This is a genomic window from Nocardia jiangsuensis, assembly GCF_042650385.1.
GTDB classification, from domain to species: domain Bacteria; phylum Actinomycetota; class Actinomycetes; order Mycobacteriales; family Mycobacteriaceae; genus Nocardia; species Nocardia jiangsuensis.
This window is the reverse complement of record NZ_JBHSAX010000007.1, coordinates 111419-166739: the sequence shown is the minus strand read 5'-3', so window position 1 is coordinate 166739 and position 55321 is coordinate 111419. Positions and strand designations below refer to the sequence as shown.

Annotated in this window: 55 protein-coding genes and 1 pseudogene (2 of these 56 cut by a window edge); 18 read left to right on the top strand and 38 right to left on the bottom strand. The window is 72.7% G+C overall.

What is annotated here, in order from left to right:
- On the bottom strand, positions 1–629 hold the 5' portion of the coding sequence (locus ACFO0B_RS08495) for a hypothetical protein (protein WP_378611771.1). 91 nt of this gene lie to the left of the window's left edge; only the first 629 of its 720 coding nucleotides appear in the window; the start codon lies at positions 627–629; the stop codon falls past the left edge of the window.
- A 240-nt stretch (positions 630–869) separates the two neighbouring features.
- Here ACFO0B_RS08495 and ACFO0B_RS08490 point away from each other — a divergent pair, with 240 nt between their 5' ends.
- The gene (locus ACFO0B_RS08490; protein WP_378611770.1) at positions 870–2252 is read left to right on the top strand and encodes a DUF349 domain-containing protein; all 1383 of its coding nucleotides are present in this window, start codon (positions 870–872) and stop codon (positions 2250–2252) included.
- A gap of 75 nt (positions 2253–2327) precedes the next feature.
- Here ACFO0B_RS08490 and ACFO0B_RS08485 read toward each other — a convergent pair whose 3' ends face one another.
- Together ACFO0B_RS08485 and miaB are read right to left on the bottom strand one after the other, a co-directional pair.
- A complete protein-coding gene (locus tag ACFO0B_RS08485; protein ID WP_378611769.1) occupies positions 2328–2951 on the bottom strand; it encodes an Rv2732c family membrane protein in 624 nt (207 codons plus the stop codon).
- Positions 2948–4486: a tRNA (N6-isopentenyl adenosine(37)-C2)-methylthiotransferase MiaB gene (gene miaB, locus ACFO0B_RS08480; protein WP_378611888.1), complete on the bottom strand. Its 1539-nt coding sequence runs from the start codon at positions 4484–4486 to the stop codon at positions 2948–2950. The genes ACFO0B_RS08485 and miaB overlap by 4 nt, the downstream gene beginning before the upstream one ends.
- 220 nt (positions 4487–4706) lie before the next feature.
- Here miaB and ACFO0B_RS08475 point away from each other — a divergent pair, with 220 nt between their 5' ends.
- The 5 genes from ACFO0B_RS08475 (at position 4707) to ACFO0B_RS08455 (ending at position 8611) form a co-directional block, all read left to right on the top strand.
- On the top strand, positions 4707–5435 hold the full coding sequence (locus tag ACFO0B_RS08475; protein ID WP_378611887.1) for an amino acid ABC transporter ATP-binding protein: 729 nt from the start codon (positions 4707–4709) through the stop codon (positions 5433–5435).
- 19 nt (positions 5436–5454) lie between these two features.
- Positions 5455–6297 (top strand): glutamate ABC transporter substrate-binding protein, encoded by an 843-nt coding sequence (locus tag ACFO0B_RS08470; RefSeq protein WP_378611768.1) that lies wholly within the window; start codon positions 5455–5457, stop codon positions 6295–6297.
- Between the two features lie 85 nt (positions 6298–6382).
- Positions 6383–7054, top strand: coding sequence for an amino acid ABC transporter permease (locus ACFO0B_RS08465; RefSeq protein WP_378611767.1), 672 nt, complete (start codon positions 6383–6385; stop codon positions 7052–7054).
- Positions 7051–7944 (top strand): amino acid ABC transporter permease, encoded by an 894-nt coding sequence (locus ACFO0B_RS08460; RefSeq protein WP_378611766.1) that lies wholly within the window; start codon positions 7051–7053, stop codon positions 7942–7944. The genes ACFO0B_RS08465 and ACFO0B_RS08460 overlap by 4 nt, the downstream gene beginning before the upstream one ends.
- Before the next feature lie 100 nt (positions 7945–8044).
- Entirely contained in the window at positions 8045–8611 is a 567-nt protein-coding gene (locus ACFO0B_RS08455) for a GNAT family N-acetyltransferase (protein ID WP_378611765.1), read from the top strand.
- A gap of 23 nt (positions 8612–8634) precedes the next feature.
- Here the strand turns inward: ACFO0B_RS08455 and recX are convergent, their stop codons facing one another.
- From recX to ACFO0B_RS08425, 6 genes are all read right to left on the bottom strand, one after another.
- Positions 8635–9210, bottom strand: coding sequence for a recombination regulator RecX (recX, locus tag ACFO0B_RS08450; RefSeq protein WP_378611764.1), 576 nt, complete (start codon positions 9208–9210; stop codon positions 8635–8637).
- 139 nt (positions 9211–9349) lie between these two features.
- Positions 9350–10393 (bottom strand): recombinase RecA, encoded by a 1044-nt coding sequence (gene recA / locus ACFO0B_RS08445; RefSeq protein ID WP_378611763.1) that lies wholly within the window; start codon positions 10391–10393, stop codon positions 9350–9352.
- A gap of 164 nt (positions 10394–10557) precedes the next feature.
- The gene (locus ACFO0B_RS08440) at positions 10558–10752 is read right to left on the bottom strand and encodes a DUF3046 domain-containing protein (RefSeq protein WP_067656752.1); all 195 of its coding nucleotides are present in this window, start codon (positions 10750–10752) and stop codon (positions 10558–10560) included.
- Positions 10753–10861: 109 nt separating this feature from the next.
- On the bottom strand, positions 10862–12025 hold the full coding sequence (locus ACFO0B_RS08435; RefSeq protein ID WP_378611762.1) for a glycosyltransferase: 1164 nt from the start codon (positions 12023–12025) through the stop codon (positions 10862–10864).
- Between the two features lie 31 nt (positions 12026–12056).
- Complete coding sequence (locus ACFO0B_RS08430) at positions 12057–12770, bottom strand: PIG-L deacetylase family protein (RefSeq protein WP_378611761.1); 714 nt, start codon at positions 12768–12770, stop codon at positions 12057–12059.
- Between the two features lie 35 nt (positions 12771–12805).
- Positions 12806–12985, bottom strand: coding sequence for a hypothetical protein (locus tag ACFO0B_RS08425; RefSeq protein ID WP_378611760.1), 180 nt, complete (start codon positions 12983–12985; stop codon positions 12806–12808).
- Between the two features lie 135 nt (positions 12986–13120).
- Here ACFO0B_RS08425 and ACFO0B_RS08420 point away from each other — a divergent pair, with 135 nt between their 5' ends.
- Positions 13121–14779, top strand: coding sequence for an alkaline phosphatase D family protein (locus tag ACFO0B_RS08420; RefSeq protein ID WP_378611759.1), 1659 nt, complete (start codon positions 13121–13123; stop codon positions 14777–14779).
- On the opposite strand, the gene ACFO0B_RS08415 is transcribed toward ACFO0B_RS08420, so the two are convergent.
- The 8 genes and pseudogenes from ACFO0B_RS08415 to pgsA form a co-directional block, all read right to left on the bottom strand.
- A complete protein-coding gene (locus ACFO0B_RS08415) occupies positions 14780–16537 on the bottom strand; it encodes a serine/threonine-protein kinase (protein WP_378611758.1) in 1758 nt (585 codons plus the stop codon).
- 13 nt (positions 16538–16550) lie between these two features.
- Positions 16551–18218, bottom strand: coding sequence for a serine/threonine-protein kinase (locus ACFO0B_RS08410; RefSeq protein ID WP_378611757.1), 1668 nt, complete (start codon positions 18216–18218; stop codon positions 16551–16553).
- A 46-nt stretch (positions 18219–18264) separates the two neighbouring features.
- Positions 18265–18609, bottom strand: a complete 345-nt coding sequence (locus ACFO0B_RS08405) for a histone-like nucleoid-structuring protein Lsr2 (RefSeq protein WP_378611756.1) — start codon at positions 18607–18609, stop codon at positions 18265–18267.
- A gap of 88 nt (positions 18610–18697) precedes the next feature.
- A complete protein-coding gene (gene pspM / locus ACFO0B_RS08400; RefSeq protein WP_378611755.1) occupies positions 18698–19567 on the bottom strand; it encodes a phage shock envelope stress response protein PspM in 870 nt (289 codons plus the stop codon).
- Positions 19568–19619: 52 nt separating this feature from the next.
- Positions 19620–20453, bottom strand: coding sequence for a PspA/IM30 family protein (locus ACFO0B_RS08395; RefSeq protein ID WP_378611754.1), 834 nt, complete (start codon positions 20451–20453; stop codon positions 19620–19622).
- A gap of 608 nt (positions 20454–21061) precedes the next feature.
- Positions 21062–21281, bottom strand: a pseudogene (locus tag ACFO0B_RS08390) (helix-turn-helix domain-containing protein); the annotation flags it as partial.
- A 222-nt stretch (positions 21282–21503) separates the two neighbouring features.
- Positions 21504–22004, bottom strand: coding sequence for a CinA family protein (locus ACFO0B_RS08385; RefSeq protein WP_378611753.1), 501 nt, complete (start codon positions 22002–22004; stop codon positions 21504–21506).
- Positions 22001–22558, bottom strand: coding sequence for a CDP-diacylglycerol--glycerol-3-phosphate 3-phosphatidyltransferase (pgsA, locus tag ACFO0B_RS08380; RefSeq protein WP_378611886.1), 558 nt, complete (start codon positions 22556–22558; stop codon positions 22001–22003). The genes ACFO0B_RS08385 and pgsA overlap by 4 nt, the downstream gene beginning before the upstream one ends.
- Before the next feature lie 221 nt (positions 22559–22779).
- Here pgsA and ACFO0B_RS08375 point away from each other — a divergent pair, with 221 nt between their 5' ends.
- The gene (locus tag ACFO0B_RS08375) at positions 22780–23349 is read left to right on the top strand and encodes an amino-acid N-acetyltransferase (RefSeq protein WP_378611752.1); all 570 of its coding nucleotides are present in this window, start codon (positions 22780–22782) and stop codon (positions 23347–23349) included.
- Between the two features lie 11 nt (positions 23350–23360).
- Complete coding sequence (locus ACFO0B_RS08370) at positions 23361–23645, top strand: YciI family protein (protein WP_378611751.1); 285 nt, start codon at positions 23361–23363, stop codon at positions 23643–23645.
- A gap of 95 nt (positions 23646–23740) precedes the next feature.
- On the opposite strand, the gene ACFO0B_RS08365 is transcribed toward ACFO0B_RS08370, so the two are convergent.
- From ACFO0B_RS08365 to ACFO0B_RS08355, 3 genes are all read right to left on the bottom strand, one after another.
- A complete protein-coding gene (locus tag ACFO0B_RS08365; protein WP_378611750.1) occupies positions 23741–24754 on the bottom strand; it encodes a TerC family protein in 1014 nt (337 codons plus the stop codon).
- A 112-nt stretch (positions 24755–24866) separates the two neighbouring features.
- The gene (locus tag ACFO0B_RS08360) at positions 24867–27527 is read right to left on the bottom strand and encodes a DNA translocase FtsK (protein ID WP_378611749.1); all 2661 of its coding nucleotides are present in this window, start codon (positions 27525–27527) and stop codon (positions 24867–24869) included.
- Between the two features lie 90 nt (positions 27528–27617).
- Complete coding sequence (locus ACFO0B_RS08355; protein ID WP_378611748.1) at positions 27618–28241, bottom strand: TIGR03085 family metal-binding protein; 624 nt, start codon at positions 28239–28241, stop codon at positions 27618–27620.
- 93 nt (positions 28242–28334) lie between these two features.
- Here ACFO0B_RS08355 and ACFO0B_RS08350 point away from each other — a divergent pair, with 93 nt between their 5' ends.
- Both ACFO0B_RS08350 and ACFO0B_RS08345 read left to right on the top strand, forming a co-directional pair.
- A complete protein-coding gene (locus ACFO0B_RS08350; RefSeq protein WP_378611747.1) occupies positions 28335–28718 on the top strand; it encodes a DUF4189 domain-containing protein in 384 nt (127 codons plus the stop codon).
- 11 nt (positions 28719–28729) lie between these two features.
- Positions 28730–29296 (top strand): hypothetical protein, encoded by a 567-nt coding sequence (locus ACFO0B_RS08345; protein WP_378611746.1) that lies wholly within the window; start codon positions 28730–28732, stop codon positions 29294–29296.
- Between the two features lie 62 nt (positions 29297–29358).
- Here ACFO0B_RS08345 and ACFO0B_RS08340 read toward each other — a convergent pair whose 3' ends face one another.
- A complete protein-coding gene (locus ACFO0B_RS08340; protein WP_378611745.1) occupies positions 29359–31410 on the bottom strand; it encodes a ribonuclease J in 2052 nt (683 codons plus the stop codon).
- On the bottom strand, positions 31407–32315 hold the full coding sequence (gene dapA, locus ACFO0B_RS08335; RefSeq protein ID WP_378611744.1) for a 4-hydroxy-tetrahydrodipicolinate synthase: 909 nt from the start codon (positions 32313–32315) through the stop codon (positions 31407–31409). The genes ACFO0B_RS08340 and dapA overlap by 4 nt, the downstream gene beginning before the upstream one ends.
- A 177-nt stretch (positions 32316–32492) precedes the next feature.
- Here dapA and ACFO0B_RS08330 point away from each other — a divergent pair, with 177 nt between their 5' ends.
- Complete coding sequence (locus ACFO0B_RS08330; RefSeq protein ID WP_378611743.1) at positions 32493–32978, top strand: hypothetical protein; 486 nt, start codon at positions 32493–32495, stop codon at positions 32976–32978.
- Here the strand turns inward: ACFO0B_RS08330 and ACFO0B_RS08325 are convergent.
- The 9 genes from ACFO0B_RS08325 to ACFO0B_RS08285 form a co-directional block, all read right to left on the bottom strand.
- A complete protein-coding gene (locus ACFO0B_RS08325; protein WP_378611742.1) occupies positions 32930–34177 on the bottom strand; it encodes a winged helix-turn-helix domain-containing protein in 1248 nt (415 codons plus the stop codon). The two genes, ACFO0B_RS08330 and ACFO0B_RS08325, sit on opposite strands and share 49 nt — an antisense overlap.
- A gap of 31 nt (positions 34178–34208) precedes the next feature.
- Positions 34209–35231, bottom strand: coding sequence for a hypothetical protein (locus ACFO0B_RS08320; RefSeq protein ID WP_378611741.1), 1023 nt, complete (start codon positions 35229–35231; stop codon positions 34209–34211).
- On the bottom strand, positions 35224–36495 hold the full coding sequence (locus ACFO0B_RS08315) for an ATP-binding protein (protein ID WP_378611740.1): 1272 nt from the start codon (positions 36493–36495) through the stop codon (positions 35224–35226). The genes ACFO0B_RS08320 and ACFO0B_RS08315 overlap by 8 nt, the downstream gene beginning before the upstream one ends.
- Entirely contained in the window at positions 36492–37166 is a 675-nt protein-coding gene (locus ACFO0B_RS08310; protein WP_378611739.1) for a response regulator transcription factor, read from the bottom strand. Before ACFO0B_RS08310 ends, ACFO0B_RS08315 begins: the two co-directional genes overlap by 4 nt.
- A 94-nt stretch (positions 37167–37260) precedes the next feature.
- On the bottom strand, positions 37261–37662 hold the full coding sequence (locus tag ACFO0B_RS08305; RefSeq protein WP_378611885.1) for a flavodoxin family protein: 402 nt from the start codon (positions 37660–37662) through the stop codon (positions 37261–37263).
- 55 nt (positions 37663–37717) lie between these two features.
- Positions 37718–38194: a hypothetical protein gene (locus tag ACFO0B_RS08300; protein ID WP_378611738.1), complete on the bottom strand. Its 477-nt coding sequence runs from the start codon at positions 38192–38194 to the stop codon at positions 37718–37720.
- Positions 38191–38937, bottom strand: a complete 747-nt coding sequence (dapB, locus tag ACFO0B_RS08295; RefSeq protein WP_378611737.1) for a 4-hydroxy-tetrahydrodipicolinate reductase — start codon at positions 38935–38937, stop codon at positions 38191–38193. Before dapB ends, ACFO0B_RS08300 begins: the two co-directional genes overlap by 4 nt.
- 37 nt (positions 38938–38974) lie before the next feature.
- Positions 38975–40078 carry an alcohol dehydrogenase catalytic domain-containing protein gene (locus tag ACFO0B_RS08290; protein WP_378611736.1) on the bottom strand — a complete coding sequence of 368 codons (1104 nt, stop codon included), beginning with the start codon at positions 40076–40078 and terminating at the stop codon, positions 38975–38977.
- 10 nt (positions 40079–40088) lie between these two features.
- Complete coding sequence (locus ACFO0B_RS08285; protein ID WP_378611735.1) at positions 40089–41279, bottom strand: MFS transporter; 1191 nt, start codon at positions 41277–41279, stop codon at positions 40089–40091.
- A gap of 94 nt (positions 41280–41373) precedes the next feature.
- Here ACFO0B_RS08285 and ACFO0B_RS08280 point away from each other — a divergent pair, with 94 nt between their 5' ends.
- Both ACFO0B_RS08280 and ACFO0B_RS08275 read left to right on the top strand, forming a co-directional pair.
- Positions 41374–41682: an ArsR/SmtB family transcription factor gene (locus tag ACFO0B_RS08280; protein ID WP_378611734.1), complete on the top strand. Its 309-nt coding sequence runs from the start codon at positions 41374–41376 to the stop codon at positions 41680–41682.
- Positions 41679–42638, top strand: a complete 960-nt coding sequence (locus ACFO0B_RS08275; RefSeq protein ID WP_378611733.1) for a LysR family transcriptional regulator — start codon at positions 41679–41681, stop codon at positions 42636–42638. Before ACFO0B_RS08280 ends, ACFO0B_RS08275 begins: the two co-directional genes overlap by 4 nt.
- A 123-nt stretch (positions 42639–42761) precedes the next feature.
- Here the strand turns inward: ACFO0B_RS08275 and ACFO0B_RS08270 are convergent, their stop codons facing one another.
- The 4 genes from ACFO0B_RS08270 to ACFO0B_RS08255 all read right to left on the bottom strand — a co-directional run bounded on the left by ACFO0B_RS08270 (position 42762) and on the right by ACFO0B_RS08255 (position 48391).
- A complete protein-coding gene (locus tag ACFO0B_RS08270) occupies positions 42762–44027 on the bottom strand; it encodes a M16 family metallopeptidase (protein ID WP_378611884.1) in 1266 nt (421 codons plus the stop codon).
- A gap of 125 nt (positions 44028–44152) precedes the next feature.
- Complete coding sequence (locus ACFO0B_RS08265; RefSeq protein ID WP_378611732.1) at positions 44153–46441, bottom strand: polyribonucleotide nucleotidyltransferase; 2289 nt, start codon at positions 46439–46441, stop codon at positions 44153–44155.
- A gap of 609 nt (positions 46442–47050) precedes the next feature.
- Positions 47051–47320: a 30S ribosomal protein S15 gene (gene rpsO / locus ACFO0B_RS08260; RefSeq protein WP_233019610.1), complete on the bottom strand. Its 270-nt coding sequence runs from the start codon at positions 47318–47320 to the stop codon at positions 47051–47053.
- A 108-nt stretch (positions 47321–47428) separates the two neighbouring features.
- Positions 47429–48391 (bottom strand): bifunctional riboflavin kinase/FAD synthetase, encoded by a 963-nt coding sequence (locus ACFO0B_RS08255; RefSeq protein WP_378611731.1) that lies wholly within the window; start codon positions 48389–48391, stop codon positions 47429–47431.
- A 228-nt stretch (positions 48392–48619) separates the two neighbouring features.
- Between ACFO0B_RS08255 and ACFO0B_RS08250 the strand changes: the two genes are divergently transcribed.
- Positions 48620–49288 carry a metal-dependent transcriptional regulator gene (locus ACFO0B_RS08250; protein WP_378611883.1) on the top strand — a complete coding sequence of 223 codons (669 nt, stop codon included), beginning with the start codon at positions 48620–48622 and terminating at the stop codon, positions 49286–49288.
- Between the two features lie 171 nt (positions 49289–49459).
- Here ACFO0B_RS08250 and ACFO0B_RS08245 read toward each other — a convergent pair whose 3' ends face one another.
- Positions 49460–50533, bottom strand: a complete 1074-nt coding sequence (locus tag ACFO0B_RS08245; protein WP_378611730.1) for a tartrate dehydrogenase — start codon at positions 50531–50533, stop codon at positions 49460–49462.
- Entirely contained in the window at positions 50530–51990 is a 1461-nt protein-coding gene (locus ACFO0B_RS08240; protein WP_378611729.1) for an NAD-dependent succinate-semialdehyde dehydrogenase, read from the bottom strand. The genes ACFO0B_RS08245 and ACFO0B_RS08240 overlap by 4 nt, the downstream gene beginning before the upstream one ends.
- Positions 51991–52108: 118 nt before the next feature.
- Here ACFO0B_RS08240 and ACFO0B_RS08235 point away from each other — a divergent pair, with 118 nt between their 5' ends.
- From ACFO0B_RS08235 to ACFO0B_RS08225, 3 genes are all read left to right on the top strand, one after another.
- Positions 52109–53350, top strand: coding sequence for an aspartate aminotransferase family protein (locus ACFO0B_RS08235; RefSeq protein WP_378611728.1), 1242 nt, complete (start codon positions 52109–52111; stop codon positions 53348–53350).
- A gap of 121 nt (positions 53351–53471) precedes the next feature.
- On the top strand, positions 53472–53891 hold the full coding sequence (locus tag ACFO0B_RS08230; protein WP_378611727.1) for a YciI family protein: 420 nt from the start codon (positions 53472–53474) through the stop codon (positions 53889–53891).
- Positions 53864–55159 (top strand): RNA polymerase sigma factor, encoded by a 1296-nt coding sequence (locus tag ACFO0B_RS08225; RefSeq protein ID WP_378611882.1) that lies wholly within the window; start codon positions 53864–53866, stop codon positions 55157–55159. Before ACFO0B_RS08230 ends, ACFO0B_RS08225 begins: the two co-directional genes overlap by 28 nt.
- 123 nt (positions 55160–55282) lie before the next feature.
- Here ACFO0B_RS08225 and ACFO0B_RS08220 read toward each other — a convergent pair whose 3' ends face one another.
- A protein-coding gene (locus tag ACFO0B_RS08220; protein ID WP_378611726.1) for an amidase crosses the window boundary here: on the bottom strand, positions 55283–55321 show its 3' portion. The gene runs 1359 nt beyond the window's last position; only the last 39 of its 1398 coding nucleotides appear in the window; the start codon falls outside the window, past its right edge — the gene reads right to left on this strand; its stop codon occupies positions 55283–55285.

The following is a 55321-nucleotide window of genomic DNA, read 5'->3' as shown; positions in this document are numbered from 1 at the left end:
AGCAGCCCCGCCAGCGCCTGGTAGCCCACGCGGCCGCGGAGCACGAGGTCGGCGCAGAGCGCGGGGTCGAGCTCGAGCAGCACCGCGCGGTCGCCGGTGGCGAGCGCGGTGTCCAGCGCGCGCTGCACCGCGGGGGCGCGTTCGTCCAGGTAGCCGGGGGATGCGGTGGTGAGGGTGGCGGCGCCGTCGGCGATCAGCAGGACGCCGCGCGGCTCGGGCGTCGCGTCGAGTTCGGCGCGCAGCCGGGCGCCGAAGTCCGCCGCCGCGCGCGCCGACGTCTCCTCGGGCAGCAGCCGGACCTCGGCGTTCGCGCCCGGAGCGGCGGCACCGCGGGCCCAGGCCGCGATCAGCACCGGCAGCTCGAGCTCGGGATCGGGCTCCGCGGTGGCGTCCGGGCCGAGCGCGACCGTGAGGTCGACGCCGTAGCCGCGGAAGGTGCCGACGGTGTCCGGGCCGTACTGCCCCCGCCCGGTGCCGAGCACCGTCCAGCTGCCGGATTCCGCCGCCAGCGCGCCGAGTGCGTCGAGCACCGCCGCCCGCAGCGCGGGCACGCCCGGTTCGGCCGCACCACCACACAACTCGGGAACGAGAACGGGTGGCGCCGGCATCAGAGCCGCGACGGAGAACACCCCGACAACGGTAGCCGCCGGTTGCCCGGCGACCGCCGCGGGTTCGAGTGTCTCTGCCGCAAAACCCCCGGACATTGATAGTGTTCGGGGAGCGACAACCCAGGTCACCACGGGTCGGGCGACCTGGTGGTCCCCTTCGCGGGGGCGTGGATCGAATGGTCTCGAGGGCTCGCACCGGGTTGAATGGGGTGAGCCAGGGCGTAATCAGGCAGCCGTGACGCGCGGCAGGGACGAGGAGCAATGACCGACACCAACGGAACCGCCGACGCCGGCCGCCCTACACCGGTACCGCACCCGTCCGGTGCGCCCAAGCCCGGCGGCCCCGTCCCCCGTCCCCCGAAGCCGCACGCCGTCAAGCCCGCTCCCGGCCCCGCCGCCCAGCATCCGCATCCCGTCGTCGTCCCGACCGTCAGCGACCCGAGCAAGTGGGGCCGGGTCGACGAGGACGGCACCGCCTGGGTGCGGACCGCCGACGGCGAGCGCCAGGTCGGCTCCTGGCAGGCCGGCGACGCCACCGAGGGGCTGGCGCACTTCGGCCGCCGCTTCGACGACCTGGCCACCGAGGTCGCGCTGCTGGAGGCCAGGCTCGCCGCCGGCGCCGACGCCCGCAAGACCAGGGCCGCCGCCGTCGCGCTCGCCGAGTCGCTGCCGACCGCCGCCGTGATCGGCGACATCGACGGCCTCGCCGCCCGGCTCGCTGCCATCGCCGAGCACTCCGAGGAAGCCGCCGCGCACGCCCGCGAGGAGAAGGAGCGCGCTCGGCACGAGCACACCGAACGCAAGGAGGCGCTGGCCGCCGAGGCGGAGAAGATCGCCGCCGAATCCACCCAGTGGAAGTCCGCGGGCGATCGGTTGCGCGAGATCCTGGACGAGTGGAAGACCATCCGCGGCGTCGACCGCAAGGTGGACGACGCGCTGTGGCGCCGCTACTCCAAAGCGCGCGAGTCCTTCAACCGCCGCCGCGGCGCGCACTTCGCCGAGCTCGACCGCGAGCGCGCCACCGCCAAGACGCACAAGGAAGAACTGTGCGTGCGGGCCGAGGCGCTCTCCGGCTCCACCGACTGGGTCGGCACCGCCGGCGTCTTCCGCGACCTGCTCGCCGAGTGGAAGGCCGCCGGCCGGGCACCCCGCGAGGCGGACGAGGCGCTGTGGCGCCGGTTCAAGAGCGCGCAGGACGTCTTCTTCGCGGCCCGCAACTCCGCCGCCTCCGAGCGGGACGCGGAGTTGGAGCACAATGCCACCGCCAAGGAGGAGCTGCTCCGCACGCACGCGCACATCGACCCGGCCACCGACCTGGAGGGCGCTCGCGCCGCACTGCGCGACCTGCAGGAGAAGTGGGACGCGCTCGGCAAGGTGCCGCGCGAGCGGATGCAGGACCTGGAGGGCAAGCTGCGCGCCATCGAGAAGAAGGTGCGCGAGGCGGTCGACGCCCAGTGGCGGCGCAGTGATCCGGAGGCGGTCGCCCGCGCCGCGCAGTTCCGCGAGCGGGTGCAGCAGTTCGAGGAGCAGGCCGCCAAGGCGCAGGCCGCGGGCAAGAAGCGGGATGCCGAGCGGGCCCTGGAGCAGGCCAAGCAGTGGCGCGAATGGGCCGAGGCCGCCGAAGGGGCGGTCAGCAACCTCTGACCCGAGGCCCCCGGTGAGCGGATCAGGCGTGCCGGGCCGACCTCGCGGGTGCGCGGCTGGTACGGCGACAGGCGCTCAGCGTTCGCCGAAGCGCTTCTTGCGCTCCTCTTCCTCCGCGGCGGCGGCGACCGCACGGCGCTGCTCCTCGGCGGCGAGGTGCACGGCAGTTCGACTCCAGACCACCTTCACCCAGTGGAAGGTGAGCACGGCGGCGGCGATGGTGCCGATGATCAGCCCGACGCCCGGCCCCGCGCCGATGTAGTTGTTCAACCCCGGCGTCTGCCGGTGCCAGATGGAGAAGACACCGAAGGCGCTGGCGATCGCCGACCCGGCGAGCGCGACCCAGGCCAGCGCCCAGCGCCTCGTCATCAGCGCGAGCAGCGAGAAGCCGATCCCGAAGACCGTCACGAACCAGATGAAGATCCGGGAGGGCAGCCCGATGTGCTCGATCCGCGCCGCGTCGGTGCCGAGCAGTACGTCGAAGCCGCGCGCCGACCCGGCGTGCGCGAGTACCAGCGAGATCAGCAGCGCGAAGACCGCGACCGCCACCACCAGCGCGCGGGCGCCGGGGTCGATCTCCCCCGCGACCCGCCGCTCGACGGCATCGATCTCGGCGCGCATCTGCTCCAGGTTCTCGACCGAATTCACGTCGTCTCCTTCTCTGCCCGGCTCCGAGCCGGGATCGGCAGGACCGGTCACGTGCCGCACCCGGTGCCGCAGCCGCTGCTCACCGGCTGCACGGCGGGGGCGCCGATGGCGGGCAGCCCGAGCCCGACCCCGATGGGAGCGGTCTTCGGGGTGATCCCGCGCTCGTGCGCGTCCCCGGCCCTGGTCCGGCGGTGGGCGGTGATCGGCGAGTCGGCGATCAGGTGGTGCGGTGCGGCGCCGGTCACCGTGACGGTCACCAGGTCGCCGGGGCGGATGCCGTCGAGTTCCGGGCGGAAGTGCACCAGCCTGCCGTCCCTGGCGCGGCCGCTCATCCGCGCGGTGGCGGCATTCTTCTTGCCCGCGCCCTCGGCGACGAGCAGCTCCACCTCGGCGCCGACCAGCGCCCGGTTGCCCGCCAGCGACATCTCTTCCTGCAGCGCGATCAGCCGCTCGTACCGCGCCTGCACCACGGCCTTCGGCAGCTGGTCCGGCAGTTCGGCGGCCGGTGTCCCCGGCCGCTTCGAGTACTGGAAGGTGTACGCGCTGGTGAAGCGGGCCCGCCGGACCACCTCGAGGGTCTGCTCGAAGTCCTCCTCGGTCTCGCCGGGGAAGCCGACGATGATGTCGGTGGTGATCGCGGCGTGCGGCATGGCGGCCCGCACCTTGTCGATGATGCCCAGGTAGCGCGCCTGCCGGTAGGAGCGGCGCATGGCCTTGAGCACCCGGTCCGAGCCGGACTGCAGCGGCATGTGCAGTTGCGGACAGATGTTCGGGGTGGCCGCCATCGCCTCGATGACGTCGTCGGTGAATTCCGCCGGGTGCGGCGAGGTGAAGCGCACCCGCTCCAGGCCGTCGATGTCGCCGCAGGCGCGCAGCAGCTTGGCGAACGCGCCGCGATCGCGCGGCTGCGCCGGGTCGGCGAACGAGGCACCGTAGGCGTTGACGTTCTGCCCGAGCAGCGTCACCTCCAGCACGCCCTGGTCGACCAGCGCCCGCACCTCGGCGAGCACGTCGCCGGGGGGCCGGTCCACCTCCTTGCCGCGCAGCGCGGGGACGATGCAGAAGGTGCAGGTGTTGTTGCAGCCGACGGAGATGGAGACCCAGCCCGCGTAGGCGGACTCGCGCTTGGCCGGCAGCGTGGAGGGGAACGCCTCCAGCGAGTCCAGGATCTCCACCTGGGCCTCGGCATTGTGCCTGGCACGCTCCAGCAGCACCGGCAGCGAACCGAGGTTGTGCGTGCCGAAGACCACATCCACCCAGGGCGCGCGGCGGACGACGGTGTCCCGGTCCTTCTGCGCCAGGCAGCCGCCGACCGCGATCTGCATGCCGGGCCTGCCTGCCTTCGCCGGCGCCAGGTGCCCGAGCGTGCCGTAGAGCTTGTTGTCCGCGTTCTCCCGCACCGCGCAGGTGTTGAGCACCACCAGATCGGGCTCCGCCCCCGGCGCGGCCCGGACGTACCCGGCCTCCTCGAGCAGCCCGGAGAGCCGCTCGGAGTCGTGCACGTTCATCTGGCAGCCGAAGGTGCGCACCTCGTAGCTGCGGCCGGCGCCGGCCTCCGCGGCCGGGAGCACCGCCGTCCGTCCCATCGAATCCACCCGATCAGCCTACGGGGGCCACCGGGGGTGGGCAGACGAGGGTACCGCCAGGTTACGGGGGTATGTCGAATCGGCGCGGCGCGGCGGTGTGTCACCGAAAGCAGGGCAAAACCCGGTTTTCCCTTTAAGGTCAGTGACCATGACCGACGACGCCGCCGCACCCGGGGCCACCGGGGACATCCCCGCCGCTGCGCCGGCGGGCGCTCCGCCGATGATCGCGATGCGCAAGGTGGACAAGCACTTCGGCGCGCTGCACGTGCTCCGCGACATCAATCTGGAGGTGCCGCGCGGGCAGGTGGTGATCGTGCTCGGGCCGTCGGGCTCCGGCAAGTCCACGCTCTGCCGCACCATCAACCGGCTGGAGCCGATCGACTCCGGTGAGATCGCGGTGGACGGCATCCCGCTGCCCGCCGAGGGCAAGGCGCTGGCCGCGCTGCGCGCCGATGTCGGCATGGTCTTCCAGTCGTTCAACCTGTTCGCGCACAAGACGATCCTGGACAACGTCATGCTGGCGCCGCTCAAGGTGCGCAAGCTGAAGAAGGACGCGGCGCGCGAGCAGGCGGAGGTGCTGCTGGAGCGGGTCGGCATCGCCGACCAGGCGGACAAGTACCCCGCGCAGCTCTCCGGCGGCCAGCAGCAGCGCGTCGCCATCGCCCGCGCGCTCGCGATGAATCCCAAGGTCATGCTCTTCGACGAGCCGACGTCGGCGCTCGACCCGGAGATGGTCAACGAGGTGCTCGAGGTGATGGTCGCGCTGGCCAAGGAGGGGATGACCATGGTCGTGGTCACCCACGAGATGGGCTTCGCCCGGCGCGCCGGTGACCGGGTGCTCTTCATGGCGGACGGCCAGGTCGTCGAGGACGCCGAGCCCGAGGCGTTCTTCACCGCCCCGAAATCGGACCGGGCCAAGGACTTCCTGGGCAAGATCCTGAGCCACTAGGAAAGAGAGAAGGAACTCGATGAGGATCAACCGCGCGTTGCGCGCCGGGATCGGTGCGGTCGCTCTGGCGCTGGCCGTGGCGAGCACGGCCGCCTGTGGTGGCGGCTCCGACAAGTCCGCCGTGGAGAACGCCAAGGACGGCAAGCTCACCATCGGCATCAAGTTCGACCAGCCCGGCCTCGGTCTGCGCAACAAGGACGGCTCCTACAGCGGGTTCGACGTCGAGGTCGCCGAGTACGTGGCGGGCAAGCTCGGGGTGCAGCCGGACCAGATCACCTTCAAGGAGGCGCCGTCGGCCCAGCGCGAGACGCTGATCGAGAACGGGCAGGTCGACCTGATCGTCGCCACCTACTCGATCAACGACAAGCGCAAGGAGAAGGTCGACTTCGCCGGGCCGTACTTCGTGGCGGGCCAGTCGCTGCTGGTCAAGGCCGACAACACCACCATCACCGGGCCGGAGTCGCTGACCGGCGGCAAGAAGCTCTGCTCGGTCAAGGGCTCGACCCCGGCGCAGAACGTCAAGGACAAGTACGCGAACGACGTGCAGCTGCAGGAGTACGACACCTACTCGCTCTGCGTCGAGGCGCTGCGCAGCGGCTCGGTGGACGCGGTGACCACCGACGACATCATCCTGGCCGGTTTCGCCGCCCAGTCGCCGGGCCAGCTGAAGGTGGTCGGCAAGCCGTTCACCACGGAGAACTACGGCATCGGACTGAAGAAGGGCGATCAGGAGACCCGCGACGCGGTCAACGACGCCATCGAGGCGATGATCGCCGACGGCTCCTGGGCCGACGCGCTGAACCAGACCTTCGGCGCCACCGGATACCAGATCCCGGCGCCGCCGACGGTGAACCGCTACTGACCCGCTCGGCGAGGGCGGCCCGGCGTGCCGGGCCGCCCTCGCCGGTCTTCCCCCGTCCACCCTCGATCGCAAGGGACGCGCGCTCGTGTTCGATCTGATCTCGCGGTACGACGACCAGATACTGGACGCCTTCTGGGTGACCATCCAGCTGACGCTGCTCTCCTCCGTCGGCGCGCTGGTGCTCGGCACGATCGTGGCCGGGCTGCGGGTCTCGCCGGTGCCGATCGCGCGCGGTGTCGGGACCGCCTACGTCACGCTGATCCGCAACACCCCGCTCACGCTGATCATCGTCTTCTGCTCGCTCGGGCTGTACTCCACCATGGGGCTCACGCTCGGCGGCGAGACGCTGAACGCCATCAACTTCCGCTGGGCCATCGTGGGCCTGAGCGTGTACACCGCCGCGTTCGTCTGCGAGTCGCTGCGCTCCGGCATCAACACGGTTCCGCTCGGGCAGTCCGAGGCGGGCCGCTCGCTCGGGCTCGGGTTCAGCCAGAACCTGCGGCTGATCGTGCTGCCGCAGGCCTTCCGCGCGGTGGTCGCGCCGCTGGGCAGTGTGCTGATCGCGCTCACCAAGAACTCCACCATCGCCTCCGCCATCGGCGTCGCCGAGGCGGCCGCGCTGATGGCGACCATGAACGAGACGGAGGCCGACCTGCTGGCGATCGGCGCGATCTTCGCCCTCGGCTTCGTGATCCTGACCCTGCCCACCGGCCTCTTCTTCGGCTGGCTGGCCAAGCGATTCGAGGTGGCCCGATGAGCGCCGCGCCGTCGGTCCTGTTCGACGCACCCGGCCCGAGGGCCAGGCTGCGCAATCACTTCTTCACCGCGATCGTGGTGGTGCTCGTCGCCGCCGGGCTGTGGCTGGCCATCTCCGCCTTCGCGGACAAGGGGCAGTTCGCGGCGGACAAGTGGACGCCGTTCCTGGAGGTCTCGGTCTGGGAGACGTACCTGCTGCCCGGCCTGCGCGGCACCATCGTCGCCGCGCTGCTCTCCATCGTGCTCGCGCTGGTGCTCGGCATGATCTTCGGCGTCCTGCGGCTCTCCGAGCACCGGCCGGTGCGCTGGTTCGCGAGCGTGGTGGTGGAGCTGTCGCGCGCCATCCCCGTGCTGATTCTGATGATCTTCCTGTTCGCGGTCTTCGCCGAGTACGACCTGTTCATGTCGGAGGATCTGGCGCTCGCCGCCGTGGTCACCGCGCTCACCATCTACAACGGGTCGGTGATCGCCGAGATCGTGCGGGCCGGTATCCGCTCGCTGCCGCGCGGGCAGAGCGAGGCCGCGGTGGCGCTCGGGCTGCGCAAGAACCAGCTCATGCGGCTGATCCTGCTGCCGCAGGCGATCACCGCCATGCTGCCCGCGCTGATCTCGCAGATGGTGGTGGCGCTCAAGGACTCCGCGCTCGGCTACCAGATCACCTACGTCGAGATCGTGCGCTCCGGGCAGCAGCTCGGGTCGTCGGAGAGCAACACCATTCCCGCGCTCATGGTGGTCGCGCTCGTCATGATCCTGCTGAACAGCCTGCTCACCTATGTCGCCACCCAGGTGGAGCGGCGGTTGCGCACCCGCAAGAAGAAGGGGACCGCGGTGCTCGCAGCCGACTCGGTGGTCACCGATGCCGCACCGGGTGTGGACATCACCAAGAAGTGACCTCCGGGCGCGGGCCGCACCCGGACCGGCACCGTTCGCCGCCGGAACGACCGTGCCGAATTCGGTGGCGCCCGCGGCCGCGGCTGCGCAGAATCGTCGTGTGCCCCTTCTGGATTCGTCCCCGGTCGAGCTGACGCTGTTCGACGGCTCGCAACCGGTACTGACCGACGGCGAGCTCACGCTCCGGCCGTGGACGGCCGCCGACGCCGACGCGGTGTACCGCGCCTTCACCGACCCGGCGGTCATGCGCTGGCATCGCAGGCGCGCCGATTCGGTGGCGGAGGCCGAGGGCTGGATCCGCGACTGGCGGGCGACGTGGCCCGCGCGCACCGCGGCCAACTGGGCCGCCGCCGCCGACGGGGCGGTGACCGGCCGGGTCTCGCTCACCGGGTTCGACTTCCGCTCCGGTACCGCACAGGTCGCGTACTGGACGCTCCCCGCGGCGCGCGGCCGCGGCTCGGCGCCGCGCGGGGTCCGGGCCGCCGTAGCGTGGGCGTTCGAGGTCGGCTTCCACCGGCTCGAGCTCACGCACTCGGTGCACAACACCGCCTCCTGCCGGACGGCGGAGAAGTCCGGCTTCCCCCTGGAGAGCACCCAGCGCGAGGCCGGGTTGCACGCGGACGGCTGGCACGACATGCACCTGCACGCCCTGGTCACACCGGGCTGAGAGGGCGTGCGCCCGGACTCGGGTCACTCCTCCGCGAGTTCGGTGCCTCCGCTGTACCCGGCGGCATCGAGTTCGGCGCGGACCACCGGGAAGGCGACCGAGGCCGGGTAGCCGCGGCGGGCGAGCATGGCGGACAGCCGGCGGAGTGCGGTGTCGCGGTCGACGCTCGCGGGCAGGCTACGCAGTTTGCGACGCACCAGTTCGGCGGCGCGCTCCTGTTCGTCGTCGCCGCTGATGGCGTCCAACGCGGCCGCGGCCGTCTCCGGCGCGACCCCCTTGCGGCGCAGCTCCTGGGCGAGCGCGGCCCGGCCCTTCCCGGAGAAGGTGTGCCTGGCCTGCACCCACTGCTCGGCGAAGGCGGCGTCGTCGACCAGCCCGACCTCGGCGAGCCGGTCGATCGCGGCCGCCGTCACCTCGGCGTCGAAACCCTTGGCGGACAGCCGCTGCACCAGTTCGGCACGGCTGCGAGCGCGGACGGCGAGCAGGCGAAGACAGGCTTCCTTCGCCTGCTCGACCGTCCCACCCTGCGGGGCACCCCCCTGCGCCACGCGGCCGGAGCCGGACGGCGCGGGTTCCTCCCGCCCGGGCCCGGCCGCCACCGGACCCGCCCGCCGACGGCCGGCACCACCGCGGCCGTCCGGCGGAAGATCGTTCCCCCCCGGCTTGCTCTCCAGTTCCCGCAACCGCCGCCGGACCTCGTCCACCGGATCGGACCCGGCGCGGCGGCTACGGACGGGCTCAGAAATCGGCGGGCACCTCGGCGCCCTCGACCGCGGTCACGTCGGCACCGATGCCGAGCTTCTCCTTGATCTTCTTCTCGATCTCGTCGCGCACGTCGATGTTCTCCAGCAGGAACTTCCTGGCGTTCTCCTTGCCCTGGCCCAGCTGGTCGCCCTCGTAGGTGTACCAGGAGCCGGACTTGCGGATGAAGCCGTGCTCGACGCCCATGTCGATGAGCGAGCCCTCCTTGGAGATGCCCTGGCCGTAGAGGATGTCGAACTCGGCCTGCTTGAACGGCGGCGAGACCTTGTTCTTCACGACCTTGACCCGGGTGCGGTTGCCCACCGCGTCGCTGCCGTCCTTCAGCGTCTCGATGCGGCGCACGTCGAGCCGGACCGAGGCGTAGAACTTGAGCGCCTTGCCGCCGGTGGTGGTCTCCGGCGAGCCGAACATGACGCCGATCTTCTCGCGCAGCTGGTTGATGAAGATGGCGGTGGTGCCGGAGTTGTTGAGCGCGCCGGTCATCTTGCGCAGCGCCTGGCTCATCAGCCTGGCCTGCAGGCCGACGTGGCTGTCGCCCATCTCGCCCTCGATCTCGGCGCGCGGGACGAGGGCGGCCACCGAGTCGATGACGATGATGTCGATGGCGCCGGAGCGCACCAGCATGTCCGCGATCTCCAGCGCCTGCTCACCGGTGTCCGGCTGGGAGACGAGCAGCGCGTCGGTGTCGACGCCGAGCTTCTTCGCGTACTCCGGATCCAGCGCGTGCTCCGCGTCGATGAACGCGGCGACGCCGCCGGCGGCCTGGGCGTTGGCGACCGCGTGCAGCGCGACGGTCGTCTTACCCGACGACTCCGGGCCGTAGATCTCGACGACCCGGCCGCGCGGCAGCCCGCCGATGCCGAGCGCGACGTCGAGGGCGATGGAGCCGGTCGGGATCACCGAGATGGGCTGCCGCGCCTCCTCGCCGAGCCGCATGACCGCACCCTTGCCGAAGCTCTTCTCGACCTGGGCGAGCGCCAGTTCCAGTGCCTTGTCGCGGTCGTAAGCCTGTGGTGCCATGTCGATCCCCTTCACTCGGGAAGCTGATGTGGTCGGCGCTCCGGCTCGGGGAGAAGAAGCGCTTCCTGGTGGTTGGCGCCCACACTAGAGCGCGGCACCGACAAGTTCTGGCGCCCAGCCTAGACGAACAGGTGTTCGAGTCAAGCCGCCCCGCCGGGCCGGCGTCACCACCGGACCCGCGGCACGTCGAACTCGGCGCAGAGTGCGCGCCAGACCTCGCGGGGATCGACCCCCGCCTCGATGGCCTGTGCGCCGGTCCGCCCGCCGAGCGCGAGGATGACGTGGTCGGCGAGCAGCGTGTCGCCCCTGGCCACACCGAATTCGGTGTGCAGGAGTTCGGAGAATTCGGTCAACCGCACCGTGCCGAAGATACCGGGCCCGGTGCGCACCCGCGCCGCGCCGGCCCGCCATGTCCGGCGCATCGGGAATCGGCGCGCTGTCGCATCCCCCGTCCGGCGCACCGGCGGATCAGCGCACCGCGGACCGCTCCAGCACCCCGTGGCAGAGCGCGACCGGGTCGGCGACCGCGGCGGCGCTCGCCGCCGCGGCACCTGCCGCGACGGTGTATCCGGGCTGCTCCAGCACCCGCAGCACCGCGGCCCGGACGGCGTCGGCGGTCAGCGGCCGGATCAGCAGCGAGCCGCCCTGGCGGGCGGCGCGGTTGGCGAGCTCCCACTGGTCGCCGCCGCCGGGAACGGTGACCACCGGCACCCCGGCGAGCAGGCTCTTGGCCAGCAGCCCGTGCCCGCCGCCGCCGATCACCACCGCGGCCTGCCGCACCAGCACGTCCTGCCTGCCGAGCCCAGCACGCACCCAGCCGGGCAGCTCCGGCGGCGGGGCGTCGAGCATGGAGACGGCGACCCGGACCCCGGCACCGTCCAGCCCCTCGACCACGGTCTCCACCATCCCGGCGACCCCGGTGTGCGCGGTGGAGGGCGCCACCATGACCAGGGGTTCGGTGCCCGGCGGCGGCTCCAGCACGGCGTCGGTGGGCTCCCAGAGCAGCGGCCCGACCACGTGCGTGTGCGCCGGCCAGTCCGGGCGCGGCACCTCGAGCGCGGGCAGGGTGGCGATCAGCCGGGCGGCGGGGCCGGGATCCGCGCCCGGTAGCCCGACCCCCTCGCGGGCCGCGGCGCGCTGCCGGTGCCCGGCGGCGACGTCGCGCGCGGTGAGCGCGCGCAGCACGGTGTCCCTGGCCCGGCCGCGCAGCCCGGTGCCGGGGGCAAGGCCGCTGCCGATCGGCGGCAGCCCCTTCGAGGGCAGGTAGAGCGGGTGCGGCGAGAGCTCGACCCAGGGCACGCCGAGCCGCTCGGCGGCCATCCCGCCGCCGGCGGTGAGCACGTCGGAGACGACCAGGTCGGGGCGGAGAGCGTCGAGGTCGGGCAGGATCTCGGTGGAGATGTGCGCGGCGCGCTCGTGGATCCGCCTGCCCGCGTCGGCGTCGTCGTCGACGGCGCGCGGCGCCAACCCTCTGAGCCGGCGCACCGCGATCCCCGCCGCCGCGGCGGTCTCGAACCAGCGCGGGCCGGTGAAGAGCACCGCTTCGTCCCCGGCGGCGCGGAAGCGCTCGCACAGGGCCAGCGCGGGGAAGGCATGTCCTGGGTCGGGTCCGGCCACCACGGCTACGCGCATCCGCCCACCCTGCCACACCGCCCCGGCGGGATCAGTCGCGGAAGTGGTACAGCGTGAAGCCGACGGCCCGCGCGGCCGGGAAGTCCGCGCGCGGCCCCGTCCCCTGCTCGACGATCTCGGCGACCTGCTCGTCGACCGGCCGCTCCGGGGCGAGCACCTCCAGGTAGCGGCGGTGCGCGGCGAGCGAGGCGTGCGCCTGCGGGATGACCTCGGTGACGTCGACGGCGTGGTCGCCACCGGGCTCGAAGACGGCGGCCCAGCGCGCCGTCCACGGCGGCAGCTCGGCGAGCTCGGGGAAGATCCACTCGTTGCCCGCGTCGGCGACGGCGTCCAGCGCGGCCCGGCCGGTGGCCCTGTGATCGGCGCTGTTCGGGTAGCCGGGCGCCCAGACCGGGCCGAAGTGCATGAGCACCACCAGCTCGGGACGGTGCCGCCGGATGGCGGCGGCCAGATCGCGGCGTAGCGCGAGGCTCTCCTCGATCCGGCCGTCCGGGTAGCCGAGGAACTCCACGGCGCGCACGCCCACCTCGGCGGCCGCGGCCCGCTCCTCGCGCTCGCGCAGCGGCCCCGCCTGCGCGGGGGGCACCCCGGCCATCCCGGCCTCACCGCTGGTGACCAGCAGGTACCCGATGTCCTTGCCCTGGCCGGTCCAGCGCGCGACCGCGGCGGCCGCCCCGTACTCGATGTCGTCGGGGTGGGCCGCGATCACCAACCCGCGCTGCCAGTCCTCCGGAAGCTGCCGCATGCCCGCGAAGTTACCGCGTGCTCGCCGCGGCGGAGTTACAACTTCGACACCGTGTTGTCTCCGCTCCCGGCCACCGCCTTGTAGAGCAGGTAGAGCCCGCCGACGATCACGGCCAGCACCAGCAGCGGGAACAGCCCCTTCAGCAGCGCCCCGATGATCGCCACCGCGATCCACACCAGCGCGACCACTCCGATGATCTTCCACACCATTGCCATCTCTCCTTCGGTTCGTCCTGCTTCGAGCATGGCAGCCGAACGGCGGTGAAACAGCTGGTGAAAGCTGATATCAGGGTAGATTTCGGGGTTGCCACCGACCCGGCCTCCGCGGGTATCCGCACGTACCCTGACGGAGTGGCCATCTCACGTCGGCAATTCGGGCGGTTCGGTGGCGCCGCCCTGGTGGCGGTGCTCGCCGGTACGGCCGCGGCGAGCAGCACCCGGTTCCCGGCGCCGCGCTGGCTCGGTGACCCGTTCTCGCTCGGGGTGGCCTCCGGCGACCCGACGCCGGAGGGCTTCGTGCTCTGGACCCGGCTCGCCCCCGACCCCACCGCCCCGGACGGCCTCGCGGGCACCCCGTTGGCCCCGGTCAGCGTGGACTACGAGGTGGCGAACGACGAGCAGTTCCGCGCGGTGGTCGCCCGCGGCACCGCGGTCGCGAGCCGCGACCTCGGGCACAGCGTGCACCCGGAGGTCAGCGGGCTGGAGCCGGACCGCTGGTACTACTACCGCTTCCGCGCCGGCTCGGCGATCTCCCCGGTGGGGCGCACCCGCACCGCACCCGCGCTCGGGCAGCGGCTGGAGCGGATGCGCTTCGCCTTCGCCTCCTGCCAGTCCTGGACCTCCGGCTACTTCACCGCCTACGACCACATGAGCCGGGAGGACCTGGACCTGGTGGTGCACCTCGGCGACTACATCTACGAGATGGGCTGGATTCGCGGCCGTGCGGGCCAGGAGGTCTGGGAGCCGCAGTTCGAGGGCGAGGCGGTCGACCTGCGCGGCTACCGGCTGCGCTACGCGCAGGCCAAGGCGGAGGCGCCGCTGCGGGCCGCGCACGCCGCCTTCCCGTGGCTGGTCACCATGGACGACCACGAGGTGGACAACAACTGGGCCGCGGATTCGCCCGGGCTCGGCGTCACCGTGCAGCAGCTCCGGCCGCTCTTCCTGAAGCGGCGCGCCGCCGCCTTCCAGGCCATGTACGAGCACCAGCCACTGCGGCTCGCGCAGCTACCGCGGGGGCCGTCGATGCTGCTGCACCGGCGCTACCGCTTCGGCGACCTCGCCGACTTCACCATGCTCGACACCAGGCAGTACCGCACCGCGCAGGCCTGCGGCGACGGCAACGTGGTGACCGGCTGCGACGAGCGCGCGAACCCGGAGCGCACCATGCTCGGCGCCGGGCAGCGGGAGTGGCTGCTGGACGGGCTGGCGAACTCGCCCGCGCGCTGGCAGGTGCTCGGCAACCAGGTGGGGATGAGCCGCACCGACATGGACACCGGCCCCGAGGTGGCGCTGCCCACCGACCCGTGGGACGGCTACCTCGCCGACCGGGCCGCCGTGCTCGGTGCCGCCACCCGGCTGGGCGGCCGGAACATGGTGGTGATCACCGGCGACCGGCACGAGAACCACGCCGCCGACCTGCGCCGCGACCACGCCGACCTCGGGTCGCCGGTGGTCTCGGCCGAGTTCACCGGTACCTCGATCACCAGCGGCGGCGACGGCGCGGACATGACGCCGCGCGGGCGCACCATGCTGGACGCCAATCCGGACATCAAGTTCTTCAACGGGCAGCGCGGGTACGTCCGGGTCGAGCTCGACCACGAGCTGTGGCGCTCCGATTTCCGGGTGCTGCCGTACGTGCGCAGGCGCGGCGCGCCGATCGAGACCAGGGCCGCGTACGTGGTCGAGGACGGGGTGCCCGGGGTGCGGGAGGCGTGGCGGCCGGAGCCGCCGCGCGGGGCCGGGGGCGCGGGCGAGCGGCCGGACAGCGCGGAGGCGGCGCCGACCCGCTGATCAGAGCGGGAGCTCCGGCCACCACCGCCGGTACAGGTCGTCGCCGGTGTGGAAGTCCCAGTTCGCGTCGACGACCACCCAGGCGCGGGCCGGGTCGTCGAACTTGACCGTCAGCATGCCGGTGTCGGCGCCCGGGTAGTGGCTCCAGCGGACCCGGCCGGTGCCGGAGGGGCGGGTCCACGGCTCTTCTCGGGTGGTGGCGTTCTCGATATTGGTCGTGAAGTCACTGTCCCGGCGCGGGTCGCCGCGGCGGTAGGACCAGACGTAGTACTTCACGCCGTCGTCCTGGGTGCACTCCAGGGCCGGGGCGCCGCCGTTGTTCAGCACGTTCATGCTGGTGCAGCGGGCGCCGCGGTAGCCGGTGGCGCCGGGGTCCGGCGGGAGGAGGCCGGGGAAGAGGGCGACGAGGTCGGCGTCGCGCCCCCAGGCCGGGTTCGCCGGGCTCGGGGTCGTGGTGGGGGTCGTCGTGGGCGGGGCGGTCGTGGTCATCGCGGTCGGTTCGGCCGGGGTGCCGGTGCCGGTGACGGTCGATGGGCTGACGGCGAGGGTGACGGCGGTGCCGACGACGAGGACCGCCGCGAGCGCCGCGGCCGCGCGGAACCAGGTGCCGGACAGGAGGCTTCGCCGCTGGTTCGTCGCGGGGGCGGGGTATCCGACCTGCTGCGACGCACTCGGGACCAGACTCGAACCGCTCGGCTGCGGTGCACGCGGGCCGAGACCCGAGCCGCCCGGCTGCGGTGCACGCGGGACGGGATTCGAGGCGTCCGGCGGCAGCGGGGGTGGTGCCGAGGCGGGCGGGTCCGGGTGCGGGCGGATCAGGGTGGGGTCGCTCGGGGCGGGGACGCTCGGGGCGGGGACGCTCGCCGAGCGGACCGGAGGAATCGGCACACCCGCCAGCGGCGAGACCGCCTGCGAGACCACGGCGTCGAGGGCGGCGCGGGCGGCGGCGGCGAAGGAGCGGCAGTCCGGGAACCGCTGCTCCCGATCCTTCGCCATGGCGGTCGCGATCACCGCGTCCAGCCCCACCGGCAACCCGGGCACCACGGTGGACGGTCGCGGCGGCGGCTCCATGAGGTGCGCGCCGAGCACCGCGGCGGGCGTGCTGCGGGTGAACGGCAGCGCGCCGGTGAGCATCTGGAACAGCGTGGCACCGAGCGCGTAGATATCGGCGCGATGGTCGAGCGGATCGCCCCGGATCTGTTCCGGCGCCACGTACCCCAGCGTGGCGATCAGCGCACCCGCCTCGGTGAGCGCGCTGTCGTCGGCGCGGCTGCGCGCGATCCCGAAGTCGGTGACGAAGACGTGGTCCGCCCCGTCGTCGTCGGCGACGAGCAGGTTGGCCGGTTTGACGTCGCGGTGCAGCAGCCCGCGCCGGTGCGCCGAATCCAACCCTGCGCCTGCCTGGGTGAGGATCTGCACCGCGCGCCGCGGGTCCAGCCTGCCGCCGTCGGCGCGGATCAGCTCCGCGACGTCCGGCCCGGCGACGAAGCGCATGGACATCCAGAGCAGGTCGTCCTCGGTGCCGCGGTCGTAGATCTCCACGATGTTCGGGTGGTCGAGCTGCACCGCCAGCTCGGCCTCGCGCCGGAACCGGGCGCGAAACTCCGGGTCGGCCCCGGCCACCGGGTCGAGCACCTTGAGCGCCACCGAGCGCGGCAGCCGCGGGTGCCTGGCCAGGTAGACGGTGCCCATTCCGCCCGCGCCGAGGGTGCGTTCGATGCGGTGCCCGGCGAACACCGTGCCCGGGGTCAGGGTCATGGGAGCGGCCTCCTCAGAGCGGGGCGCCGGCGAACCAGCGGTCGTAGACGTCCCGGCCGCCGCGGCCGCCGGAGGCGCCCACCGTGCAGAAGCTGCGGGCCGGGTCGTCGAAGGCGATGTCGAGCAGGCCGTAGCCGGCGGTGCTGTCGGTGGCGTAGCGGAGGCTGCCGGTGCCGCTCGGCCTGGTCCAGCGCTCCTCGTGCGGGGCGGCGTAGCCGCTCCCCGCCCTGGTGTAGGTGACCGGGCGGCGGGTCGGATCGCAGCGGATATTGACGCTGAAGCCGTCGTCGGCCTCCGCCGGGCAGTGCAGCCAGGCGCCGCGGTCGTCGTTCAGCGCGCAGCGCATGCCGAGGTAGCCGGTGCCCTCCGGGTCGGCGGGGACCAGGCCGGGGAACGCGTCGGCGATGTAGGCGGCATCGCCCCACGCGGACGTCGGTGGTGCCGAGGTCGCCGGCGGACGGGTGGTCGTCGGCGCGATGACGGTCGTCGTTGTCGCGGGGGTGGCGGTGCCGGTCGGGTCGGGGCGGGTCAGGACCACGAGCGTGGCCGCGGCCACGAGGCCGAGCACCACGAGGGCGCCCGCCGCGACGGGCCGGCGGTTCCGCCTGCCCGGCGCGGAGCCGGGAGCGCTCGCGAAGCCGGGCGAACCCCCCGCACCGCCGGGAGGCGGGCCGGTGGGGGCGCCCGCGGCCGGGGCTCCGGGAGCGGGACGCCCCGGGACAACGCACGACCCGGCCACACTCGCCGCGCCGCCGGTGGGCGGTGAACCGGTGCTGCCGTTCGGCTGCACCGTCGAGAACCCGGACGGCACCCCGGAAGCGGGCCCGCCATCGGCTCCCGCGGGGCCGAGCGCGGCCACCGCCGCCTCCGCCAGCGCCCCGCAGCTCGCGAACCGCTCCCCCGGCTCCTTCGCCATGGCCTTCGCGATCACCGCGTCCAGGGCGGGCGGCAGCGCGGGGTTCTGCGCGGAGGCGCGGGGCGGCGGTTCGAAGAGGTGCGCCGCCATCGCGGCGGCCGGCTGCCGCGCACCGAACGGCTTGCCGCCGGTCAGCAACTCGAAGAGGGTGCAGCCGAGCGAGTACACATCGGCGCGCCGGTCCACCGGGCCACCGGTGAGCAGCTCCGGCGCGGCGTAGGCGAAGGTGGCGAGCACCGAACCGGTGACGGTGAGCGCGGTGGGCGCGTCGAGCGGCCTGGCGATGCCGAAGTCGGTGAGCCGGACGACGTCGTTCCCCTCGTCGTCGGCGGCGACCATGATGTTGGCCGGTTTGACGTCGCGGTGGAGCAGGTCGTTCCGGTGCGCGGCGTCCAGCCCGCGCGCGGCGGCCGCGACGATCCGCACGGCACGCGCGGGCGGCAGCTCGGCGGGCCCGCGCCGAATCAGCTCGGCGGCGTCCACCCCGTCCACGTACCGCATGGCGATCCAGAGCGTCTCACCCTCGGCGCCGCGGTCGTAGACGGCGACCACGTTGGGGTGTTCCAGGCGGGCGGCCAGATCGGCCTCGCGCGCGAACCTGGCGCGGAACTCCGGGTCGGCCCCGAGCCCGGGGTCGAGTACCTTCAGCGCGTCCCGCCGCGGCAGCCGCGGGTGCTGGGCGAGGTACACCGCACCCATTCCACCGGCCCCCAGCCGACGCAGGACGCGATAACCGGCGAATGTCTCGCCAGGGCGCAGCACCACGACACCACCTCCTCCCACGCTGGAGGATACCTACTCCGCGGCGTTGTCAGGAGTGCGCGGGATGCGCCGTCCGGTAGGCCGTGACCACCTCGTCCGGCACCCGGCCGCGCGAGGAGATGTCGAAACCGTTCTCCCTGGCCCAGCGCCGAATGGCGGTGGCGTCCTCGCCCGCCCGTCCGGCGGCGGGCTGCTCGCCCGCCCGTCGGCGGCGCCCGCCGACCCGGCGGGCGTGCCGCACCCACTCCGCGAGCTCGGCGCGCAGCCGCTCGGCGTTCGCCGACGACAGGTCGATCTCGTAGGTGACTCCGTCGAGACCGAACACGATGGTCTCGTCGGCCGCCGACTCCCCGTCGAAATCGTCGACCGTCGTCACGACCACCCGCTGCGCCATAGTTTCCCTGTCCTTCTGCCAGAACCGTTCGGAGACAGGACATTACACACCCCCGCCGCTCGCTGCCCGGTAGCCGCGCCGGAATGCGCTACCGACCGTGCGGCGGAAGGGGGGCGCGGCCGTCGTCGGCGAGTTCGGTGAGTGCCTGCGCCCAGCCGTCCAGGCGGTCGGCGGCGTGCCTGAGGTCGGCCACGATGAGGTCGAAATTGTAGTGCACGACACCGGTTTCCGGCACCGCGAGCAACCCGCCGGCGGCGGCGACCAGCTGCTCGTACTCCGCCACCCCGGCGTCCAGCCGGGTGACCGCGGCGCGGACGGTCTCGCGCAGCGAACCGGCGGTCGCGGGGTTGGCCTGGCCGATGGCGTCGGCGGCCTGCTCCATCGCCTGCACGTCGGTGATCAGCGCGGCGAGCGCCGCGGCGCCGGAGCCCGCGGTCTCGCGCAGGTCGGCGAGCTCGTCCGACGGAAGCCTTCCGGTGCGCGCGATCTGGGTGACCAGTGCGTGCATGGCCCGCTCGGCCCGGTCCAGCCTGCCCGCGGCGGTGCGGGCGGCGGAGCGCAGCGGCGGCAGTTTGCGCGGCCGGTAGGCGGCCTGCGGCAGCGGGAGCTGCCGCAGTTGCAGGTAGCGCCGCGCGCTGATCGCGCCACCGGTGACCAGCGCGACCGCGCCGCCACCGAGCACCACCACGGCCCAGACCGGCGCGGAGAGCACGATCAGCCCGACCGCGCCGACGGTGGTGAGCCCGCCCGCGGTGCCGAGCCGCAGGCTGGTGCGCCGGGCCCGGCGCCGCCTGCGCAGCTCGCGCTCCCTCGGGTCGGCCCAGCGGCGCACCGCCACCAGCGCGTTCTCGCCGATATCCCGCAGCGTCGCCGCCGCGGGCGCCGGGACCTGCTGCACGGCGGTGGTTTTCGCGCGGCCGAGCCACGTCGGTCCCGGCTCGGGCTGCTGGCGGCTCATCGGGCTGGCCTCCCCTTCTCGGTCGAACCGCACCGGCCGGGCCGGTGCGCACTCACTGCTGGGCGGTCTGCCCCTTGTTCAGGTCGGCCTGCTGCACGGCCGGGTTGGGCTGCGACTGGCCCTGGCCGACGGCGGGTGCGGCGCCGCCCGCGGGCAGCGACTCGCCGCGCATGGAGGCGCGGATCTGCTCCAGCTTGCTGTGCCCCGCCATCTGGACACTGGCCTGCTGCACCTCGAGCATCCGGCCCTGCACCGTGTTCTGCGCGAGCTCGGCGGCGCCGAGCGCGTTGGCGTAGCGGCGCTCGATCTTCTCCCGCACGGCGTCCAGGCTCGGGGTGCTGCCCGGGGCGGAGAGCGTGGAGTCCATCTGCTGCAGCGAGGCCGAGACCTGCTCCTGCATCTTGGCCTGCTCCAGCTGGCTGAGCAGCTTGGTGCGCTCGGCGACCTTCTGCTGCAGCAGCATGGCGTTCTGCTCGACCGCCTTCTTGGCCTGCGCGGCCGCCTGCAGCGACTGGTCGTGCAGCACCTTGAGATCCTCCACCGACTGCTCGGCGGTGACCAGCTGGGCGGCGAACGCCTCGGCGGCGTTGGTGTACTGCACGCCCTTCTCGGCGTCGCCCGCCGCGATGGCCTGGTCGGCGAGCAGAACGGCCTGCCGCGCATTGGCGTTCAGCTTCTCGACCTCGTCGAGCTGCCGGTTCAGCTTCATCTCCAGCTGGCGCTGGTTGCCGATCACCGATGCGGCCTGCTGCGAGAGCGCCTGGTGCTGCCGCTGGGCCTCCTCGATCGCCTGCTGAATCTGGACCTTGGGGTCGGCGTGCTCCTCGATCTTGGAGTCGAAGAGGGCCATCAGGTACTTCCAGGCCTTCGCGAACGGATTAGCCATCGGTTGATCCCGCCTCCATCTGACGCGCCACGTCGCGACGCGGCTGCGGTGCGCGACCGTCACGCACCCGTTGTCGGTTTCTATCCTCCACCATGTGGCACCCGGATCCACCGCGACCGGGCACACCGAATCTAGTCGCAGATCGGGGCCGCGCGCAGGGTGCGGCGCCGATCACCAGCTGTTCACCAGCGCGAGGGTGTCGCCGCGCGGCGCCGGGATCACGATCCTGGTCTCCACCGGGAGCGGGCGGCCCGCCCCCGGCGTCATCACCACGCTGCCCGGCACGATCGCATCCGCGCCGGGGAGGTCGGCGGCGTCCGGCGCGCCGACCGCGTCCGGGCCGGTGCCGATCCCGGCCGGAACCGGGACCGCCTCGTCCGGTGCCTGCCACGCGGGCGGGTCGTCGGGTGCGGCGCGCGTGGCCGACATGGTGGCGCCGGCCGGGGCCGCCGCGGGCTCCGACCCGGCGCCGCGCTCGGCACCCGCGTCGGTGAAGCCCGCCGGTTCGGTGCTCCGGTCGGGCGCCTGCTCGCGCCCCGGCTCGGCGGGGGCGCCGGCCAGCACCGGCTCCAGCTCGCCGAGCGGCCCGAACCCGTCGGCATCGGCCATGATCGTGCTCACGTCCCAGAGCACCCGGGAGAGCGGCACGTCGAGCGCCGAGCAGATGGCGGCCAGCAGTTCGCTGGATGCCTCCTTGCGCCCGCGCTCGACCTCGGAGAGGTAGCCGAGGCTGACCCGGGCCGAGGTGGACACTTCGCGCAGGGTGCGGTGCTGCGCGAGACGCGCACGCCGCAGACTGTCCCCGATCGCCTCTCGCAGCAGCGTCATGTCGTACTCCTCTTCCTCGCACACCGGCCGCCACTCCCCGCGCGGCTCGCGGGCCGGTGGCGGCGCGGCCGGACCTCCGGCGCACACCGTTCTCTGGCACAACGCGCCGCGGCGCCGATCGGTTCCCGCGTTCGCTCCGGGTTCACCCGGATTTCACAGCCGGATTCCCTCCACCGCGGGTCCGGGTTCTCCCGGGTCACCGCTGGTTTCCCGGGACCGGCGTCAGGGCCGCTCGGCGGCGCGCACGGTGCGCAGCAACTCCTCGACCGCCGCGCGCGTCGCACCGATTCTGATCGTCCACCGGTCACCGGCGAGTTTCAACCGCTGGGTGGTGATGTGCCCGGCGCCGGCGACGGCGAGGAAGACGGTGCCGACCGGCTGCCCGCCCTGCGGGTCCGGCCCGGCGACCCCGGTGAGGCCGACGCCCCAGTCCGCGCCGCAGCGGGTGCGGGCGCCGACCGCGAGTTGCTCGGCGGTGCCCGCGGCGACCGGGCCGAGCCCGGCGAGCAGCTCGGCGTCGACGCCGGCGAGGGTGTGCTTGAGGTCGGTGGCATAGACCACGAGCCCGCCGCGCAGCACCGTGCTCGCGCCGGGCACGCCGGCGAGGGCGGCGGTGAAGAGCCCCGCGGTCAGCGATTCGGCGGCGGCGACGGTCTGCCCCGCCTCGCGCAGCGCGGCGACCAGCTCGGCGGCACCGGCCACGGCCAGCGGGTCGGCCGTCACGATTCCTTGGCCCGCCCCGGCCCGGCCAGCCAGACCCGGACCGCCTGGCCCACGTAGTCCAGCCCGGTGGCGACGGTGAGTACCAGCGCCAGGTACATCAGCGCCATGCCCGCGGTCTCGAAGCCGCCGCTGAGCGGAAGCAGCAGCACGCCGATCGCCAGCGTCTGCACCAGCGTCTTGAGCTTGCCGCCGCGCCCGGCCGGGATCACCCCGCGCCGGACCACGACCAGCCGGAGCAGCGTGATGCCGATCTCCCGTGCGCAGATCACGATGGTGATCCACCAGGCCAGGTCGCCGAGCATGGAGAGGCCGATGAGCGCGGCGCCGACCAGCGCTTTGTCCGCGATCGGGTCGGCGAGCTTGCCGAAATCGGTGACCAGGCCGTACTTGCGGGCCAGCTGCCCGTCGAAGCGGTCGGTGATGGCGGCGACCGCGAACAGGACGGTGGCGCCGATCCGCCAGCCGGTGTCGTGGCCGTCCGCGGCGAAGAGCGCGAGCACGAACAGCGGGACGATCGCGATCCGCAGCATGGTGAGCATGTTCGCGATGTTCATCAGCGGCACGGCGGGCTCGTGCGGCACGTGGCCCTCCTGCGGCGCGCGCTGATAGCCGGGGCCGACGACGGGGGTGCTCCACCCCCGGTCGATCTCCTCGGGCTGCGCGCTCACGACAGCCCCCGGCCCGCGGATCGCACTCGGCGATACCGGGAGCGGACGGGTCGGATGCACGGCACAGGATCAGCCTATCGGTAACCGCCCCCGCTACTGTTCACCCCATGACTTCTCGGGCACCGGTCGGTGCTTCCACCAGCGACGCGAACTCCGTCGCGCCCCCCGGCGCGCCCGCTTCCGCCGTGGTGGTGCGCCGAGCCCGCACCGCGGACGTGCCGGGAATCAAGGGGCTCATCGACGTGTACGCGGGCCGCATCCTGCTGGAGAAGAACCTGGTGACGCTGTACGAGGCGGTCCAGGAATTCTGGGTGGCGGAGCTGGACGGCAGGCTCGTCGGCTGCGGGGCGCTGCACGTGCTGTGGGCGGATCTGGGCGAGGTGCGCACGGTGGCGGTGCACCCGAGCGTGAAGGGCCACGGTGTGGGCAAGCTCATCGTGCGCCGGCTGGTCGAGGTGGCCCGGGAGCTGGGGCTGCACCGGGTGTTCGTGCTCACCTTCGAGGTGCCGTTCTTCGCCGGGCACGGATTCGTGGAGATCCACGGCACGCCGGTGACCGCCGAGGTGTACGCGGAGATGTGCCGCTCGTACGACACCGGCGTGGCCGAATTCCTCGACCTCAGCTACGTGAAGCCGAACACGCTCGGCAATACTCGGATGCTGCTGACCTTGGATTGAGGAGACCGCTCGTGCCCACCTTCGCCGTGCACTACACCTACTCAGACGGCACCGTGCCGGGGCGCGATGTTCATCGCGCGGAGCATCGGAACTGGCTGGGATCGCTGGTCGACGCCGGGACGCTGCTGACCAGCGGGCCGTACCCCGACGGGTCGGGGGCCCTGCTCATCTTCCGCACCGAGTCCGAATCGGAGCTGGGTGATCTGCTCGAGCGCGATCCCTTCGCCCGCGAGGAGCTGATCGACGCGGTGCGCGTCGCCGAGTGGTTGCCGGTACTCGGGGCGTTCTCCGACTGAATCTCGCGTCCGACGCGGAGTGCGGCGGGGGGGGCACACCCGACGGTGTGCCGCCCCCGCACCCCTGATGGGGTTGCTTCGGCCCGCTCGAGCGGCTACTTCGGTTCCACCGGCTCCGGTTCCGCCGTGTGCGGCCTCGCGGAGCCACGGGTGCGGAGGAGGCTGGCGACGGTGGCGACCACGAGGATGCCGATGATCACCGAGAGCGAGAGCGGGGTGGAGATCTCGGGGACCGAGACGTGCTCACCGCCGTTGACGAAGCCGAGCGTGTTCTCGTGCAGCGCGTGCAGCACCAGCTTGACGCCGATGAACGCCAGGATGGCGGCGAGACCGTAGGAGAGGTAGACGAGCCGGTCCAGCAGCCCGCCGATCAGGAAATAGAGCTGGCGCAGCCCCATGAGCGCGAAGGCGTTGGCGGTGAAGACCAGGTACGGCTGCTCGGTGAGGCCGTAGATCGCCGGGATGGAGTCGAGCGCGAAGAGCAGGTCGGCGAAGCCGATGGCGAGCAGCGCCATCAGCATCGGGGTGACCACGCGCTTGCCGTCGATCCGGGCGAGCAGCTTGTCGCCGTGGTACTCGTCGGTGGTCGGAACCACCTTCTTGGTGAGCCGGACGATCAGCGAGTCGCGCTTCTCCTCGACCTCCACCTCGTGCCCGCTGTCCTTGAGCAGCTTCACGGCGGTGTAGATCAGGAAGGCGCCGAACAGGTAGAACACCCAGCTGAAGGCGCTGATCGCGGCGGCGCCGACGGCGATGAAGCCGCCGCGCATCACCAGCGCGAGCACGATGCCGATGAGCAGCACCTTCTGCTGGTACTTCCGCGGCACCGCGAAGGTGCTCATGATGATCAGGAAGACGAACAGGTTGTCCACCGAGAGCGCCTTCTCGGTGACGAAGCCCGCGTAGTACTCACCGGCGTAGGTGCCGCCCCACTGCCAGGCGACGAAGCCGCCGAAGAGCAGCGCGATCCCGATGTAGACGGCGGACCACGAGCCGGATTCCTTGAAGCTCGGCTCGTGCGGTGTGCGCACGTGCGCGAAGAAGTCGAAGACGAACAATCCCAGGATCACCGCGATGGTGATCACCCATACGAGTCCGGTCACCTGCATGCGCGGGTCCTGTCGACGGCTGCGGCGGTCATGGCACCCAGCATGCCCGAATTGTCCGAGGTTTGCCGCAGGGGAACGGAACCGGGTGCTTCGTCACATCGGACGGTACACCTCAGTCCGCGTCGGCGGGCTCCGGATCGCCGCCGCCGCGGATCGACAGCAGCACGCCGTCCAGCTCGTCCGGCTTGACCAGCACGTCCCTGGCCTTGGAGCCCTCGCTCGGCCCGACGACGCCGCGGGTCTCCATGAGATCCATCAGCCTGCCCGCCTTGGCGAAGCCGACCCGCAGCTTGCGCTGCAGCATCGAGGTGGAGCCGAACTGCGAGGTCACGACCAGCTCCACCGCCTGCAGCAGCACGTCGAGGTCGTCGCCGATATCGGCATCGACCTCCTTCTTCTCGCCCGCCTTCGCCGCGGTGACGCCCTCGGTGTACTCCGGCTCGGCCTGGTTCTTGGCGAACTCGACGACGGCGTAGATCTCCTCGTCGGAGATGTAGGCGCCCTGCAGCCGGGTCGGCTTGCCCGCGCCCATCGGCAGGAAGAGCCCGTCGCCCATGCCGATCAGCTTCTCCGCACCCGGCTGGTCCAGGATGACGCGCGAGTCGGTGAGCGAGGAGGTCGCGAAGGCGAGCCGGGAGGGCACGTTGGTCTTGATCAGGCCGGTGACCACGTCCACCGAGGGCCGCTGGGTGGCAAGCACCAGGTGGATGCCTGCCGCGCGCGCCTTCTGGGTGATCCGGACGATCGCCTCCTCGACGTCGCGCGGGGCGGTCATCATCAGGTCGGCGAGCTCGTCCACGATGGCGAGGATGTACGGGTACGGCCGGTACACCCGCTCGCTGCCGAGCGGGGTGGTGATCGCACCGGACTTCACCTTGCGGTTGAAGTCGTCGATGTGCCGCACCTTGCTGGCCTGCATGTCCTGGTAGCGCTGCTCCATCTCCTCGACCAGCCAGGCCAGCGCGGCCGCGGCCTTCTTCGGCTGGGTGATGATCGGCGTGATCAGGTGCGGGATGCCCTCGTAGGGGGTGAGCTCGACCATCTTCGGGTCGATCAGGATCAGCCGCACCTCGTCCGGCGTCGCCCGCTGCAGCAGCGAGACCAGCATGGAGTTCACGAAGCTCGACTTGCCGGAGCCGGTGGAGCCGGCGACGAGCAGGTGCGGCATCTTGGCCAGATTCGCCGAGACGAACTCGCCCTCGATGTTCTTGCCGAGCCCGATCACCAGCGGGTGGTGGTCGCTGCGGGTGGAGCCCGCCTTGAGCACGTCGGCCAGCCGGACCAGCTCGCGGTCGGAGTTCGGCACCTCGATGCCGACCGCGGACTTGCCGGGGATCGGCGCGAGCAGCCGGACGTTCTCGGTCGCGACCGCGTAGGCGATGTTCCTGGCCAGCGCGGTGATCTTCTCGACCTTCACGCCGGGGCCGAGCTCCACCTCGTACCGGGTGACCGTCGGGCCGCGGACGAAGCCGGTGACCGCCGCGTCGATCTTGAACTGCACCAGCACCTCGGTGATCGCCTCGATCATCGATTCGTTGGCGGCGCTGCGCTTCTTGGGTGGGTCGCCGTCGGTGAGCAGGGAGAGCGGCGGCAGCGTGTAGTCGCCCTCGATCACCCGGTCGGTGACGAACTCCGGCTCGGCGGGCGGCGGCGGGGTCTGGTCGACCGGCTTCGGGGCCGCGCGCTTGCGGGCCGGCCGCGGGGCGGGCTCGGGCTCCGGGGCGAACGGCGGGTCGATCGGCTTGGCGTCGCGCAGCGGCGGCTCGCCGAGCAGCTCGGTGGGCGAGGAGGAGCCGGGAAACTCGTCGGTGGGGTAGTTCTCGGCCGGGGTGCGGCCGCGGCGGCGGCGCGGGCGCGCGGGTGGGTCGTCGTAGCCGGGCGGGTCGAGCGTGCCGTAGCCGGTGTCGAACGGGTGCGCGGCGTCGTAGTCGGTGTACTCGTCGCCGCCGGACTGGGTGCCGAAGTACCGGCGGAGCACATCGGGCACCTCGCGCACGGTGATGCCGGTGAGCAGCAGCACGCCGAAGGCGATGCAGAGAACCAGGATCGGGGCGGCCAGCCACGGGGTGAGTCCCTGGCCGAGCGGGCCTCCGGTCACGAAGCCGAGGAAGCCGGCGGCCCTGGAGCGGCCGTGTGCGTCGGTGGGGGCGCCCGCGGCGAGGTGCCAGAGGCCGAGGAAGGGCAGCCCGACCATCAGCCCGCCGAGGACCAGGCGGGGCCGGATCTCCGGGCGCGCCTCGGTGCGCATGAGGATCACCGCGACGGCCGCCGCGGCGAACGGGACCGCGGCGGAGGCGGAGCCGCCGACCGCGCGGATCACCGTCTCCACCCAGCGGCCGACCGGGCCGCCCGCGGAGAGCCAGACGGCGGCGGCCACCACGGCCGCGAAGGCGAGCAGCCCCAGCGCGATGCCGTCGCGCCGGTGGCCGTTGTCGATATCGCCCGCCCTGCTCACCGTGCGGGTGGCGGCGCCGACGCCGCGCGCCAGCATGGACCAGCCGCCGGTGATCGCCCGGGTGAGGACGGCGAGCGGTGCGGTGTTCGAGCGGGCCCCGGCCGGACGCCGGGCGGGGCGGCGGACGGCGCCCGCGCGCGCGGTTGCCCCGGCCCGAGCGGTGGCGCCCGCGCGCGCCGCGCCGCGTGCCCTCGGGGCGGGCGCGGCGGCCCGCGGCACCCCGGAAGCGGCGGGTGCGGAACCGGTCCGGGGAGCCCGCCCCCGCGCCGATCCCGCGCGCGGCCGAGCCGACGTGGTGCTGCGGGGCTTACCTGCCATGGCCCCAGGCTAGCCCCAAATGCCCCGCGGAAACCATCCGCAACACTGTTCCCGCGCGTCTCGCGGGCCGGTCACGAGGCGGTTCGCCGCCTAGAGGGAGCGGTCCAGCGCCAGGACCGCGCGAACCGAGTCCTCGGGACCGGAGGTCTCGATTCGCACCTTGTCGCGCCCGAAGGCGTGCAGCAGCAGCTCCGCGGGCGCGCCGAGCAGGACGACCGGCTCCCCGGGACCGGAGCCGATCCGCGCCTCGTCCCCGTCCGGAGTGCGCAGCACGATCGGCGCCGGTGACTTCCGGTAGGCCATCTTCCCCATGCGCCGTACCGTCTTCCAGAGCTGCCGCTGCTCGTCGCCGGGGAGTTCGCGCGGCTCCCACGTCTCGCCCCCGCGGCGTACGTCCTCGTGGTGCACGAAGTACTCGGCGAGGTTGGCGACGGCGTCGATCGGCTTGAGCGGCGACCACCACGGCGGGCCGGTGCGCACCTCCTCCAGCAGCTCGGGGAACGGGCGCTCGGCGGCGCGCGCCTGCACCCGCTCCAGCCGCGGCGCCAGTGCCTTGATCATGATCCCGGGCGCGGCGTCCGGTCTGCGCTCCCGCACCACCAGGTGCGCGGCGAGATCGCGGACGCTCCAGCTGCCGCAGAGCGTCGGTGCCTCCGGACCGGCGGCCGCCATCGTCGTCACCAGTTCGCGGCGTTCCTTCTGTGCCATGCTCATCCTGCCGAAGATACCCAGCGCGCGCCGCACTGTGTATTTTGTTGCTTCGGTCCATCGGGTCGTGGATCTCCCGGACAGAAGGGCAACTCCCCCGTGAAAAAACTCGTCTCCGGCGTCGCCGTCGCCGCCGCGGTCGGTTCCGCGCTGACGCTCGGCGCTCCCTCCGCACATGCCGTGCGGTCCTACTACGGCGCCATCGCACTCTCTCCCTCCACCGGGCTGATCGGCTACTCGTACGACTACGCCGATGTCGACCACGCCACCGCGAAGGCGCTGACCAGCTGCGGCGCCGCGGACTGCGAGTCGCTGGTGTGGTTCGCCAACGGCTGCGGCGCCGTCGCCTACTCGGATCGCACCGCCACCTGGAGCTGGGCCTACGGCGCCTCGCGCCGCTCCGCGCAGTCGCTGGCGCTCAACGAGAACTACTCCGACGCCACCATCGTGCACTGGAACTGCACCTCCAACCACAGCAACTGACGGGGAACACCGTGAAGCACCCTTTCCGCACCGCCGTTGCGGTGCTCCTGAGCACGGCCGCCTGCACCCTCGCGGTCGGCTGCAGCAGCTCCTCGGACGACAAGGCGTCGGACAGCACCGTCGCCACCGCCACCCGCGACGCCGATGCCGGCCAGGCGCAGGGCGGCAGCGACAACGGCACCAAGGTGACCGGCGCCGCGCCGACCACGGCGGCTGCGCCTGTTCTGGCCAAACCGTCGGTCGCCGAGCTGAACGACCGGCTCACCAAGGCCTTCGATCCCGCGGTGCCGAACGCCGAGAAGATCAGCTGGATCCAGAACGCCGAGCAGGACCCCTACCTGGTGCAGAACCTGGTGGCCGCGGCCGAGCGGGAGAACGTCACCGTGCAGGTGACCAACGTGCAGGAGCCGGCCGGCGGCAAGGTCAAGGCCGACGCCGACGTCTCGATCGGCGGCACCCCGGTGCAGAACGCCTTCATCGAGTTCGTCGCCGAGGGCGGGCAGTGGAAGGTCTCGAACACCTTCGCCTGCAACGTCGTCAAGAGCGCGAAGATCGAATCGGCCGCCTGCGAGGGCTGAGCCGGAGTACGAGAAGAGCCCGCCGGAGATCCACTCCGGCGGGCTCTGTCCGTCTCGGTGAGTCAGACGCCGATGACGGTGGGGATGATCATCGGGCGACGGCGGTAGACGTCGGCAACCCAGCGCCCGACCACCCGGCGCACGCTCTGCGCGATCCGGTGCGTGTCGGTGACGCCCTCGCCTGCCAGCCGCTGCAGCTCCGCCTCCACCAGCTCGGCCGCCTTGGCGAGCGCGCTCGGGTCGTCGGAGAAGCCGCGGCCGCTGAGCTCCGGCGGGCTGACCGTCTTTCCGGTGTCCTGGTCGATGGCGACGGTGATCGAGATGAAGCCGCCCTCGCCGAGCACCAGCCGGTCCGACAGCGTCGATTCGCCGACGTCGCCGACGGAGAGGCCGTCCACGTAGACGTGGCCGACCGGCACCCGGCCGACGATCGAGGCGATGCCGTCGACCAGGTCCACGACGACGCCGTCCTCGGCGAGCACCACCCGCTCCTCCGGCACGCCGGTCGCCACCGCCAGCGCGGCGTTGGCGCGCAGGTGCCGCCACTCGCCGTGCACCGGCATGGCGTTGGTCGGCCGCACCGCGTTGTAGAGGTAGAGCAGCTCGCCCGCCGAGGCGTGGCCGGAGACGTGCACCTTGGCGTTCTGCTGGGTGATCACCGTCGCGCCGAGCCGGGCCAGGCCGTTCACCACGGTGAAGACCGAGTTCTCGTTGCCGGGGATGAGCGAGGAGGCCAGCACCACCAGGTCGTCGGCGCGGATGTTGATCTGCCGGTGGTCGCCGCGGGCCATCCGGGACAGCGCCGACAGCGGCTCGCCCTGGGAGCCGGTGGAGATCAGCACCAGGCGGTCGCCGGGCAGGCTCGCGGCACCGTCCATGGTGATCTCGACGCCGGAGGGCACCGTCAGATAGCCGAGATCCTGGGCGATCTGCATGTTGCGGACCATCGAGCGGCCGACGAAGCAGACCCGGCGGCCGTAGCGCTGGGCCACGTCGACGACCTGCTGGATCCGGTGCACGTGGCTGGCGAACGAGGCGACGATCACCCGGCCGCGCGCCTTGCCGATGACGGTGTCGAGCACACCGCCGATCTCGCGCTCCGGGGTGACGAAGCCGGGCACCTCGGCGTTGGTGGAGTCGACCAGGAAGAGGTCGACGCCCTCGTCGCCGAGCCGGGAGAAGCCGGCCAGGTCGGTGAGCCGGTTGTCCAGCGGGAGCTGGTCCAGCTTGATGTCGCCGGTGTGCAGCACGACGCCGGCCGGGGTGCGGATGGCGACCGCGAGCGCGTCCGGGATGGAGTGGTTGACGGCGAAGTACTCGCAGCCGAACGGGCCGTGCGTGGTGTGCTGGCCCTCGGTGACCTCGACCAGCTTCGGGTGCAGCCGGTGCTCGCGGCACTTCGCGGCGACCAGCGCGAGGGTGAAGCGGGAGCCGACCACCGGGATGTCCTGGCGCAGCCGGAGCAGGAAGGGCACCGCACCGATGTGGTCTTCGTGGCCGTGCGTGAGCACCACCGCGACCACGTCGTCCATCCGGTCCTCGATGGGCCGGAAGTCGGGCAGGATCAGGTCGACGCCGGGCTGCTGGTCTTCCGGGAAGAGCACGCCGCAGTCGACGATCAGCAGCTTGCCGCCGAACTCGAAGACGGTCATGTTGCGGCCGATCTCGCCGATGCCGCCGAGCGCGAAGACGCGCAGGCCGTTGCGCGGGGCCTTGGGCGGCGTGCCGAGCCGGTCCTGCGCGGCGACGACCGGCTGGTCCTGCGCCGGCTCCGAGCGGCGCCCGGTCTGCCTGCCGCGCGTGTTCCGGCGGTTGCCCTGCCGGTCGCCCCGGCCGCTGTCGCGCGCCGGTTCGGCGGCGGGCGCGCCGCTGTCGCGGCTCGTGGCGCCCGAGCGGTCTGCCCGCTCGACCGTCTCGGCGGCGTCCCCGCTCGCCGATGCGGTGCTCGCGGCGCCGGTGGCGGCGCGACTCGTCGCATCACCCTCGGCCACCACCGCCGCCGCTTCGGCTACAGCGTCGATCTCCGGAGCGGCGCTCTCGGCGACCGGCTGCTCACTCGCCGGAAGCGGCGGGCCCGCGGTGCGGCTGGCGGAACGTCTCCGTGGTCGGCTCATACAAGTACCCCCGCGGCCCGCAGATCGCCGGCCAGCTCGTCGAGTTGGGCGGTGGATGGCATGAGCTGCGGCAACCGCGGCTCGCCAACGTCCACGCCGAGCAAGCGCAGCCCGCCCTTGGTCATCGCCACGCCGCCGAGGCGGGCCATGGCATTGTTCAGCCCGATCAGATCGGCATTGAGCTGCCGGGCCCGCACCACGTCACCGGCCGTGTAGGCGGTGAGCAGTTCGCGCAGCCGCTCCGGCACCAGGTGCCCGATAACGCTGATGAATCCGGCCGCGCCGACCGACAGCCAGGGCAGGTTGAGCGCGTCGTCACCGGAGTACCAGGCCAGCCCAGTCTCCGCGATCAGCCCGGCACCCATGTTCAGGTCGCCCTTGGCGTCCTTCAGCGCGACGATCCGCGGGTGCTCGGCGAGCACCCGGATGGTGTCCGACGCGATCGGCACCACCGAGCGCGGCGGAATGTCGTACAGCGTGACCGGCAGGTCGGTGGCGTCGGCGACGGCGGTGAAGTGCGCGACCAGCCCCTCCTGGGACGGCCGCGAGTAGTAGGGCGTGACGACCAGCAACCCGTGGGCGCCCGCGCGCTGCGCGTTGCGCGCCAGGTGGATCGAGTGCGCGGTGTCGTAGGTGCCCGCGCCCGCGATCACGGTGGCGCGCTCGCCGACGGCATCGACCACGGCGCGCAGCAGATCGGCCTTCTCGGACTCGGTGGTCGTCGGCGACTCGCCGGTGGTGCCGGAGACGGCGAGCAGGTCGACGCCGCGGTCGACCAGGTGTGCCGCCAGCGCGACACCCGCGTCGACATCCAGCTTCCCCTCGGGCGTGAAAGGGGTCACCATGGCGACGCCGACCGAGCCGGACGCCCGGAGCGGGGTGGGCGTCGTTTCACCGTTCCTCATGGTGAGAAAGGCTACCCGGTCGCGCTTGTCCGCTCGACACCCTCGTCCGGCCGCCGGTGTGCCGCGCTGCCGCCGGACGCGCGAACCGGCCGCACACCACTCCGCCGACACCATAACGACGTCAAATGATGTCACTGATTCCTTGCCACGACACCACGGAGACGCCATCCTGGTGTCATGGATCTCGACAGCTACACCGCCCGCCTCCGCGCCGACCTGGTCGCCGCGGCCGCGCTCGGCGACGAGAAGACCCGCGCCACCGCCGAGGCGCTGGCCACCGCCGTCGAGAGCTCGGCCCGGCTGATGCTGCTTGCCGCGCTCTCCGATCTGGCCGCCGAGGTGAGCACGGCGCTCGGCGACCGCACGGTGCACGTCTCGGTGCGCGGCGCGGACGCCGCGGTGGACGTGCGCCCGGTCGCCGAGGACGGCACCGGAGCCCCGCCCACCTTCGAGGAGATGACCGGCGATATCAGCCGGGTGACGCTGCGTTTGGTCGAGCAGTTGAAGTCGCGCGCCGAGGAGGCCGCGGCGCAGAGCGGGCAGTCGCTCAACTCCTGGCTCTCGCACGCGGTCAGCAACACCCTGCGCGAGCAGATGCGCGGCTACGGGGGCGGCTACGGCACCGGGCCGAGCGCCAAGCCGGAGCCGCGCGCCGACAGCTGAGCCAGCTCCGGCATCAGGTCGCCGCGGTCGCCGAGCACCACGTCGTCCAGCTCCAGCCAGTCGGCCATCTCGCGCAGCGACCCGGCCAGCGCGGCCGCGGTGTACGGGGTGGCGTGGCCGGGCTCGGCGAAGGCGGCGGGCACCAGCAGCCGCCCGTTGCCGCGCTCGGCGCGCAGGTCGACCCGGCCGACCAGCTGCCCGTCCAGCAGGAACGGGAAGACGTAGTAGCCGTGCACCCGCTTCGCCTCGGGGGTGTAGATCTCGATCCGGTAGTGGAAGCCGAACATCCGCTCGGTGCGCGGGCGGCAGAAGACCAGCGGGTCGAACGGGCAGAGCAGCGCGGCGCCCTCGATCCGGCGCGGGGCGGGGGCGCCCGCGCGCAGGTAGCCGGGGCGGTCCCAGCCCTCGACGGCGACCGGGATCAGCTCACCGGCGTCGACCAGCTCGGCGATGGCCGGTTCGGTCTGCTTGCGCTGCATGCGGTAGTAGTCGCGCAGGTCGGGTTCGGTGCCGACGCCGAGCGCGGTGGCGGCCCGGCGCACCAGCTCGCGCACCGCCTCCGCGCGCGGCACCGCGCGGGCGTGCAGCTCCGGCGGGATCACCCGCTCGGCCAGGTCGTAGTACCTGGTGAAGCCGGAGCGGTGGCTCACCGAGACGGTGCCCGCCGCGAAGAGCTGCTCGCAGATGGTCTTGGTGTCGGTGAGATCCCACCAGGAGCCGCGCGGGCGCGGCTTCTCCAGCTCCAGGTGTTTCTCGATCTGGGTGGCGGTGGCGGCGCCGACCTCGGTGAGCACGTCGACGATGTCGGCGCCGAGGGTCGGGTTGCGCTCCAGCACCCGGCGCATCCCGGCCCAGCGGCCGTGCTCGTACTCCGCCATCCGCCAGCGGAAGAGCGGCCAGTCCTCGACCGGGATCAGCGCCGCTTCGTGCGCCCAGTACTCCACCAGCCGGCGCGGGGTGCGCGCCCGGTGCCGCCAGACCGCGTCGTCCAGCACCGAGCGGTCGTAGCCGCCGATCCGGCTGAACACCGGCGCGTAGTGCGCGCGGACCACCGCCGAGACCGAATCGATCTGCAGCAGCTGGGTTCTGGCCAGGACATCGAGCACCGTCCTGCGGGTGGTGACGGCGGGCTTGCGCCGCCCGAACCCCTGGGCCGCCAGCGCCGTCCGGCGCGCGACGGCCGCACTCATCGTCCGCATGCTGCGCAGGATGCCACGGGGGTCCGACAGCTCAGGTGGAGACCCGGACGTCACCGGCCGCGTCGATCTCGATCCGCCGGTCCCCCGCACCCGCGGCGGCGAGCACGGTGGCCAGCACCCGACGGCCCATGGGTAGCACCCGCACGGTGACGGTGCCGTCGGTGGCGGCGTCCAGCTCGCCGGCGGCGGCGTCGACCACCCGCTCGCGCACCCACTGCGGTACCCCGGCGAAGCCGCCGTCGTCCAGCAGCACCACCTCGACCCCGCGCGCCCGCGCGCCCCGGGCGGCGGCGCTCAGGTCGTCGGTGACCAGCTGCGGGGCGCGCAGCCCGTCCCTGAGCTCGGCCTCCAGCAGCCGGCACTCCTCGCGGTCCCGCCCGTTCAGGTCGGCGCCGGCGGCGATCCGCTCCAGCATCGGCCTGGCCAGCCGGTCGAGCCGGGCGAGCTGCCGGTCGCGCTCGCCGTTCTCGGCGGCGAGGGTCGCCTCGGCGGCGGCCCGCAGCGTCGCCTCCTCGCGCAGGGTGCGCAGCGAGCGCTGGGTCGGGCGCATGACGGCGGCGAAGAGCGAGACCCCGGCCACGGTGCCGATCGGCACGATGGTGCCGACGAAGGCGCCGCCGGTCATCCCCTCCGCCGCGACCAGCACCGCGATCACCCCGGCGGTGGCCGCCACCCCGATCCAGGCGGCGCCGAGCCGGCCGCGCAGCACCAGCAGCGCCAGCACGTACGAGGCGGCGAAGGCCGTCGAGACCTGCGGCGTATCGCCGCGGTCGGAGAGCCCGGTCATGGTGAGCACGGCCGCGAGCGGGGCGGCGAGCACCACCAGCGCGGTCGCGCTCGCCGGCAGCGGGTCGACCGGGATGACCAGGACCAGCAGCCCGGCGGCGGCCAGCGCGAGCAGGGCGAGCAGCGCGGGCACCGGCGGCGACCCGGCGAAGTTGCGCACCATGTAGAGCACGATGATGGCCTCGAAGCCGACCAGGAAGAGCCAGGCGGCGCCGTCGCGCAGGCCGAGCAGGTCGCGCAGCGCGAAATCGATGTCCCGGTCAGCCACCGTTGCCCCACACCAGCGTCACGGTGGTGCCCTCGCCGCGGCGGGATTCGACGAAGCCTGCGCCGCCGGGGAGCCTGCTCATCCGGCCGAGGATGCTCACCGCCACGCCGAGCCGGTCCGGTGGTACGGCGCAGGGGTCGAAACCGGCGCCGTCGTCCCGCAGCACCACGCGGATACCGCCGGCGCCGATCGTCACGGTGACGGTGCGGTGCACGGCGCGGCCGGGCACGGTGGCGTGCCGCAGGCTGTTCCGCGCCGCCTCGGTGAGCGCGGCGGCCAGTGTCACCGCCGCCTCCAGCGGCATGTCCAGGTCACCGCCGACGCCGGGGCGCTGCGCGCGGAACTCGATCTCCGGGTTCACCTCGTGCACCGCCGAGCGCAGGAACCCGATGGCGGACTGCGCGTCCAGCCGGTCCGGCGCGATCCCGCCGCCGCGCACCGCGTCGAGCTGCGCGATCGTGCGCTGAGCCTGTTCGTGCAGCACGCTCGGCTCGGTGCAGCCGCCGCGCGAGGCGTCGAGCAGTGTGGAGAGCACGGCGTCGTGGATGAGCGCGGCGAAGCGGGCGCGCTCCCGCTCCCTGGCCGCCGCGCCCGCCACCGCGGCCGCGCGCCTGCTCTCCAGCGCGGACTCGCGGTCCACCCTGGCCGCAGCGGCCCGCGCATAGATAACGCACCAGGCGAAGAGCGCGGCCAGCCCGCCCGACCTGGCCACCGCGTTGACGAAGGCCACCGGGGTGACCTCGGGCAGCACCGCGGCATTGGCCGCCGAGATCAGCACGCAGCTGAGCACCAGGTACCCGACGGCGAGCGAGAGCCGCCAGGACAGCGCCGCGACCAGCACACCGAGCACGAGCACCTTGTACTGCCAGATCTGCTCCGTCCCCGCGGGCAGCACCGGGTAGGTGCTCGGCACCATGAGCGCGGCCAGCAGGAAACTCACCGCGGCGGCGGCGGCCGTGCGCTGGATCGCCCTGCGGTTCATCGCCACCGACACCACCGCGAGTACCGGGAACAGCCCGAAGGCCAGCACCACCGTGAGCAGCACCCGGCCCGGGTCCGCGCCGCGGCTCTGCTCCGCGATCTCCGGCAGCTCGACCAGCCCGACGATCACCCCGGCGATGCCGACGCTGAGCCCGAGCCGGCGCAGGATCCGGTCCGCGGCGGGCTCGGCGGCCGGGCCGGCCGCGATGGAGAGCAGCCCGCGGACCCAGCGGCCAGCAGGCACCCGGACGGAAGCGGCGGCGGCGACGGCGCCCGCGGTCATGCCCTGCTGTTGCGCTCGGGCATCGGGAGCCAACCGTCCTCCACCGCGCGTTTGTACAGGTCGGTCTTGGTCGGCGCCGGGCGCCCGGCGTCGGCGTACTTCTGCCGGATCCGGCCCAGGTAGTCGTTGACGGTCTGCTCCGAGAGGCCGGTCAGCCGGGCCACCCGGGAGGCCTTCTCGCCGGAGGCGTAGAGCATCAGCACCTCCTCCTGGCGCGGGCTCAGCCCGACGTCGGAGAGCTGCGGATCGCCGTCGATCGCGGCGGCCCAGTCGGTGGTCACCACCTGCTCGCCGGAGGCCGCGCGGCGCACCGCGGCCACCACGGTCGGCACGTCCTCGGACTTGCGCAGCACGCCGAGCACCCCGGCCCGCGCCGCGGAGCGCACCAGGAACGCATTGTCGGCGCCGGTGAACACCAGCACCTCGATCCCCCGGCCGCGCAGCGCGCGTACGTTGTCCTCCGGCACGGAGCCGTCGGCGAGCCGCAGATCCAGCACGGCGAGGTCGAGATTCGTCGTCGCGGAGAGCAGTTCGCCCACGGTGCCCGCGGTGCGCACCAGATCGAGGTCGGGCTCGGGGGCCAGCATCGCCGCCAGGCCGATCGCCACCGATTCGTGGTCCTCCACCAGCCCGATCCGCCGGGCCGGTGCGCCGTCCTCGCCCCAGGTCACCTCGGTACTCCCATCCCGGCCGTCGTGTACAGCACGCTCAGGAAGTATGCCGGGTCGGGGGTGCGCAGTCAGCCCACCAGAATCGGGGGCGCGGTCATACCATCAGTTGCGCGGCGATGGTGCCGCCGAGTTCCCAGCACTGCTCGAGATCGGCCTTGGACGGCTTGCCGGAGACGACGACGTGCTCGGCGGCCTTGACCCAGCCGAGGCCGGTGGTGATCGCATCGATCGCGCGGACCGCGCCCTCGGTGCCCTCGTTGCCGTGCAGGTAGAGGCCGAAGGGGCGGCCCCTCGTGGTGTCGAGGGCCTGGTAGTAGACGGTGTCGAAGGCGTGTTTCAGGGCGCCGCTCATGTAGCCGAGGTTGGCGGGGGTGCCGAGCAGGTAGCCGTCGGCCTCGAGCACGTCGACCGGGGCGACGGTGAGCGCGGGGCGGCGGACGACCTCGACGCCTTCGATCTCGGGATCGGTGGCGCCGCGCAGCACCGCCTCGAACATCTCGTGGGTGTGCGGCGACGGCGTGTGGTGCACGATCAGCAGGCGGGGCACGGGCTCACCGGTCCAGGCGTTCCAGGGCGACGGCGCGGCGCATGACCTCGCGGGCCCGGGAGCGGTCGCCGGCCAGGTCGTAGGCGCGGGCCAGCCGGTAGGACGAGCGCCAGTTGTCCGGGTCGGCCTCCCATTCGGTTTTGACCTGGGCGAAGAGCGCGTCGGCCGCGTCCCGCTCGACCCGGCCGGAGGGGCGGCGCGGCAGGTCGGCGGTGTCGAGCTCGCGCCCCTCGGCGTGCATGCGGCGGGCCAGGTGCTGGTGCGCCAACGCGGCGCGCAGGGTGGCGACCACGATCCAGAGGCCGAGCAACGGGAGGATCAGCACGCCGACGCCGATCGCGACGGCCGCCACCTCGCCGGAGGTGAGCAGCTCGATCGCGATCCGGCCGAGCAGCAGGAAGTAGAAGCCGAGCGCCAGCACCAGCGCGGCGATGAAAGCGACCCGCTTCAGCACCTCGCGCGCCGGCGCGGATTCGGTCACAGATCCAGGAACGGGTCGAGCCCGACGGTGAGGCCGGGACGGGCGGCGATGCTCCGCACGCCGAGCAGCACGCCGGGAGCGAAGGAGTTCCGGTCGATGGAGTCGTGCCGGATGGTGAGCGTCTCGCCCTGGGTGCCGAAGAGCACCTCCTGGTGCGCGACCAGCCCGGCGAGCCGCACCGAGTGCACCCGCACCCCGTCGACGTCGGCGCCGCGCGCGCCGTCCAGCTCGGTGCTGGTGGCGTCCGGGCTGCGGCCGACCCCGGCCTTCGCCCTGGCCTCGGCGATCAGCCCGGCGGTGCGGTAGGCGGTGCCGGACGGCGCGTCCGCCTTGTTCGGGTGGTGCAGCTCGACCACCTCGGCCGACTCGAAGAAGCGCGCCGCCTGCTCGGCGAAGCGCATGCAGAGCACCGCACCGATGGCGAAGTTCGGCGCGATCAGCACGCCGGTCTCCCGGCTCTCCGCGAGCCAGCCGCGCACCTCGGCGAGCCGGCCGTCATCGAAGCCGGTGGTCCCGACCACGGCGTGGATCCCGTGCTGGACCAGGAACTTCAGATTGCCCATCACCACATCGGGGTGCGTGAAGTCGACGACGACCTCGGTGTTCGCGTCGGTGAAGGCGGTCAGCGCGTCGTCCTTGTCGACGGTGGCGACCAGCTCCAGGTCATCCGCCGCCCGCACCGCGGCGCAGATGGCCTGGCCGACCTTTCCCTGCGCGCCGAGTACCCCGACCCTGATCGTCACCTTGCTCCTCTCGTCCCGAACACGGGTGAGCCTATCGTCAGAACAGGATCACCTGGCGCAGCGCGTTCCCCGCGGCCAGCTCGTCCATGGCGGCGTTGATCTGCTCCAGCCCGATCCGAGCGGAGACCAGCCGCTCCACCGGCAGCCTGCCCGCGCGCCACAGCCGCACGTACTCCGGGATGTCCCTGGCGGGCACCGCCGAGCCCAAATAGCTGCCGACGATCGAGCGGCCCTGCGCCACCAGCGCCAGCGGCGAGATGCTCGCGCGGGCGTCAGGGGCAGGCAGCCCGACGGTGACCGTGGTGCCGCCGGGCGCGGTGGCGGCGACCGCGGTCTCGAAGGCGCGGATGTTTCCGGCGGCCTCCACCACCACCTCGGCCTGCACACCTCGCTCGGCCACCTCGGCGGGGGTGAGCGCGGCGGTCGCGCCGAGCTCGCGGGCCAGCGCGAGTTTGTCCGGCACGGTGTCGACGGCGATCACCTCGCCGACCCCGAGCGAGGCCGCGACCAGCAGCGCCGCCATCCCGACGCCACCGAGCCCGACCACCATGATCCGGTCGCCCTGCGCGGGCGGCGCCGAGTTGAGCAGCGCGCCGCCGCCGGTGAGCACCGCGCAGCCGAGCACCGCGGCGACCTCCGGCGGGACGTCGTCGTCGACCGGGACCACCGAGCGGCGGTCGACCACGGCGTGCGTGGCGAAGGCGGAGACGCCGAGGTGGTGGTGCACCTCCGCGCCGTCGCGGCGCAGCCTGCGGCCGCCGCCGAGCAGCTCGCCCGCGTTGTTCGCGGCGCTGCCCGGGATGCACGGCGTCCGGCCCTCGCCGGCACAGCCCGCGCAGTCGCCGCAGCGCGGCAGGAAGGTCATGACGACGCGCTGCCCGACGGCGATGTCCGGCTCGCCTGCGCCGACGGCCTCGACCCGGCCGGCGGCCTCGTGCCCGAGCAGCATCGGCACCGGGCGCACCCGATTGCCGTCGACCACGGAGAGGTCCGAGTGGCACACCCCCGCCGCCTCGATCCGCACCAGCAGCTCGCCCGGCCCGGGCTCGGCCAGCTCCAGCTCGGAGATGGTGAGCGGCGCCGATTCGGCGAACGGGGCGGGCGCGGCGATGCGCTCCAGGACGGCTCCACGGATCCTCATGGCGCCGACGCTACCCGGCGGTGCGGCCGCGCAGGCCGAGCCCGGCGGCGACGAGGCAGGCCACGGCGGCGGCCGAGACGAACCACGGGAACACCGTGCTCAGCCCCCAGCTGTTGGCGGCCCAGCCGGCCAGCACCGTCGGCAGCGCCATGGCGGTATAGGCGAGCAGGTAGTAGGCCGACATGGTCTCACCGCGCCGGTGCTGCGGCACCACATCCGAGAGGTGCCGCAGCGAGCCGCCGAAGCCGAGCCCGAAGGTGCCGCCGAGGAACACCCCCGCCAGGAACACCGCGATCCAGCTGTGTGTCGCCAGCGCCGGAATCAACGCGAGCAGCGCGAAGGCCATGCCGACATCGCCGACGACGGCGGCCCGCCGAGCCGGAACGCGAGTGGCCACGAGCTGCACGAGCGCGGCGGAGAGCGCGGTCGCGGCCACCACCGCGCCGCCGAAGACCAGGTTGTGGATGCCGGTCTGGCGCGCGGCCAGCGACGGGTAGAGCGAGAGCAGCACGCCGAGCACCGACCAGGCCGCCATCACCCCGATCGCGGAGAACCAGAAGTCGCCGCGGATCTCGGCGGGCACCGACGGCCGCGCGATCCGGATCCGCCCCGCCACCCGGGCCGCGTGCGGCTCGCGCAGCGCGATCACCCCGGCCGCGATGGCCAGGCAGACCACGCTGATCACCACGTACGGCGTGCGCAGCGGGAACGGCGCGTACTGGGCCAGCAGCGCCGAGCCGAGGATCGTCACCGCCATCCCGACGTTGAACGCCACCCCGCTGAGCTGCCCGGAGCGCGCGCCGCGGTGCGGCCGCAGATCGAGCAGCGCGGCCGCGCCCGCCACCACGGTGGCGCCGACCGCCATGCCGTGCAGTGCGCGGGCGAGCACCAGCATCGGCACCGAGTCGGCGGCAACGAAGACGACCAGCCCCGCGATCATGGTGCCGAATGCGCCGAGCAGCACCGGCTTGCGGCCGAGCACGTCGGAGATCCGGCCGGTGACCAGCACCGCGGCCAGCGCCGCGACCGCGTACACCGCGAAGATGATCGTGGTGGTGAGCGGTGACAGGTTCCACTCGGCCTCGTAGAGCCCGTAGAGCGGGGCGGGCGCCCCGGAGACCCCGAGCGCGACCCCGGTCGCGACCAGGACGAGCGGATAGGCCCAGCGCTGCGCCGCCGGCTGGGCGAGGGTGGCGGTCATCGCGGCTCCTGTCCCGATAGGTTTGATGGTTGTCGAACCGCACTCGACCCTACGACCCGGGTACGATAACCATCAAACCTGAGTGAGGAAGCTCATGAGCGAAGTGTCCGCGCCGGTGGCGCCGCTGTCCGCCGTGCTCGGCGCGCTACAGGATCCGGTCCGGCTGGAGATGGTGCGGCGGCTGGCCAATGCCGACGGCCCGGTGCGGTGTGCGGCGCTCTACGACGCGATCAACAAGTCCACCGCCACGCACCACTTCAAGATCCTGCGCGAGGCGGGGGTGATCGAGCGGGTCACCGTCGCGGGGAACACCTGCCAGCGGCTGCGCCGCCGCGAACTCGACACCGCGCTGCCCGGGCTGCTGCCCGCGGTCGTCCGGGCCGCCAACCTCGATGCTCGGTGATCCGGCCCGATCTCGACCTGGCCGCGGTGCGCGGCTTTCTCGCGGTGGCCGAGCACGGGCAGCTCACGCTCGCCGCGGGCGAACTCGGCATCAGCCAGCAGGCGGTCTCCAAGCGGATCGCGAAACTGGAGGCGGTGCTCGGCATCTCGCTGTTCGAGCGGACCCGTACCGGGGTGCTGCCGACGGCGGCGGGCGCCCGCTTCCTGCCGCGGGCGCGGGCGCTGCTGGCGCTGGCCGACGAGACGGTGGCGGCGGTGCGCGCCTTCCCGCGGCCGCTGCGGGTGGCGGTGCTCGGCGAGCGACAGGCGGCCGTGCGCTCGCTGCGCTTCTTCCTGGATCGGCATCCCGGCGCGGAGACCGAGATCGTGGTCGGCGATGCCGTCGTGACCTCGCGGGACGCGCTGCTGAGCGAGCGCGCGGACGCCGCCTTCGCCAGGGCGCACGGCGGACCGCGCCCGCTGCCCGCACACATCGCGGCGGCGCCCGCGCTGCTGGAGCCGCTGCACCTGCTGGTCGGGCGGCGGCATCCGCTGGCAGGCCGGAACGCGGTACCGCTCGCCGAGCTGGCGGGCACCTCGGTGTGGGTGCCCGGCGCGGCGGTGCCATCCGAATGGGCGGACTTCTACCGTGACCTCGGCGACTTCGCGAATATCGCGATCGACACCGCGCGCCCCGAGCCGGGCTCGGGAATCGGGCGCATGATCGAGCGGATCGCCGCCTCGGACGCGCTCTGCACCTTCAACGGCGACGACTTCGACACGCCCTACCACCCGGAGCTGCGGCGGGTCCGGGTGGTCGACCCGGCCCCCGCCTACCCGCACGCCCTGCTGTGGGACGCCGAAGACCCGCACCCAGACCTCACCGAGCTGCTCGCCCACTGCCGCGCGCACTACAACGCCGACACCGCGGCCTCCTGCTGGCTCCCCGAACCCGACCGCCCGCTCTTCGTGGGCTGACAACGCCCGCAACGACGACGACACGCGCCTGCGCCACACCGGGCGGCCCGCCCACACGGCCGACCGCGCGCCGAGCGATCCGCTGCGCGACCGGACCCCTACCGCGGCCGCGGTGGCACGTCCCTAGTTCTCCACCAACCTCCGCACCGCGACCGGAAGATCGCGGGTCCGGCGATACGGCCCGGCGACGGCGGCGCCCATGGGCCGGGCGAGCAGGGTGCGGGCGACGGCGTCGACCTGCTCGGTGGTGACCGCGTCGATCCGCGCCAGCGTCTCGGAGACGCTGCGGTGGTTGCCGTAGTTGAGCTCGCTGCGCCCGATCCGGTTCATCCGGGAGCCGGAGTCCTCCAGGCCGAGGACGAGCCCGCCGCGCAGCGACCCCTTGGCCCGCGCGCACTCGGCATCGGTGATGCCGTTCGCCGCCACGTCCTCGAGCACGCCGCGGGCCAGCGCGGCGACGGTGCCGAGGTTCTCCGGCTGGCAGCCGAGCGCGACCGAGAAGGCGCCGGTGTCGGCGAAGGTGTCGACCCCGGAGTAGACCGAGTAGGCCAGCCCGCGCTCCTCCCGGATGGCCTGGAAGAGCCGCGAGCTCAGCCCGCCGCCGACCACGGTGTTGAGCACCGAGAGCGGCCAGCGCTTGTCCCCCTCGTGCCTGCCGTAGGCGCGCACGCCGAAGGCCAGGTGCGATTGCTCGCTGTCCCGGTTGCTCCAGTGCAGGGTGGGCGTGGTGCGGGTGCGGAAGCGGCCCTCCCGCCGGGGCGCGGGTCCGGCGGCCGGGTCGAGCCGGTGCGCGAAGGCCCGCTGCACCAGCTCGACCGTGTGCTCGTGCTCGATATTGCCCGCCACCGCGACGACCATCCGCTCCGGCCGGTAGCGGCGCTGGTGGAAGGAGCGCAGCTGGGTGGAGCGCATGGCCTCGATGGACTCCACCGAGCCGATGACGGGGCGCCCGATCGGGTGCTCGCCGAAGAGCGCGGTGAGGAAGGCGTCGCCGACCAGGTCCTCCGGGTCGTCGTCGCGCATGGCGATCTCCTCGAGCACCACCTGCCGCTCGACCTCGACGTCGGCGGCCCGGCACAGCCCGTTCAGCACCACGTCGGAGACGAGTTCGACCGCGAGCGGCAGGTCCTCGTCGATCACGTGCGCGTAGTAGCAGGTCTGTTCCTTGGCGGTGAAGGCGTTCAGCTCGCCGCCGACGGCGTCCATGGACTGCGCGATGTCCAGCGCGCTGCGGGTCGGGGTGGCCTTGAAGAGCAGGTGCTCCAGGAAGTGCGCGGCGCCGGCGACGCCGGGGCCCTCGTCCCTGGAGCCGACGCCGACCCAGACGCCGACGGAGGCGGAGCGCACGCCGGGCACGTGCTCGGTGACGATGCGCAGCCCGCCGGGCAGCTCGGTGCGGCGGACCCCGCTGTCCGAGCCGAGTTGCTCGGCGGTGACGGTTCGGAGCGACGAACCCCCCTGCTCACCGCGGAGCAGAGGGGCCGTCGTGTTCTCGGTACTCACAGATACCGTGTCTACTCGCTTTCGGCGGCGGCGGCCTCGGGGGCCGCGGCTTCGGTGGTGTCCTCGACCGGGACCAGCGAGATCTTGCCGCGGTTGTCGATATCGGCGATCTCGACGCGCAGCTTGTCGCCGACGTTGACCACGTCCTCGACCTTGGCGACGCGCTTGCCGTTGCCCAGCTTGGAGATGTGCACCAGCCCGTCGCGGCCGGGCAGCAACGAGACGAACGCACCGAAGGCGGTGGTCTTCACGACCGTGCCGAGGAAGCGCTCGCCGACCTTCGGCAGCTGCGGGTTGGCGATGGCGTTGATCAGGTCGATCGCGGCCTGCGCCGACGGGCCGTCGGTCGCACCGACGAAGACGGTGCCGTCGTCCTCGATGGAGATGTTGGCGCCGGTCTCCTCGGTGATCTGGTTGATGACCTTGCCCTTGGGGCCGATCACCTCGCCGATCTTGTCCACCGGGATCTTGATCGCGGTGACGCGCGGGGCGTACGGGCTCATCTCGTCCGGGCTGGTGATGGCCTCGGCCATCACGTCGAGGATCGTGGTGCGGGCGTCGTGCGCCTGCGCCAGCGCCCCGGCGAGCACCTGCGAGGGGATGCCGTCCAGCTTGGTGTCGAGCTGCAGCGCGGTGACGAAGTCACGGGTGCCCGCGACCTTGAAGTCCATGTCGCCGAAGGCATCCTCGGCGCCGAGGATGTCGGTGAGCGCGACGTAGCGCACCTCGTCGGTGCCGTCGGCGCCGGTGACGGTGTCCGAGACCAGCCCCATCGCGATGCCCGCGACCGGCGCCTTGAGCGGCACGCCCGCGTTCAGCAGCGAGAGCGTCGAGGCGCAGACCGAGCCCATCGAGGTGGAGCCGTTGGAGCTCAGCGCCTCGGAGACCTGCCGGATGGCGTAGGGGAACTCCTCCTGGCTGGGCAGCACCGGCAGCAGGGCGCGCTCGGCGAGCGCGCCGTGGCCGATCTCGCGCCGCTTGGGCGAGCCGACCCGGCCGGTCTCACCGGTGGAGTACGGCGGGAAGTTGTAGTGGTGCATGTAGCGCTTGCTGGTCTCCGGGCCGAGCGAGTCGACCTGCTGCGCCATCTTCACCATGTCCAGCGTGGTGACGCCCATGATCTGGGTCTCGCCGCGCTCGAACAGCGCGGAGCCGTGCGCCCGCGGGATCACGGCGACCTCGGCGGAGAGCGCGCGGATGTCGGCGAGGCCGCGGCCGTCGATCCGGAAGCTGTCGGTCAGGATGCGCTTGCGCACCAGCTTCTTGGTGAGCGAGCGGAAGGCGGCGCCCAGCTCCTTCTCCCGGCCGGCGAAGGTCTCGCCGAGCTGGTCGAGCACGGTGAGCTTGATCGAGTCGATCTTCTCCTCGCGCTCCTGCTTGCCCGCGATGCCGAGCGCCTCGCCGAGCTGCGCGCCCGCGGCATTCTCGACGGCGGCGAAGACGTCGTCGCCGTACGGCGGGAAGAGCGGGAACTCGCCGGTCGGCTTGGCGGCCAGCGCGGCCAGGTCGGCCTGCGCGCGGACCAGCCGGGCGATGAACGGCTTGGCGGCCTCCAGCCCCTCGGCCACGACGGCCTCGGTCGGCGCCTGCGCGCCTGCGTCGACCAGCGCGACCACGTTCGTGGTCGCCTCGGCCTCGACCATCATGATGGCGACGTCACCGGAGTCGACGACGCGGCCGGCCACGACCATGTCGAAGACGGCGTGCTCGAGCTGCTCGACGGTCGGGAAGGCGACCCACTGCTGGGCGCCGCCGACGGCGGGGTCCTGCAGCAGCGCGACCCGGACGCCGCCGACCGGCCCGGAGAACGGAAGCCCGGCGATCTGGGTCGAGGCGGAGGCGGCGTTGATCGCGACCACGTCGTACAGGTCGTTCGGGTCGAGGCTCAGGATGGTGACGACCACCTGGATCTCGTTGCGCAGCCCGTCGACGAAGGAGGGGCGCAGCGGCCGGTCGATCAGGCGGCAGGTGAGGATCGCGTCGGTGGAGGGCCTGCCCTCGCGCCGGAAGAAGGAGCCCGGGATGCGGCCGGCGGCGTACATCCGCTCCTCGACGTCCACCGTCAGCGGGAAGAAGTCGAAGTGGTCCTTGGGTGCCTTGCCCGCCGAGGTGGCGGAGAGCAGCATCGTCTCGTCGTCCAGGTAGGCGGCGACCGCGCCTGCCGCCTGCCGGGCCAGCCGGCCGGTCTCGAAGCGGATCGTGCGGGTGCCGTAGGCGCCGTTGTCGATCAGCGCGACGGACTCGAACACGCCGGGCTCGACCTCGACGGCCGTGGAGTTACGTTCGATGGTGTCGGTCATATGTTCTGTTCAACCTCTCGTCTTCGCCGGATCCAGCGCCCGTCGGGCGCGACCCGGCATTTCGTCAGCCGTTCCGGACACGGACACGCGGCAGCCTCGTGCTGCGCAACGCGCGCACCCGGCCGTTCCCCCTTGGGAGCGGCGACGCGGAGGCGGTCATCGATCGAAGCCCGCCGGACGGTTTCCCTGCCGTGCCGGGAGGCCACTACCGAAGACCGACGCCACGAGGCGGGTGCGTCCGGCTGTTGCCGTAGTTGTCCGGGCGCGAGATTCGGTCTCGCTGCCACAGAGGAGCCAACGTCCAGATTGTACGTCTACCCGCGGGTAAATCCCCCGGAACCCCCGGCCTTCAGCGCCCAGCGCTGGTCACAGGGCCTTTCCGGCGCGCCGGGGAGGAAGAGAATATTCTCTCGGGGGCGCAGCGCCCCCGAACCACCACGGGGCGAGCGCCCCGAACCCCGTCCTGCGGGGCGCAGCAGCGCAGGTACAGATACGGGTAGTGAGAAGCGCCTGCAGCGAACCCCTCGGTATCGCCCGAGCAACAAGATCCCCCACCGACCCGCCCCCGTCGGGGGCGAGCCTTGGGGGCCGCGAACCCGCGCGCCGAAATTACCTACGCAGGCCGAGTCGCTCGATGAGCGAGCGGTAACGCGCGATGTCGTTGTCCGCCAGGTACTTCGACAGCCGCTTGCGACGCCCGATGAGCGCCATCAGCCCGTGCCGGGTGTGGTGGTCGTGCTTGTGCTTCTTGAGGTGCTCGGTGATGTCGGCGATCCGCTTCGACAGCATCGCGATCTGGGCCTCCGGCGAGCCGGTGTCCTTCTCGTGCAGGCCGTACTCGGCGAGGATGGCGGACTTCTGTTCGGTGGTCAATGCCATGCGGCGACGCACTCCTGTTTCTCAGTTCCGCGCGGATGGAGTCCGGGAACCCCCGGCCGGGCGCCGCCGCGGACCGCAGCAAACCCGAGGAGCCACCTTACCGGAGCCTCACCCGCGGGCGAGCACCGCCCTGGCGGCGTCGACGTCGCCCGCCATGGCGTCGACCAGCTCGTCGACGGAGTCGAATTTGCGCATCCCGCGCAGGTGCTGGACGAAGTCGACGGCGACGTGCTGCCCGTAGAGGTCGGCCTCGCGGTCGAGCACGTACGCCTCGACGGTGCGCGCGCGCCCGGAGAAGGTGGGGTTGGTGCCGACCGAGATGGCGGCCATGGCGCGCTGCCCGGGGGCAACGGTGTCGATGGTCGGGCCGGGCCCGAGCACGGTGAACCAGCCGGCGTAGACGCCGTCGGCGGGGATGGCGGCGTGCATCGGCGGGGCGACGTTGGCGGTCGGGTAGCCGAGGGTGCGGCCGCGGCCGTCGCCGTGCACGACGACGCCTTCGACCCGGTGCGGCCGCCCGAGCGCCTCGGTGGCGCTGGCCATGTCGCCCGCGTCGACGCAGGCGCGGATGTAGGTGGAGGAGTAGGTGACGCTCTGTTCGCCGAGCAGGGTGGCGGCGTCGACCTCGAAGCCCCAGCGCAGCCCGAGTTCACGCATGGTCTCGACGGTGCCCGCGGCCTTCTTGCCGAAGGTGAAGTTGTCGCCGACCACGACCTCGGCGACGTGCAGCCGTTCGACCAGCAGGTCGTGCACGTAGCGGGAGGGGGTGAGCTTCATGAAGTCGTGCGTGAAGGGCATCACGCAGAACACGTCGACGCCGAGTTCCTCGGCGAGTTCGGCGCGCCGGGTGAGCGTGGTGAGCTGGGCCGGGTGCGAGCCGGGGCGCACGACCTCCATGGGGTGCGGGTCGAAGGTCATGAGCACCGCGGGGACGCCGCGCGCGGCGGCCGATTTCACCGCCCTGCTGATGAGTTGCGCGTGGCCCCGGTGCACACCGTCGAACACACCGATGGTGACCACGCAGCGTCCCCAGTCCGCGGGCACGTCGTCGAGACTTCGCCATCTCAGCACAGTGCGCAGCCTACGCACTGTGCGCGCCGATGCGTATTCGGGCCGGGCCGGGCATGCTCGAGGTCACGAGCGGTGGTCGGGGCGGTGAATCGGAGGTTGCCGGGTGCGGTGTGTCGTGTGTATCTCGCCCGGAGTGCATAAGCTCGAAATGTGCCCGGGAAACGAGACATCACGACCCGCCGCGAGCTGACCGACGCGCCGGAGTCCGCGGTGGACGGTGCCGCGACGGTGGCGCCGGTGCTGAGTTCGGTCGCGCAGGACTATCTGAAGGTGATCTGGACGGCGCAGGAGTGGTCGCCGGAGAAGGTGTCGACGAAGCTGTTGGCGGAGCGGATCGGGGTCTCCGCGTCGACGGTCTCCGAGGCGGTGCGGAAGCTGGCCGATCAGGGGCTGGTGCTGCACGCGCGGTACGGCGCGATCACGCTGACCGAGGACGGGCGGCGGGCGGCGATCGCCATGGTGCGCAGGCATCGGCTGCTGGAGACGTTCCTGGTGAGCGAGCTCGGCTACGGGTGGGACGAGGTGCACGACGAGGCGGAGATCCTCGAGCACGCTGTCTCGGAGCTGCTGATGGCGCGGATCGACGCGAAGCTCGGCTATCCGGATCGGGATCCGCACGGTGATCCGATTCCGTCGGTGGACGGTGCCGTGCCGACGCCACCGGCTCGGCCGCTGAGCGAGTTCGCGGCGGGTGAGTCGGGGCGGGTGGCGCGGATCTCGGATTCCGATCCGGAGATGTTGCGGTACTTCGATTCGGTGGGGATCGCGCTGGACACGGTGATCGCGGTCGTCGAACGCCGGGATTTCGCCGGCACGATCGCGATCCGCATCGGTACCGCCGAGACCCCGGTCGATCTCGGTCAGCCCGCCGCCGAAGCGATCTGGGTAACCACCTGACGGCAGGTACTGCGCTCCAGTTACTCGAGTGATCGCGCTCCTGACTCGACACGAGCGCGCCGGTCCACCGACCGCTGGCGCAGAATCGGTCGAGCCGCCGCAGGCGGACGCGATATCCGCCCGCACGCGGCCGCGCCGGAGGTGCGATCCCCGGCGCGGCCGCGGGCGGCACTACGCCGGAAGCGACTTCGCGCTCACCAGCCGACGAGCGCGATCGGCGACGGCGGCCCCGAGTTCGGCCGTCGTGGCGGTACCCCCGAGATCGGGGGTGAGCACCTCCCCGGCGCCGAGTACCTCGTCCACCGCCTGTTCGACGGCACCGGCGGCCCCCTCTTCACCGAGGTGCCGCAGCAGCATGGCACCGGCGAGGATCTGCGCGACCGGGTTGGCAATCCCCTGACCAGCGATATCCGGCGCACTCCCGTGCACAGCTTCGAACATGGATGGCGCGGAGCGGGTCGGGTCGATATTGCCGGAGGGCGCGAGCCCGAGCCCACCGGTGACCGCGGCGGCCAGGTCGGAGAGGATGTCGCCGAAGAGGTTCGAGCCGACGATCACGTCGAGCCGATCCGGGTGCAGCACGATCTCGGCGGCCAGCGCGTCCACGTGCATGTGCCTCGTCTCGACACCGGGGTACTCGAGCGCCACCTCGTCGAAGATCCGGTCCCAGTACGGCATGGAGTGGATCAGCCCGTTGGATTTGGTGGCCGAGCAGAGCTTCCCGGCGCGCTCGGCGGCCCGGTCGAAGGCGTACCTGATGATCCGCTCGCAGCCGACCCGGGTGAACACCGACTCCTGCAGCACGAATTCGTCCGGCCGCCCCGGGTTGTGCGTACCCCCGATCTCGGAGTACTCCCCCTCGGAGTTCTCCCGCACGATGAGGATGTCCAGGTCCTCGGCGGTCCGCCCGCGCAATGCGGATTCCGTGCCTGGCAGCAGCTGCACGGGCCGCAGGTTCACGTACTGACCGAAAGCACGCCGCAGCGGGATCAGCAACCCCCACAGCGAGATGTGGTCCGGCACACCGGGAAACCCGACGGCACCGAGCAGGATCGCGTCGAACCCGGCGAGCCGGGCGGGCCCGTCCGGCGGCATCATGGCGCCGGTGCGCAGATAGTTCTCGCAGGACCAGTCGAACTCGGTCCACTCCAGCCCGGGCAGCACGGCGTCGAGCACCGCCACCGCCTCGACCGTCACGTCGACCCCGATCCCGTCGCCGGGGATGGTGGCAATCCGATAGCTCACAGCCGCACTCCGATGTACTTGGTCTCGAGGAACTCGTCGATCCCGGAGAAGCCGCCCTCACGCCCGAGGCCGGACTCCTTGACGCCGCCGAACGGCGCCGCCGGGTTGGACACCACGCCCTGGTTCAGCCCGACCATGCCGGTCTCCAGCGCCTCGCACACCCGCAGCCCGCGCCGCAGGTTCTCCGTGAAGACGTAGGCGACCAGGCCGTACGGGGTGTCGTTGGCGCGGGTGATCGCCTCCTCCTCGGTGTCGAAGACGCCGATGGCGGCGACCGGGCCGAAGATCTCGGTGTGACACAGCTCGGCCGCGTCGGGCACGCCGGTCAGGACGGTGGCCGGGTAGAAATTCCCCGGCCCGTCCGGCCGCGCGCCGCCGGTGAGCACCTCGGCGCCGCGCTCCTCGGCATCGGCCACCAGGTGCTCCACCTTGGCGAGGGCGTCGGTGTCGATCAGCGGCCCGACGACCACGTCCGGCTCGGTGCCGCGGCCGATCGGCAGCGCCGCCATCCGCTCGGCGAGCCGCCTGCCGAATTCCTCGGCGACGCCGCGCTGCACCAGGATCCGGTTGGCGGCGGTGCAGGCCTGCCCGATATTGCGCATCTTGGCGGCGAGCGCGCCCTCCACCGCCTCGGCGAGGTCGGCGTCGTCGAAGACCAGCAGCGGGGCATTGCCGCCGAGCTCCATCGAGGTGCGCATGACGGTGCCCGCGCACTGCTCGAGCAGCGTCTTGCCGACCGCGGTGGAGCCGGTGAAGGAGAGCTTGCGGGAGCGCGGATCGCGGATCATCGGCTCGATCACCGCGGCCGGGTCGGTGGTGGTGACCACGTTGACCACCCCGGCGGGCAGCCCGGCCTGCTCCAGCACCGCGGCGAGCGCCAGCATGGAGAGCGGCGTCTGCTCGGCGGGTTTGATCACGCTGGTGCAGCCCGCCGCGAGCGCGGGCGCGATCTTGCGGGCGCCCATGGCGATCGGGAAGTTCCAGGGCGTGATCAGCAGGCTCGGCCCCACCGGCTGCTTGGTCACGAGGAAGCGCGAGCCGCCCGCCGGCGCCTGCATGTAGCCGCCGTCCAGCCGGACCGCCTCCTCGGCGAACCAGCGGAAGAACTCGGCGGCGTAGGCGATCTCGCCGCGCGCCTCGGCCAGCGGCTTGCCCATCTCCAGGGTGAGTACCAGCCCGAGCCGGTCGACGTCGGCGAGCAGCGCGCGGTGCACGCGCATGAGCAGGTCGCTGCGCTCGCGCGGCGGGATCGCGGCCCAGTCGGCCTGCGCCTCGGCGGCTGCGGTCAGCGCGGCGAGGCCGTCCTCGGCGCTCGCGTCGGCCACCTCGGCGATGGTCGCGCCGGTCGCCGGGTCGACGACCGGGAAGGTGCGCGCACCCTCCCGCCATTTGCCGCCGATGAACAGCCCCGTCGGCACGGTGTCCAGCGCGGCCCGCTCGTCTGACTGGGTTGGCATCCCGTCTCCTCTCGCGTGGCGATGGCATTTCCTTGTCGGAACCGCCGGAGTCATGGTAGGCATATTGTCAACAATCCGACAACAGACAATCTTCGGATTCCAACGGAGGGCGGATCCCATGACCCAGCTGTCACCGGTGCTGAAGCAGGCCACTCCCGTCGTGGTCGAGCGGGGCGAGGGGTGCTACCTCTACGCCACCGACGGCCGCCGCTACCTGGACTTCACCGCGGGCATCGGGGTCACCAGCACCGGGCACTGCCACCCGCGCGTGGTCGCGGCGGCGCAGGAGCAGGTCGGGAAGCTGATCCACGGCCAGTACACAACGGTCATGCACCAGCCGCTGCTGCAGCTCACCGAGCGCCTCGGCGATGTGCTGCCCAGCGGGCTGGACACGCTCTTCTACAGCAACTCCGGCAGCGAGGCGGTGGAGGCGTCGCTGCGGCTGGTGCGGCAGGCCACCGGACGGCCGAACGTCGTCGTCTTCCACGGCGGGTTCCACGGCCGCACCGTCGCCGCGGCCACCATGACCACCTCGGGCACCCGGTTCTCGGCCGGGTTCAGCCCGCTCATGTCCGGCGTGCACGTCGCCCCCTTCCCCACCGCGTTCCGGTACGGCTGGAGCGAGGAGGAGGCCACCGCCTTCGCGCTGCGCGAGCTGGACTACATCCTCGCCACGCTCACCTCGCCCGCCGAGACCGCCGCCTTCATCGTGGAGCCGATGCTCGGCGAGGGCGGTTACATCCCCGGCAACACCGCGTTCTTCCACGGCCTGCGCGAGCGCGCCGACCGGCACGGCATCCTGCTGGTGATCGACGAGATCCAGACCGGGTTCGGCCGCACCGGGAGGTTCTTCGGGCACCAGCACTTCGACGTCCGGCCGGACGTGATCACCATCGCCAAGGGGCTGGCCAGCGGCTTCCCCATCTCCGGGATCGCGGCCTCGGCCGAGCTCATGGCGAAGGCGTGGCCCGGTTCGCAGGGCGGCACCTACGGCGGCAACGCGGTGGCCTGCGCGGCCGCGCTCGCCACGCTGGACGTCATCGAGTCGGAGGGGCTGGTGCAGAACGCCGCCGACCGCGGCGCCGAGCTGCTGGCCGGGCTGCGCGAGCAGCAGACCAAGCAGATCGGCGACGTCCGCGGGCTCGGGCTGCTGGCCGGGTGCGAGTTCACCACGGCCACCGGCGATCCCGACCCGGCGACGGCCTCCACCGCACAGCAGGCCGCGGTCGCCAAGGGGCTGCTGCTGCTCACCTGCGGCGCGCACATGAACGTGGTGCGGATGATCCCGCCGCTCGTTGTCACCGACGCGCAGATCCGGGACGCGCTCGACATCTGGTCCGAGGTGCTCGCCGAGCTGTGACACCGGCCTGCCGGAAAAATCTTCGAAGAATGTTTCGTGCCGTGTCGATCCGGCGGGCGGCCCGTTCGACCAAGGGGTGAGAGGGTCCGAGCGGGACCCGCACACCGAGGGAGACGGACGAATGAAGTACATGCTGATCATGCGCGCCACCGACGAGGCGTACGCGGCGATGGGCGCCGTCGATATGAACGAGATGCTGGAGACGATCGGGCGCTTCAACGACGAGCTGATCCGGGCCGGGGTGCTGCTCGCCGCGGAGGGGCTGGAGGATCCGGCCGATGGCGTCGTCATCGACTACTCCACCGACCCGCCGGTGGTCACCGACGGGCCGTACGGCGAGACCAAGGAGCTGTTCGGCGGCTACTACATCCTGAGCGTGGCCTCCAAGGAGGAGGCCGTGGAGTGGGCGAAGCGGCTGCCCGCGGGCGGCCCCGGATTCAAGACCGAGATCCGCCGGGTGCCGGAGATCGGCGAGTTCCCGCAGGACAACGTGTGGATCCAGAAGGAGCGCGCCTGGCGCGAGGCGACCGGCCAGCTGTGAGGGGTGCGGCCGGGCGGGCGGCGGTCGCCGCGGTGTGGCGGATCGAGTCCGCGCGGATCGTCGGCGCGCTCGCCCGCTACACCGGGGAGTTCGCGCTGGCCGAGGATGTCGCGCAGGAAGCGCTGGCCGAGGCACTCGTGGCCTGGCCGCGCGACGGGGTGCCGCGCGATCCGGCCGGATGGCTGCTGACCGCGGGCAAGCGCCGCGCCATCGACGCCTTCCGGCGCAACTCCGCGCTCGATGACCGGTACGCCGCCTTCGCCCGCGAGCTGGGCGAGGGCGGCGCCGCCACCGGTGCCGAGCCGGCCGCACCGGAGCCGGAGCCGTGGGATCCGGACCGGATCGACGACGACGTGCTAGCGCTCATGTTCGTGGCCTGCCACCCGATGCTCGCGGCGGAGGCGCGAATCGCGCTCACGCTGCGCGTGGTCGGCGGGCTCACCAGCGACGAGATCGCCGCCGCGTTCCTGGTGCCGACCGCGACCGTGCAGGCGCGGATCACCAGGGCCAAGAAGACGCTGGCCGCGGCGCGGGTGCCGTTCGAGGTGCCCGCGCCGGAGCAGCGCCGGGAGCGGCTGGGGTCGGTGCTCGGTGTGCTGTACGTGATCTTCACCGAGGGGTCGTCGGCGAGTTCGGGGGCAACGCAGATCCGGCTCGATCTCGCGGCGGAGGCGCTGCGGCTGGCCCGGGTGCTGGCCCGGCTGGTGCCGGATCAGGCCGAGACGCACGGGTTGCTCGCGCTGCTGGAGTTGACGGCGGCGCGGTTCCCGGCGCGGGTCGGGGCGGACGGGGAGCCGGTGCTGCTGGAGCGGCAGGACCGGCGGCGCTGGGATCGGGACGGTATTCGCCGTGGGCGGGCGGCGCTGGCGCGGGGGGCCGCGATCGGGTTGGGGGCGTACGGGGTGCAGGCGGCGATTGCCGAATGTCACGCCGTGGCTCGGGCCTTCGAGGAGACGGACTGGGAGCGGATCGTGGTGCTGTACGAGGCGCTGGGGCGGATCTCTCCTTCGCCGGTGGTGCGGCTGAACCGGGCGGTGGCGGTGTCCATGGCGCGGGGGCCCGCGGTCGCGCTTCCGCTGGTCGATGAGCTGATCGGCGAAGGGGCGCTGCGGGGCTCGCATCTGGTGCCCAATGTGCGGGGTGAGCTGTTGGCGCGGCTCGGGCGGAATGCCGAGGCTCGGGTCGAGTTCGCGGATGCGATCGCGTTGTGCCGTAACGACAAGGAGCGGGGCGTGCTCGTGCGTCGAGTGGCAGAGTTGCCGCGGTGAATATCGCCCGCGTCGGCTCCGCCTCCGCGCTCGACTGATTCTTGCCTTCGGCAGGATGCGGCTGTCGCGGTATCGCGTTCGGCGAAACGCGCACGCCGCGCTCCGGCGGGCGAGCCCGGGGGCTCAGCCCAGAACCTGCTCCGCGTAGCGGGCTACGGCCAG

What these genes read in the sequence shown, in the direction of transcription:
- ACFO0B_RS08240 (WP_378611729.1), bottom strand. Translation starts at nt 51,990, where the DNA reads ATGCCAACCCAGTCAGACGAGCGGGCCGCGCTGGACACCGTGCCGACG.
- ACFO0B_RS08435 (WP_378611762.1), bottom strand. Translation starts at nt 12,025, where the DNA reads ATGCGCGTAGCCGTGGTGGCCGGACCCGACCCAGGACATGCCTTCCCC.
- rpsO (WP_233019610.1), bottom strand. Translation starts at nt 47,320, where the DNA reads ATGGCATTGACCACCGAACAGAAGTCCGCCATCCTCGCCGAGTACGGC.
- ACFO0B_RS08265 (WP_378611732.1), bottom strand. Translation starts at nt 46,441, where the DNA reads ATGACCGACACCATCGAACGTAACTCCACGGCCGTCGAGGTCGAGCCC.
- ACFO0B_RS08340 (WP_378611745.1), bottom strand. Translation starts at nt 31,410, where the DNA reads ATGAGCCGACCACGGAGACGTTCCGCCAGCCGCACCGCGGGCCCGCCG.
- ACFO0B_RS08375 (WP_378611752.1), top strand. Translation starts at nt 22,780, where the DNA reads ATGACTTCTCGGGCACCGGTCGGTGCTTCCACCAGCGACGCGAACTCC.
- ACFO0B_RS08285 (WP_378611735.1), bottom strand. Translation starts at nt 41,279, where the DNA reads ATGACCGCCACCCTCGCCCAGCCGGCGGCGCAGCGCTGGGCCTATCCG.
- ACFO0B_RS08415 (WP_378611758.1), bottom strand. Translation starts at nt 16,537, where the DNA reads ATGACCCTGACCCCGGGCACGGTGTTCGCCGGGCACCGCATCGAACGC.
- pspM (WP_378611755.1), bottom strand. Translation starts at nt 19,567, where the DNA reads ATGAGCCGCCAGCAGCCCGAGCCGGGACCGACGTGGCTCGGCCGCGCG.
- ACFO0B_RS08315 (WP_378611740.1), bottom strand. Translation starts at nt 36,495, where the DNA reads ATGACCGCGGGCGCCGTCGCCGCCGCCGCTTCCGTCCGGGTGCCTGCT.
- ACFO0B_RS08290 (WP_378611736.1), bottom strand. Translation starts at nt 40,078, where the DNA reads ATGAGGATCCGTGGAGCCGTCCTGGAGCGCATCGCCGCGCCCGCCCCG.
- dapA (WP_378611744.1), bottom strand. Translation starts at nt 32,315, where the DNA reads ATGAGGAACGGTGAAACGACGCCCACCCCGCTCCGGGCGTCCGGCTCG.
- ACFO0B_RS08235 (WP_378611728.1), top strand. Translation starts at nt 52,109, where the DNA reads ATGACCCAGCTGTCACCGGTGCTGAAGCAGGCCACTCCCGTCGTGGTC.
- ACFO0B_RS08330 (WP_378611743.1), top strand. Translation starts at nt 32,493, where the DNA reads ATGGATCTCGACAGCTACACCGCCCGCCTCCGCGCCGACCTGGTCGCC.
- ACFO0B_RS08360 (WP_378611749.1), bottom strand. Translation starts at nt 27,527, where the DNA reads ATGGCAGGTAAGCCCCGCAGCACCACGTCGGCTCGGCCGCGCGCGGGA.
- ACFO0B_RS08470 (WP_378611768.1), top strand. Translation starts at nt 5,455, where the DNA reads ATGAGGATCAACCGCGCGTTGCGCGCCGGGATCGGTGCGGTCGCTCTG.
- ACFO0B_RS08355 (WP_378611748.1), bottom strand. Translation starts at nt 28,241, where the DNA reads ATGAGCATGGCACAGAAGGAACGCCGCGAACTGGTGACGACGATGGCG.
- ACFO0B_RS08230 (WP_378611727.1), top strand. Translation starts at nt 53,472, where the DNA reads ATGAAGTACATGCTGATCATGCGCGCCACCGACGAGGCGTACGCGGCG.
- ACFO0B_RS08425 (WP_378611760.1), bottom strand. Translation starts at nt 12,985, where the DNA reads ATGGCAATGGTGTGGAAGATCATCGGAGTGGTCGCGCTGGTGTGGATC.
- miaB (WP_378611888.1), bottom strand. Translation starts at nt 4,486, where the DNA reads ATGGGACGGACGGCGGTGCTCCCGGCCGCGGAGGCCGGCGCCGGCCGC.
- pgsA (WP_378611886.1), bottom strand. Translation starts at nt 22,558, where the DNA reads ATGAACATCGCGAACATGCTCACCATGCTGCGGATCGCGATCGTCCCG.
- ACFO0B_RS08460 (WP_378611766.1), top strand. Translation starts at nt 7,051, where the DNA reads ATGAGCGCCGCGCCGTCGGTCCTGTTCGACGCACCCGGCCCGAGGGCC.
- ACFO0B_RS08305 (WP_378611885.1), bottom strand. Translation starts at nt 37,662, where the DNA reads ATGTTCGAGGCGGTGCTGCGCGGCGCCACCGATCCCGAGATCGAAGGC.
- ACFO0B_RS08325 (WP_378611742.1), bottom strand. Translation starts at nt 34,177, where the DNA reads ATGCGGACGATGAGTGCGGCCGTCGCGCGCCGGACGGCGCTGGCGGCC.
- ACFO0B_RS08405 (WP_378611756.1), bottom strand. Translation starts at nt 18,609, where the DNA reads ATGGCGCAGCGGGTGGTCGTGACGACGGTCGACGATTTCGACGGGGAG.
- ACFO0B_RS08430 (WP_378611761.1), bottom strand. Translation starts at nt 12,770, where the DNA reads ATGCGGCAGCTTCCGGAGGACTGGCAGCGCGGGTTGGTGATCGCGGCC.
- ACFO0B_RS08475 (WP_378611887.1), top strand. Translation starts at nt 4,707, where the DNA reads ATGATCGCGATGCGCAAGGTGGACAAGCACTTCGGCGCGCTGCACGTG.
- ACFO0B_RS08365 (WP_378611750.1), bottom strand. Translation starts at nt 24,754, where the DNA reads ATGCAGGTGACCGGACTCGTATGGGTGATCACCATCGCGGTGATCCTG.
- ACFO0B_RS08490 (WP_378611770.1), top strand. Translation starts at nt 870, where the DNA reads ATGACCGACACCAACGGAACCGCCGACGCCGGCCGCCCTACACCGGTA.
- ACFO0B_RS08395 (WP_378611754.1), bottom strand. Translation starts at nt 20,453, where the DNA reads ATGGCTAATCCGTTCGCGAAGGCCTGGAAGTACCTGATGGCCCTCTTC.
- ACFO0B_RS08280 (WP_378611734.1), top strand. Translation starts at nt 41,374, where the DNA reads ATGAGCGAAGTGTCCGCGCCGGTGGCGCCGCTGTCCGCCGTGCTCGGC.
- recA (WP_378611763.1), bottom strand. Translation starts at nt 10,393, where the DNA reads ATGGCACCACAGGCTTACGACCGCGACAAGGCACTGGAACTGGCGCTC.